Source organism: Effusibacillus lacus (assembly GCF_002335525.1).
Taxonomy (GTDB): Bacteria; Bacillota; Bacilli; order Tumebacillales; family Effusibacillaceae; genus Effusibacillus; species Effusibacillus lacus.
Map to the genome: position 1 here is coordinate 1 of NZ_BDUF01000060.1, position 57671 is coordinate 57671.

At 50.1% G+C, this 57671-nt stretch carries 54 protein-coding genes, 3 tRNA genes, 1 pseudogene and 1 other annotated feature (1 of these 59 running past the window's edge); of the genes and pseudogenes, 41 read left to right on the top strand and 17 right to left on the bottom strand.

The features are described from left to right. Window positions 1-80 precede the first annotated feature (80 nt). The 3 genes from EFBL_RS11860 (at window position 81) to EFBL_RS21740 (ending at window position 2898) form a co-directional block, all read left to right on the top strand. A complete protein-coding gene (locus EFBL_RS11860; RefSeq protein ID WP_096182340.1) occupies window positions 81-962 on the top strand; it encodes an NRAMP family divalent metal transporter in 882 nt (293 codons plus the stop codon). A 283-nt stretch (window positions 963-1245) separates the two neighbouring features. Further along, window positions 1246-2286: a hypothetical protein gene (locus EFBL_RS11865; protein WP_096182341.1), complete on the top strand. Its 1041-nt coding sequence runs from the start codon at window positions 1246-1248 to the stop codon at window positions 2284-2286. 69 nt (window positions 2287-2355) lie between these two features. After that, window positions 2356-2898 carry a UGSC family (seleno)protein gene (locus EFBL_RS21740; RefSeq protein WP_273701406.1) on the top strand — a complete coding sequence of 181 codons (543 nt, stop codon included), beginning with the start codon at window positions 2356-2358 and terminating at the stop codon, window positions 2896-2898. Between the two features lie 196 nt (window positions 2899-3094). Here EFBL_RS21740 and EFBL_RS11875 read toward each other — a convergent pair. Next, window positions 3095-4044 (bottom strand): annotated as a pseudogene (locus EFBL_RS11875) (glutamate-1-semialdehyde 2,1-aminomutase); the annotation flags it as partial. Between the two features lie 202 nt (window positions 4045-4246). Between EFBL_RS11875 and EFBL_RS11880 the strand changes: the two are divergent. Further along, window positions 4247-5956 carry a S8 family serine peptidase gene (locus EFBL_RS11880; protein WP_165912702.1) on the top strand — a complete coding sequence of 570 codons (1710 nt, stop codon included), beginning with the start codon at window positions 4247-4249 and terminating at the stop codon, window positions 5954-5956. Between the two features lie 243 nt (window positions 5957-6199). Here EFBL_RS11880 and EFBL_RS11885 read toward each other — a convergent pair whose 3' ends face one another. Then, entirely contained in the window at window positions 6200-7051 is an 852-nt protein-coding gene (locus tag EFBL_RS11885; protein WP_096182344.1) for a GDSL-type esterase/lipase family protein, read from the bottom strand. A gap of 53 nt (window positions 7052-7104) precedes the next feature. Here EFBL_RS11885 and EFBL_RS11890 point away from each other — a divergent pair, with 53 nt between their 5' ends. The 3 genes from EFBL_RS11890 (at window position 7105) to mrdA (ending at window position 11341) form a co-directional block, all read left to right on the top strand. Continuing rightward, window positions 7105-8031 carry an ABC transporter ATP-binding protein gene (locus EFBL_RS11890; protein ID WP_096182345.1) on the top strand — a complete coding sequence of 309 codons (927 nt, stop codon included), beginning with the start codon at window positions 7105-7107 and terminating at the stop codon, window positions 8029-8031. Further along, window positions 8024-9016, top strand: a complete 993-nt coding sequence (locus EFBL_RS11895; protein WP_096182346.1) for a DUF2705 family protein — start codon at window positions 8024-8026, stop codon at window positions 9014-9016. The genes EFBL_RS11890 and EFBL_RS11895 overlap by 8 nt, the downstream gene beginning before the upstream one ends. 393 nt (window positions 9017-9409) lie before the next feature. After that, on the top strand, window positions 9410-11341 hold the full coding sequence (gene mrdA / locus EFBL_RS11900) for a penicillin-binding protein 2 (RefSeq protein ID WP_096182347.1): 1932 nt from the start codon (window positions 9410-9412) through the stop codon (window positions 11339-11341). Between the two features lie 57 nt (window positions 11342-11398). Here the strand turns inward: mrdA and EFBL_RS11905 are convergent, their stop codons facing one another. Then, the gene (locus EFBL_RS11905) at window positions 11399-12763 is read right to left on the bottom strand and encodes an RsmF rRNA methyltransferase first C-terminal domain-containing protein (protein WP_096182348.1); all 1365 of its coding nucleotides are present in this window, start codon (window positions 12761-12763) and stop codon (window positions 11399-11401) included. 91 nt (window positions 12764-12854) lie between these two features. Between EFBL_RS11905 and acpS the strand changes: the two genes are divergently transcribed. After that, the gene (gene acpS, locus EFBL_RS11910; RefSeq protein WP_165912703.1) at window positions 12855-13238 is read left to right on the top strand and encodes a holo-ACP synthase; all 384 of its coding nucleotides are present in this window, start codon (window positions 12855-12857) and stop codon (window positions 13236-13238) included. Here acpS and sda read toward each other — a convergent pair. After that, window positions 13226-13369: a sporulation histidine kinase inhibitor Sda gene (gene sda, locus EFBL_RS11915; protein WP_096182350.1), complete on the bottom strand. Its 144-nt coding sequence runs from the start codon at window positions 13367-13369 to the stop codon at window positions 13226-13228. The two genes, acpS and sda, sit on opposite strands and share 13 nt — an antisense overlap. 411 nt (window positions 13370-13780) lie before the next feature. On the opposite strand from sda, the gene EFBL_RS11920 reads away from it, so the two are divergent. Beyond that, window positions 13781-14929 carry a citrate/2-methylcitrate synthase gene (locus EFBL_RS11920; protein ID WP_096182351.1) on the top strand — a complete coding sequence of 383 codons (1149 nt, stop codon included), beginning with the start codon at window positions 13781-13783 and terminating at the stop codon, window positions 14927-14929. 154 nt (window positions 14930-15083) lie between these two features. After that, entirely contained in the window at window positions 15084-15860 is a 777-nt protein-coding gene (locus EFBL_RS11925) for an N-acetylmuramoyl-L-alanine amidase (protein ID WP_165912704.1), read from the top strand. Here EFBL_RS11925 and EFBL_RS11930 read toward each other — a convergent pair. The 4 genes from EFBL_RS11930 to EFBL_RS11945 all read right to left on the bottom strand — a co-directional run bounded on the left by EFBL_RS11930 (window position 15827) and on the right by EFBL_RS11945 (window position 18247). Then, the gene (locus EFBL_RS11930) at window positions 15827-16306 is read right to left on the bottom strand and encodes a VanZ family protein (RefSeq protein WP_231705784.1); all 480 of its coding nucleotides are present in this window, start codon (window positions 16304-16306) and stop codon (window positions 15827-15829) included. The genes EFBL_RS11925 and EFBL_RS11930 overlap by 34 nt on opposite strands. Before the next feature lie 117 nt (window positions 16307-16423). Continuing rightward, a complete protein-coding gene (locus EFBL_RS11935; RefSeq protein WP_096182354.1) occupies window positions 16424-16852 on the bottom strand; it encodes a CBS domain-containing protein in 429 nt (142 codons plus the stop codon). 71 nt (window positions 16853-16923) lie between these two features. After that, window positions 16924-17253, bottom strand: coding sequence for a DUF4383 domain-containing protein (locus EFBL_RS11940; RefSeq protein WP_096182355.1), 330 nt, complete (start codon window positions 17251-17253; stop codon window positions 16924-16926). A 70-nt stretch (window positions 17254-17323) separates the two neighbouring features. Beyond that, a complete protein-coding gene (locus tag EFBL_RS11945; protein ID WP_165912705.1) occupies window positions 17324-18247 on the bottom strand; it encodes a PIG-L deacetylase family protein in 924 nt (307 codons plus the stop codon). Window positions 18248-18337: 90 nt separating this feature from the next. Between EFBL_RS11945 and EFBL_RS11950 the strand changes: the two genes are divergently transcribed. Then, complete coding sequence (locus EFBL_RS11950) at window positions 18338-18583, top strand: DUF3905 domain-containing protein (RefSeq protein ID WP_231705785.1); 246 nt, start codon at window positions 18338-18340, stop codon at window positions 18581-18583. Window positions 18584-18625: 42 nt separating this feature from the next. Here EFBL_RS11950 and EFBL_RS11955 read toward each other — a convergent pair whose 3' ends face one another. The 3 genes from EFBL_RS11955 to EFBL_RS11960 all read right to left on the bottom strand — a co-directional run bounded on the left by EFBL_RS11955 (window position 18626) and on the right by EFBL_RS11960 (window position 20588). Continuing rightward, window positions 18626-19606 carry a M23 family metallopeptidase gene (locus EFBL_RS11955; RefSeq protein ID WP_172899698.1) on the bottom strand — a complete coding sequence of 327 codons (981 nt, stop codon included), beginning with the start codon at window positions 19604-19606 and terminating at the stop codon, window positions 18626-18628. 10 nt (window positions 19607-19616) lie between these two features. Next, window positions 19617-19769, bottom strand: a complete 153-nt coding sequence (locus tag EFBL_RS20575) for a hypothetical protein (RefSeq protein ID WP_165912706.1) — start codon at window positions 19767-19769, stop codon at window positions 19617-19619. A 216-nt stretch (window positions 19770-19985) separates the two neighbouring features. Continuing rightward, window positions 19986-20588 carry a hypothetical protein gene (locus tag EFBL_RS11960; RefSeq protein ID WP_096182358.1) on the bottom strand — a complete coding sequence of 201 codons (603 nt, stop codon included), beginning with the start codon at window positions 20586-20588 and terminating at the stop codon, window positions 19986-19988. 113 nt (window positions 20589-20701) lie between these two features. Here EFBL_RS11960 and EFBL_RS11965 point away from each other — a divergent pair, with 113 nt between their 5' ends. Beyond that, the gene (locus tag EFBL_RS11965) at window positions 20702-21901 is read left to right on the top strand and encodes an iron-containing alcohol dehydrogenase (RefSeq protein ID WP_096182359.1); all 1200 of its coding nucleotides are present in this window, start codon (window positions 20702-20704) and stop codon (window positions 21899-21901) included. A gap of 10 nt (window positions 21902-21911) precedes the next feature. Here EFBL_RS11965 and EFBL_RS11970 read toward each other — a convergent pair whose 3' ends face one another. Both EFBL_RS11970 and EFBL_RS11975 read right to left on the bottom strand, forming a co-directional pair. Beyond that, window positions 21912-23075, bottom strand: a complete 1164-nt coding sequence (locus EFBL_RS11970; RefSeq protein ID WP_172899699.1) for an LL-diaminopimelate aminotransferase — start codon at window positions 23073-23075, stop codon at window positions 21912-21914. A gap of 38 nt (window positions 23076-23113) precedes the next feature. Next, complete coding sequence (locus tag EFBL_RS11975; RefSeq protein WP_165912707.1) at window positions 23114-23833, bottom strand: FAD-dependent thymidylate synthase; 720 nt, start codon at window positions 23831-23833, stop codon at window positions 23114-23116. Between the two features lie 194 nt (window positions 23834-24027). Here EFBL_RS11975 and EFBL_RS11980 point away from each other — a divergent pair, with 194 nt between their 5' ends. The 7 genes from EFBL_RS11980 to EFBL_RS12010 all read left to right on the top strand — a co-directional run bounded on the left by EFBL_RS11980 (window position 24028) and on the right by EFBL_RS12010 (window position 27858). Continuing rightward, entirely contained in the window at window positions 24028-24780 is a 753-nt protein-coding gene (locus EFBL_RS11980; RefSeq protein ID WP_096182361.1) for an S-layer homology domain-containing protein, read from the top strand. Between the two features lie 121 nt (window positions 24781-24901). After that, the gene (locus tag EFBL_RS11985; protein WP_096182362.1) at window positions 24902-25870 is read left to right on the top strand and encodes a hypothetical protein; all 969 of its coding nucleotides are present in this window, start codon (window positions 24902-24904) and stop codon (window positions 25868-25870) included. A 65-nt stretch (window positions 25871-25935) separates the two neighbouring features. Further along, window positions 25936-26706 carry an enoyl-CoA hydratase/isomerase family protein gene (locus EFBL_RS11990; RefSeq protein ID WP_096182363.1) on the top strand — a complete coding sequence of 257 codons (771 nt, stop codon included), beginning with the start codon at window positions 25936-25938 and terminating at the stop codon, window positions 26704-26706. 74 nt (window positions 26707-26780) lie between these two features. Beyond that, on the top strand, window positions 26781-27185 hold the full coding sequence (gene speD / locus EFBL_RS11995) for an adenosylmethionine decarboxylase (protein ID WP_096182364.1): 405 nt from the start codon (window positions 26781-26783) through the stop codon (window positions 27183-27185). Window positions 27186-27295: 110 nt separating this feature from the next. Beyond that, window positions 27296-27371 (top strand) — tRNA-Ala (locus EFBL_RS12000). Between the two features lie 77 nt (window positions 27372-27448). Beyond that, window positions 27449-27522, top strand: a tRNA-Cys gene (locus tag EFBL_RS12005). A gap of 249 nt (window positions 27523-27771) precedes the next feature. Continuing rightward, a tRNA-Leu gene (locus EFBL_RS12010) sits at window positions 27772-27858 on the top strand. Between the two features lie 378 nt (window positions 27859-28236). Here the strand turns inward: EFBL_RS12010 and EFBL_RS12015 are convergent. Further along, window positions 28237-29115, bottom strand: coding sequence for a LysR family transcriptional regulator (locus EFBL_RS12015; RefSeq protein ID WP_165912708.1), 879 nt, complete (start codon window positions 29113-29115; stop codon window positions 28237-28239). Between the two features lie 1190 nt (window positions 29116-30305). Between EFBL_RS12015 and trxB the strand changes: the two genes are divergently transcribed. The 3 genes from trxB (at window position 30306) to EFBL_RS12035 (ending at window position 32401) form a co-directional block, all read left to right on the top strand. After that, window positions 30306-31241 carry a thioredoxin-disulfide reductase gene (gene trxB / locus EFBL_RS12020; protein ID WP_231705786.1) on the top strand — a complete coding sequence of 312 codons (936 nt, stop codon included), beginning with the start codon at window positions 30306-30308 and terminating at the stop codon, window positions 31239-31241. After that, window positions 31238-31783 (top strand): UGSC family (seleno)protein, encoded by a 546-nt coding sequence (locus EFBL_RS22075; RefSeq protein ID WP_424955058.1) that lies wholly within the window; start codon window positions 31238-31240, stop codon window positions 31781-31783. The genes trxB and EFBL_RS22075 overlap by 4 nt, the downstream gene beginning before the upstream one ends. A 384-nt stretch (window positions 31784-32167) precedes the next feature. Continuing rightward, window positions 32168-32401 (top strand): hypothetical protein, encoded by a 234-nt coding sequence (locus tag EFBL_RS12035; protein WP_096182368.1) that lies wholly within the window; start codon window positions 32168-32170, stop codon window positions 32399-32401. Between the two features lie 446 nt (window positions 32402-32847). Here the strand turns inward: EFBL_RS12035 and EFBL_RS21890 are convergent, their stop codons facing one another. After that, a complete protein-coding gene (locus tag EFBL_RS21890) occupies window positions 32848-33069 on the bottom strand; it encodes a DUF3973 domain-containing protein (RefSeq protein WP_131927779.1) in 222 nt (73 codons plus the stop codon). A gap of 183 nt (window positions 33070-33252) precedes the next feature. Here EFBL_RS21890 and ytxC point away from each other — a divergent pair, with 183 nt between their 5' ends. The 18 genes from ytxC (at window position 33253) to EFBL_RS12130 (ending at window position 53925) form a co-directional block, all read left to right on the top strand. Next, entirely contained in the window at window positions 33253-34155 is a 903-nt protein-coding gene (gene ytxC, locus EFBL_RS12045; RefSeq protein WP_096182370.1) for a putative sporulation protein YtxC, read from the top strand. A gap of 328 nt (window positions 34156-34483) precedes the next feature. Beyond that, window positions 34484-36427, top strand: coding sequence for a threonine--tRNA ligase (thrS, locus tag EFBL_RS12050; protein WP_096182371.1), 1944 nt, complete (start codon window positions 34484-34486; stop codon window positions 36425-36427). Window positions 36428-36681: 254 nt separating this feature from the next. After that, window positions 36682-38775: an EAL domain-containing protein gene (locus EFBL_RS12055; protein ID WP_096182372.1), complete on the top strand. Its 2094-nt coding sequence runs from the start codon at window positions 36682-36684 to the stop codon at window positions 38773-38775. Between the two features lie 32 nt (window positions 38776-38807). Further along, window positions 38808-40205 (top strand): SpoIIE family protein phosphatase, encoded by a 1398-nt coding sequence (locus tag EFBL_RS12060; protein ID WP_149029962.1) that lies wholly within the window; start codon window positions 38808-38810, stop codon window positions 40203-40205. Between the two features lie 38 nt (window positions 40206-40243). Further along, on the top strand, window positions 40244-40732 hold the full coding sequence (locus EFBL_RS12065; RefSeq protein ID WP_165912710.1) for an ATP-binding protein: 489 nt from the start codon (window positions 40244-40246) through the stop codon (window positions 40730-40732). A 6-nt stretch (window positions 40733-40738) separates the two neighbouring features. Then, window positions 40739-41068, top strand: coding sequence for a methyl-accepting chemotaxis protein (locus tag EFBL_RS21895; protein ID WP_096182375.1), 330 nt, complete (start codon window positions 40739-40741; stop codon window positions 41066-41068). Next, the gene (locus tag EFBL_RS12075) at window positions 41065-41367 is read left to right on the top strand and encodes an STAS domain-containing protein (protein ID WP_096182376.1); all 303 of its coding nucleotides are present in this window, start codon (window positions 41065-41067) and stop codon (window positions 41365-41367) included. Before EFBL_RS21895 ends, EFBL_RS12075 begins: the two co-directional genes overlap by 4 nt. A 58-nt stretch (window positions 41368-41425) precedes the next feature. Continuing rightward, a complete protein-coding gene (locus EFBL_RS12080) occupies window positions 41426-43210 on the top strand; it encodes a putative bifunctional diguanylate cyclase/phosphodiesterase (protein WP_096182377.1) in 1785 nt (594 codons plus the stop codon). 262 nt (window positions 43211-43472) lie between these two features. After that, the gene (locus EFBL_RS12085; protein ID WP_096182378.1) at window positions 43473-44816 is read left to right on the top strand and encodes a TrkH family potassium uptake protein; all 1344 of its coding nucleotides are present in this window, start codon (window positions 43473-43475) and stop codon (window positions 44814-44816) included. A 13-nt stretch (window positions 44817-44829) separates the two neighbouring features. Further along, on the top strand, window positions 44830-45480 hold the full coding sequence (locus tag EFBL_RS12090) for a potassium channel family protein (RefSeq protein WP_096182379.1): 651 nt from the start codon (window positions 44830-44832) through the stop codon (window positions 45478-45480). A 32-nt stretch (window positions 45481-45512) separates the two neighbouring features. Next, window positions 45513-46325 carry a TrmH family RNA methyltransferase gene (locus tag EFBL_RS12095; RefSeq protein ID WP_096182380.1) on the top strand — a complete coding sequence of 271 codons (813 nt, stop codon included), beginning with the start codon at window positions 45513-45515 and terminating at the stop codon, window positions 46323-46325. A gap of 117 nt (window positions 46326-46442) precedes the next feature. Continuing rightward, on the top strand, window positions 46443-47303 hold the full coding sequence (locus tag EFBL_RS12100; RefSeq protein WP_096182381.1) for a TIGR03943 family putative permease subunit: 861 nt from the start codon (window positions 46443-46445) through the stop codon (window positions 47301-47303). Window positions 47304-47305: 2 nt separating this feature from the next. Further along, window positions 47306-48217, top strand: a complete 912-nt coding sequence (locus tag EFBL_RS12105; RefSeq protein WP_096182382.1) for a permease — start codon at window positions 47306-47308, stop codon at window positions 48215-48217. A gap of 36 nt (window positions 48218-48253) precedes the next feature. Then, window positions 48254-48625, top strand: a complete 372-nt coding sequence (locus EFBL_RS12110) for a DUF2512 family protein (RefSeq protein ID WP_165912711.1) — start codon at window positions 48254-48256, stop codon at window positions 48623-48625. Between the two features lie 121 nt (window positions 48626-48746). Further along, window positions 48747-49032 (top strand) — a binding site (T-box leader). Window positions 49033-49517: 485 nt separating this feature from the next. Beyond that, a complete protein-coding gene (gene pheS / locus EFBL_RS12115) occupies window positions 49518-50555 on the top strand; it encodes a phenylalanine--tRNA ligase subunit alpha (RefSeq protein ID WP_096182384.1) in 1038 nt (345 codons plus the stop codon). Window positions 50556-50566: 11 nt separating this feature from the next. After that, on the top strand, window positions 50567-52999 hold the full coding sequence (gene pheT / locus EFBL_RS12120) for a phenylalanine--tRNA ligase subunit beta (protein ID WP_096182385.1): 2433 nt from the start codon (window positions 50567-50569) through the stop codon (window positions 52997-52999). A gap of 111 nt (window positions 53000-53110) precedes the next feature. Continuing rightward, window positions 53111-53377 carry a cell division protein ZapA gene (gene zapA / locus EFBL_RS12125; RefSeq protein WP_096182386.1) on the top strand — a complete coding sequence of 89 codons (267 nt, stop codon included), beginning with the start codon at window positions 53111-53113 and terminating at the stop codon, window positions 53375-53377. A 14-nt stretch (window positions 53378-53391) separates the two neighbouring features. Then, a complete protein-coding gene (locus EFBL_RS12130; protein WP_096182387.1) occupies window positions 53392-53925 on the top strand; it encodes a CvpA family protein in 534 nt (177 codons plus the stop codon). Between the two features lie 140 nt (window positions 53926-54065). Here EFBL_RS12130 and EFBL_RS12135 read toward each other — a convergent pair whose 3' ends face one another. Continuing rightward, complete coding sequence (locus EFBL_RS12135) at window positions 54066-54434, bottom strand: phage holin family protein (protein WP_096182388.1); 369 nt, start codon at window positions 54432-54434, stop codon at window positions 54066-54068. A gap of 110 nt (window positions 54435-54544) precedes the next feature. Between EFBL_RS12135 and EFBL_RS12140 the strand changes: the two genes are divergently transcribed. Beyond that, window positions 54545-56893 carry an endonuclease MutS2 gene (locus tag EFBL_RS12140; protein ID WP_096182389.1) on the top strand — a complete coding sequence of 783 codons (2349 nt, stop codon included), beginning with the start codon at window positions 54545-54547 and terminating at the stop codon, window positions 56891-56893. Window positions 56894-56967: 74 nt separating this feature from the next. Here EFBL_RS12140 and EFBL_RS22080 read toward each other — a convergent pair whose 3' ends face one another. Beyond that, on the bottom strand, window positions 56968-57671 hold the 3' portion of the coding sequence (locus EFBL_RS22080; RefSeq protein WP_501161716.1) for a fibronectin type III domain-containing protein. Its footprint extends 283 nt past the window's final position; only the last 704 of its 987 coding nucleotides appear in the window; its start codon lies beyond the right edge, outside the window; it ends in the stop codon at window positions 56968-56970.

Below are 57671 nucleotides of genomic sequence, written 5' to 3' on the forward strand. Positions count from 1 at the left end.
ACATGGAACTCTGTCGACCCTACTATTTTTCCATTTGTGGGTGGTCAACTTTTTGTTTAGCAAAGTGGTCAACTTTTTGATTGACAAACACAATCGTTTCTCTCGCTTTAGTTGGTAGGGGAATTTATAACTACGTAGAGATAACCATTAAAGGCATTCTTATTTTAATGGTGGTCAGTTTAGTAGGAAGTGCCTTATGGGTAGGACCTGACGTACCCGCTATAGTAAAAGGTACGATAGCATTTAGCGTCCCGGAGAATGTTGGCGGGGTAGATACTTTGGTTTTTGTCGTTTCGTTAATCGGTGCTGTCGCCGGTTCCATGTCAAACTTGATATATCCCTATCTGTTTGAGCAAAAGGGCTGGCGTGGTCCAGCATATCTGAAACTTCAACGCTATGATCTCTTGTTTGGAATAGTAATGATTATTATCATCGATTTAGGCGTATGGGTACTCGGCGCTGAAATCCTCCATCCCAAAGGTTTAACGGTTGAGAGCGTGTCAGATATGGCACAAATGTTAACTTCAACATTAGGTATGCTTGGCGGTATTCTTTTCTATCTCGGAGTTTTGGGGGCTTGTTTTAAAACGGTTGTCGTTTATGCACTTGGATTTGGCAATCTCTTTGTAGACGCTATTCATACTACCTTCCCTGAAAGAGGAAAAAGATATAACCGTGAGTATACTAAAGACCCATTATACAAACTCACCCTTCTCATTACGGTCGTTTTTCCCGTCCTTTGGGCTCTTCCATCCATGCCAGGGTTTGTATACTTAACGATTTTAGTCAATGCGTTGCAAGTCGTACTTTTACCTGCAGTTTCCATAGGATTGATCGTGTTAACCAACCGTAAAGACCTTTTAGCTCAGTACGCCAATAAATGGTGGGAGAACCTGCTTCTACTCATACTGATTGGATTAACTCTATGGTCGACATGGCAGCTTCTCGTCAACTTGCTGTAGTTTTTATATGAAAATTTGACGCTGGAGAAAGCAATCTCATCGTCTTTTTTTGATATTCATGGCTCGACCATGAGTGTTCTTGGCTAAATCATAAATTTGTAAGCTCGTTTATATTATTTTGGCGCATCTGGGAGTTAACCCAACTGATTGGATTGACCCTAGGGGAAGTATCCTCAGCGCTTTTTTTGAGATCAGTCTGTTTATTCTAAAGGTAGTAGGGATGTACTAGACTCAATTGGAATATAAGTTATTAGAATAATCTAAAAAACGGGGGATGCGTAGATTGAGAAATTGGACTTCCAATTCAGTTGAGCTGACGAACTGGGAGGAGGCAATCGAATACTATTTCCAAATGGGGTGGACTGACGGACTTCCGATCATGCCTCCAACACCGGAGAAAGTTGAAGCTATGCTGAAACAAGTGGGTCTGGAAGGAAATGAAGTGATTGGTTCCATTCCTGAACGCAACCGGGTCATTACAGCGGAAAAGGTCGCAATCAATGCGGTTATGGCGGGGTGTTTGCCCGCTTATATGCCGGTGGTTACAGCAGCCATTCAAGCAGTATTGGATCCGGCTTTCGGAGTCCATGGGCCAACGTCGAGTACAGGCGGCGCTGCCATTCTTGTGATCGTCAACGGTCCAATTATTCAACAGATCGGATTGAATGCCGGAAAGAACCTGATGGGGACCGGCTCCAGGGCAAATGCCACAATCGGCAGGGCGGTAAGGTTGGTTTTGCTCAATGCCGGAGGCACGTCCGAATTCGATCAAACCACATTGGGACACCCGGGAAAGTTTAGTTTCTGCATTGCGGAAGCTGAACGGGAAGACTGGATTCCTTTACACGTGGAAAGAGGTTTTAAAAGGGATGAAAGTACTGTAACCGTATTTGCTGCCGAGGGACCCAACCAAATTAACAATCATGTGGCCGCAACTCCGGAAGGCATATTGTTGACAATAGCTGACCGTATGGCGGCACTAGGGACTTTTAACATGCAGCGGGCAACCCAATGTGTTGTTGTGATTTGTCCGGAACACCTGTCAACACTGTTGGAACACGGTTGGGATAAAGCCCGTGTGAAAAAGTTTCTTTATGAACACGCTCGAAGGCCGAAAACCGATTTGTACCGTTTTGGTCTTCAATTGGAGCCGTTGCCGGGCGATGAAGGAACATGGATCCATGCTGTTCCCTCCCCTGAGGACATCCTGCTTGTGGCAGGCGGAGGAGCGGCAGGCCGGTTTTCCGCCTGCATTCCCGGCTGGGGAAGTGTCCAACAAAGTGTAGCGGTAACGAAACCGATAGGATCTGCCGGTTTTACCTGAAGCAGCTGCCAGTAGATCCGTGCGATCTTTTTTTGATCCTTTGCAATTCACAACAGAGGGAGTGTTAATGTGAACAACAGCGGCAAGTTCATCGTGTTGGATCCAACGGAAAGTCCGGCAAGGGCTGATCAACACACGGCCACTCGTCTCGATACTTTGGAGGGAAAAGTTTTGGCTGTGGTAAATAACGGCAAACGAAATTCAGACGTTTTCCTCCGTGCCCTGCTTGACGAAATCCAGAGTCGTTTTAACCTGAAAGAAGTGATCTGGGTCGACAAAACCAATGTTTCTTTGCCTATGCCGCCGGAGACCTTGCAAAGATTGAGATCTTGCGAGGCGGTTATTTCCGGGGTAGGTGACTGAGGATCCTGCAGTTCAAGCAGTGTGCTTGATGGACTGACTATGGAAAAATCGGGAGTGCCGGCGGCGGTTATTTGCACCCGGCCATTTTTGGAGCAAAGCAAAGCAATGGCAGTGACCCATGGTTTTATTGAATATCCCTTCGTTGAAGTATTCCATCCCATTGCTACGGCTTCACCTGTATCATTACAGGCGGAGGCGGAAAGAGTAACCGACGAGGTATTGGGATTGCTGTTGAATGTCCGGGGATAACAGGGCAGGCAGCTTACGGGACTGGGGAGTGGTCGAATGGATGTTTACGTTTCTTGTGGTATTAGGTGCAACAGCCATCCAGGCCAGTACGGGATTCGGTTTTGCCGTTATCGCCATTCCCCTGTTCCTGTTGGCACATGACGTTCGTGATGCAGTATCTCTAAGTGTGTTTCTGTCCATGGTCTCCACGATGTGCTTGCAGCGCTTCCAGGCAAGCAATGCCCGCCGAAATGGACGCCGGATTCCCGGCCATCGTTCCCGCCTGATATGCTGGACCGAGCGGGGCAACTTATTCCATGATCTCCTGACGTCCGACGTATGCACCAATCGGCAAGCCTCCCCCGATAATCTTCCCGAGAACGGTCATATCCGGATACACTTTCAGAAGGTCCTGCGAGCCGCCATAATGGAAACGGGCGATAATCACCTCGTCATAAATGACGAGCGCCCCGTGCCGGCGTGCCAATTCGTTGATTCCCTCGAGAAATCCGGGTTCCGGATGCACCATTCCGAAATTGCCGACAATCGGTTCCACAAGTACGGCGGCCACTTCGGATCCCCAGTGGGCGAAAGCTTCTTCCAGTCCTTCCAGATCATTGAACGGCACTGTATTCACTTCGTTCGCAATCGACTGCGGAATTCCGGCCGAATCGGGGATTCCCAGAGTGAAAGGGCCGGACCCGGCCGCCACCAGGACCAAGTCGGAGTGACCGTGGTAACAACCCGCGAACTTTATAATTTTGTTCCGGTTGGTATAGGCCTGTGCAACCCGGATGGTGGTCATCACAGCCTCGGTTCCGGAATTGACAAAGCGAATCTGTCAAGTGACGGGATTGCTGTCTGCAGCATCTTTGCAAAGTCGATTTCCAAAGTGGTGGGCTTCCCATACAGAACGCCGTTTTCGGCAGCTTTTACAATCGCGTTTGCAATATGCGGGTGACCGTGGCCGTGAACCAGAGGCCCGTATGCGGCCAAGTAATCAATATAGCGATTGCCGTCGACATCCCAGAAGTAGGCCCCTTTTCCCCGTTCCATAAAAACAGGCGCTCCGTCTCCAACCGCCTTGAAAGCCCGGGATGGAGAGTTAACGCCCACTATATACTTTAACGCTTCCTGGTACAAGCGCTCCGAATTTGCCCGGTTCATCTTCAATTCCTCTAATTATGACCAACGATATCGTACCAATGATTTACCGGATCGTCCACTTCAAAAAATAAAAGGACCGGTTAAAAATGAGACAGAAAAAACTTCCACATTTCGAATTATTATTAGTAGAATTAACGCGGTAATTTTTATTTAAAGGATTTGAAAAGGCATCAAAATGCGAGGCAGAGAGGAGATCGGGGAATTGAAAACAAAAGTGTCCATTTTCTTATCACTCATTTTGGCAGTGGCTTTGTTGTTTGCTCCGTTCCCGAAAGCGCAGGCGTCAACAGTGGAAATTGACCCGCTGTTGAGTGTTGCTTTGGAAACTGCGACATCGGATACGGTGCACACAGTGATCTTGACCTATGCTTCGAAACCGACGGACGTTGATGTGCAGAAACTGAAATCGTTGGGGTTAAAGACGGTTACGTTCAAGCATTTGCCGATGGTTGCCGTGCAGGGGACCAAAGAGGCGATCCAAAAAGCTTTCTCGATCGAAGGATTGAGTTCCATTTATTTCAATAAAAAGCTGGATTACTTGTTAAAAGACAGCGCTCCTTACATAGGGGCGGACAGGGTATGGAACGAACTTGGCTACACAGGAAAAGGAGTTACCGTAGCGGTCATTGACAGCGGAATCGACGCTGCTCATCCAGATCTTGCATTAGGAACCAAGACGATTCAAAATGTGAAGTTTTTGACTGGGAACCTGATTTTTGATGGAGAACCGGTTTATTTGGAAAATGTGCCGAACACCGATACTTCGTCGGGACATGGCACCCATGTGGCAGGCACCATTGCAGGCACGGGAACGGCAAGCGTCGGGACCTATAAAGGGATGGCTCCGGATGCCAAGTTAGTTGGCTTGGGAACAGGGGACGCGCTTTTCATTCTGTGGGCGCTGGAAGCTTTCGATTATGCAATTGACCACAAGGATCAATATAGTATCCAGGTGATCAGCAACAGTTGGGGAACAACGGGAGAGTACTCGCCGAACGATCCGATCAATGTGGCGAGCAAGGCAGCCCATGACGCAGGGATGATTGTCGTGTTTGCTGCCGGCAATGAGGGCCCTGACGCCAATACTTTGAGTCCGTATTCGGTGGCTCCGTGGGTAATCGGTGTTGCGGCAGGAACGAATGATGGCAAACTGGCTGATTTTTCATCACGGGGAATTGAAGCGGACCCGCTTTACCATCCAACCCTTACGGCGCCGGGTGTCGATATCGTCTCGGCACGGGCTTCTACCGGTTCCACCATTAACGCATTGACCGCCAAGAAAGATGCGACCCATATTCCGCCGGAATATCTCGCTTATTATACAACGGCAAGCGGCACCAGCATGGCGACACCTCATATTTCCGGGGTGGTTGCCCTGATGCTGGAAGCCAAGCCAGGATTGCACCCCGATGTGGTGAAAGACGTTCTCGTTCGGACCGCCACTCCGATGCCCGGGTATAAGGAGTTCGAAGTAGGCGCCGGCTATGTCAACGCTTATAATGCGGTGGTTAAAGCGAAGAAAACAAGCATCAAAAGGGGGCAATACAAGGATCGCAAAACCGGAAAAGTCTATCCTACCTATTTTGAAACCGACACCTGGACAGGAACGGTTGGACCCAGCATCGCCGAAACATCCATTGAATCAAAGGATCTTCACACTTATGATATCCACGGGAATGCCGTAAGTACTGTTGTTAAAATCGAATGGACAACACCCGGGGTAGATCTTGACCTGTATGTGTATGATCCTAATAAGCAATTGGCGGGTAAATCCGCACAAAGTCTGACCGTAACAGAAGAAACGACGATCCCGGATCCGGCTTACGGAACATGGACGGTGGAAACCCGCGGGTGGTTGAGCGCGGTCGAGCCATATACAGGGACTGCTACAATCGAGTATGTACTGAGATAAACAATAACGACGGAAGACCTTGCTGAGGCGAAGGAGCTGATTTCCTTTCCCGCAAGGTCTTTTTTCTACGTTGTCCCAAACGTCATAAGACAGCCTGCTGAGGGCACCACTTAGATTTCCAAAATAACCTTGAAAATCACCGTTATTTTTCAATATGGTTGCCATCCTCGCGGCTTCTGACCTGACCCGGAAGTGCACAACCGTTTTTGGGACAGCCTCTGGCAAGAAGTACAGGACTCACGCTTATCTAAGGCTCTGTGCCATTCTTAGCGCAATCTCTTTGTAGCCCTCGGCGTTCGGGTGGAAACGGTCAACGGACAGACGTTTCTCCCCATTCCATGCGAACAGATCCTGGGTCGGAACCAGCAGAGCGGGTTGATGCTTTGCCAGGAGACGGGAAGTCTGGAAGTTCCACTCCTCCAGAATTTTGTAGGCGGTTTGCAGCGAATCCCCGTCCAAAGCAAAAGGATTATACAACCCGACGAACAGGACCGGTGCCGTTTGGTTCTGTTTGCGAATTTCAGTGAAGATTTGATCAAGAGTGGACAAGTAGGTATCCTGTGTCTGTTTAGACAGTTCCGGATTCGGGTCGGAAATGGCCCCCGCTCCTCGCACCAGATCGTTTCCCCCGATCGAAAGGGTTATCAGATGGGCCGTCTTAATTTCCTGCTGCACTTCAGGAGATTGAATGTATGGAAGCAATTCAGGTGCTTTCATCCCGTTGATCCCGAGATTTGTGGCAACCACCTGGTGTTTTGTCAGTTTTTGCAGTTCTGCCGTCAAGTTCCCCACAAATCCTTGACCGGTTTCATCTCCGGTGCCTCTTGTCAGTGAGTCTCCCAGAGCCACCAACCGATAATCTCCTTCCACCTGGGCAGGGGAAAAGGTAGGAATTGACGCAGATTTTACAGACTCTGAACCACCGGCAGCGGGAGAGTCCCCTGTCGGCTTTTGCTTTTCACCTGCGATTTTTTGCGGTTGGACGGATTCCGTCCGGGTGTCTTGGTATGCCAGAATGGCTCCCGAACCGAGAAGAAGGAGACTCAGGGCCGACGTTGCCGCGATCAGATACCAGACAATTTTTCCTTTTTGCATGGAAGAACCTCCTTCGTTAAGATTATATCAAAGAAAGCACGGGAGGCCTAACGATGGAAACATCTGACGTGATATTGTCGGTAAAAGATTTGCAGAAAAGAATCGGCGGCAGGACGCTGATTCAGGATATCTCCTTTGACGTGAAGAAGGGGGAAGTGTTCGGATTTCTCGGTCCCAACGGGGCGGGGAAGACAACAACCATCCGGATGCTGGTCGGTCTGATCAAACCTACCCGGGGGACGATTCATATATGCGGCTATGATCTGCAGAAAGATTTCGTGAAAGCGATGGGGTATGTAGGATGTATCGTAGAGAATCCGGAACTCTATAAATTTCTGACAGGACGCGAAAACCTTCAACAGTTTGCCAGAATGGCAGAGGGAATCTCCGACGACCGAATCGAGGAAGTGGTGAGGCTGGTCGGGCTGGAAAACCGGATCGACGACAAAGTGAAAACTTACTCCCTCGGGATGCGACAGCGTCTGGGAATTGCACAGGCACTTCTGGCAAGGCCAAAACTGCTAATCCTTGATGAACCCACCAACGGTCTTGACCCGGGAGGGATCCGCGAGCTTCGCGAGTTTGTCCGCATGCTGGCGGAACAAGAGGGACTGAGTGTATTCATTTCCAGCCATTTGCTGAGTGAAATCGAGATGATGTGCGATTCGGTGGCCATCATCCACCAGGGACGCTGCCTGTATTCAGGCTCTGTTCAAGGCCTGTTGAAACGGGAAAAAGGGGACACGCTGTGGCGAGTCAACCCGGTGCAGAAAGCGTTGAAAATGATTTTGGCACAACCCTTCGTTCAGACGGCAACCATCGAGGGAGATTCCATTCGCTGTACCGTCCCCCCGGATCTTATTCCCGAGCTGAATGCCCGGCTGGTGGAGGGACAGATAGAAATCTACTCCATCCGGCAAGCAGTTCCCACATTGGAAGATCTGTTCCTTGAGATGACAGGGGGTGACCGGATTGCTTAGATTCATCGGATTGGTGGAAAACGAAACTATCAAACTTCTCAAACGCAGGAGATTTGTATTGATTATGGTGATACTGGTCGCGCTTGTGACACTGTTTGCCTACGCCCAGCAATTGAGCCAGCAAAGGATGCTCCAGCGTGTGGGCACGCTCGACTGGAAGCCGGTACTGCAGCAACAGATTGCAGACTATGAGAGCCGGATGCGAAACGCTTTCGTTTCGGAAGACCGCAAGAAGTTTTATCAATTCCGGATTGAGCAGGCCCGCTATTACCTGAAGCAGGACATTAATCCCGCCGCTCCGGGCACGGCCACATTCGTTCGGACGTTTATGGATCTCAGCGTGTCTTTGCTGCTCCCGCTGCTCGTTGTTACGCTGTCGGCAGATCTTGTTTCGGCCGAATGGGGAGAAGGGACGATCAAGCTGCTCTTGACCCGACCGGTCAAGCGATGGAAGATTCTTGCGGCCAAATATGCCGCGCTTGTGATGTTTGTATCCTTGACGGTGATGGCTGCCTTTCTTGCCGCCGCTGTGGTGGGCGGACTGTTTTTCGGATGGGGCGGGTGGACGATGCCGGTCGCAACCGGGTTCACCGTGACCGGTGGGGAGTTGGATACCTCCACAGCTTACAATATTTCGCAATATCAATATATCCTGCGTTCCTATGGTTTGGGGTGGGTGGTCTGCATGGCAGTGGCAACCATTACTTTCACCATATCCGTCTTGGTACGGCATGCGGCCGCCACTATGGGTTTGATGCTGGCAGCGCTGATCGGCGGCAACATACTGGTCGATCTTGCCAGTTCCTGGACGGCAGCCAAGTACCTGTTCATGGTCAATTTGCGGGTAACCGGTTACCTGGCAGGGAGTGTCCCGCCGATTGAAGGGATGTCTCTTCCATTCTCGCTGGCTGTCTTGCTCGGTTGGGGGGCAGCGGCGCTGATTGCAGGTTTCTGGGTGTTTACCAAACGGGATGTCTTGGCATAGGGGGACCTGAGTATCGATAAGGTTGAACGGGAATACAACAGGTGGTTTGCTTAACGGGAGCCATCATAAGATTCCATGGTTTCCGCAGGTTTTGCCTATTATTGTTCTGGAAGTTCAATTTCTTTTCAGGCTTATCAAGAAAACTTGGCATTCGCCAAGCGCTTTTCTTGGTGAATGTCAAAGCTGCACCCACCAAAGTGACAAGCACTTTGGCGGGGCCCGAGTGCACTGATACTTGACACCTTGAAAACTAATAATTTCCAACAAGTACAAAAAATTCCCCGTTACCCATTATTTTGGAGAAAAATAGGAAAGAATACCCGTTCAAAATGCTTATTTCCCTTGGTACAATAATAAATATCAAGTACATATGCGGCCGAGGAGAGGTTGTCCATGGAAAAGGAAACCCAGTCGCATCTGAGTGGACGACTGCACATCCTTTTTTTCATCGTGTTCTTGGGTTTGGTCATGCTGCTGCTGCGTTTAAGTTATATTCAGCTGCAGAACGGGGACAAATATGAAGAACTGGCGGAAGGCAACCGTTACGCCCAACAGGTGCTGCCCGCACCACGCGGACAATTCATTGATCGAAACGGAGAAATTCTGGTAACCAACAAACCTTCGTTTACGATTCAATATACAAACCCGTTCACTGCCAAAGATGAGAAAGAGAAAAAGGAAATTGAGAAGCAGATCGAATTGATCGCGGAACGTTTGCTTCCTCTGCTGGAAGATCCGGAAGATAAGGAAAAGCTGACCAAAGAGAAGATGATCTCGATTATGCGGGATATCAAGCCGAATATGTCCCGTTCCACCCCGCGGAAAATCAAAACGAACGCCACCGACCGTCAAGTGGCAAGGATTCGCGAACACCTGCACGAGCTTCCGGGGATCGCTGTCATCCCGGAAGCAATCCGTGACTACCGTTTGAAGACCTTCGGTTCCCATATCTTTGGCTACATGAACTCGATTAACGACAAGATGTGGAATGAACTGGGCTATAAGAACAAGGGGTACCTGATGACCGATAAAGTCGGGTACACAGGGTTGGAAAAGCAGTACGAGGAGTATTTGAAGGGCACGCACGGCGCCACCCGGGTGGAGGTCAATATTCATGGAGATCCGATCCGGCGTGACAAAAACTCCTATTTTGTTGAGAAAAAGCCGATTCCCGGAAATGACCTGATCCTGACCATCGACAGGAAACTGCAGCAAGCTACGGAAGAAGCATTGGCCGAACGGGTGAATGCACTTAAGGGCTCCACTGTCAAAAATGCGGCAGCAGTGGCGATGGATCCCAATACGGGGGAAGTGCTGGCGCTGGCCAGTTACCCTGCCTTTGATCCCAATCACTGGCTTGACTATTTGTCGGATGAGGAAGAAAAATTGTTCCGCCCGGCCGAATGGAACCATGCGGTGGAATACCCCTATGAACCGGGATCAACGGTAAAGATGCTGACCACCATGATCGGCTTGAAAGAAGGTGTCGTCAAACCCGACGAGAAAATCTTCTGTCCGGGGGGACTTGACCTTTCCGGGTACTATGCAAAGTGCTGGGACGATAGAGGCCATGGATATAGCAACGGACGCGAAGCGATAGCCAAATCCTGCAACGTATATATGTACACGATCGGCAAACGGCTCGGCAAACACCAGTTCATCTTCCAAAACGGCGGAGTCAAGAACTGGATGGAGAAATACGATAAGCCCGCCTTTGAGAAGTTTAAGAAATACCAGAACGAGTTTGGGCTCGGCGTCAAGACAGGAATTGACCTTCCCTTTGAGTCTGCAGGCAAATACAACTATTTTGAACTGGCCACCACCAACATGCCATTCTTTGCCATTGGTCAAAACTCCAATTTCACTACGCTGCAGTTGGCTCAATATGTGAGCACCATTGCCAATGGAGGCAAGCGCTTGAAGCCGTATCTGGTGCAAAGGATAGTCTCTCCGGAGAAGAAAGTGATCAAGGAAATGAAGCCCGAGGTGCTGAACCAGGTATCCTTTTCCCCGGAATTGCTTCAGTATGCCCGGGAGGGAATGTGGCAGGTTACTCATGAGCCCTATGGAACCGCCTCCTACACATTCGGGAAAAAGCCTTACAATGTAGCCGGAAAAACCGGTACCGCCCAGACTGGCCGGAACACTGAGAACTACTGGTTTGTAGGATTCGCTCCCTACGAGAATCCGAAGATTGCCATTGCTGTTGTGGTTCCCGAAGGAAAAGTGGGCGCACACTCTTATGAAATGGCCGGTCCCATTGCCGAAAAGATGCTTGATACTTTCTTTGGCGTCCCTCCGAAAGAGGAGAAGAAGCCGCAATAAACGTGGCAGAAGAATCAGCGGTCTCACGAATCATGTGAGGCCGCTGTTTTTACAGCTTCAGGGAATCCGCAATCCTTTGGGGTAATGATTCTTCAAAGTTCCGTTCACCACTTTGCCCCATCCCAGAGGAAACTGATGCACGCAAACCAGGGTCCATCCGTCGGGAGTTGTTGCGGACAGTGTTTCACCTCGCAGATAACGGGCAACTTCGGGATCATCAGGCTGGAGGGAAATAAACCGCACAACTTCTTTCGAACTTAGGGTCATGGCGAGAGTGTGGCTTGGCTCGAATCTCTTCTTCTTGACTTCGCCCAGGTGCAGTCCCGGCCTGACCCACTTAAGTCTTTTGACATCAGGCAAATCGCCGGGAGTGGAATAAAGGTTCTCTCCCTGCAGCAGCAATTGGGTGCCTGGAATTGGTTCCATCAGACTCTCGCGCATGAAAGCGTTCAGTAGCGATACTGCCTCCGACTGTACTTTGGTCTGCAGGGGCACTACCCCAGGCTCAGCACCATCCGTTTTTTCCAGCAGTGCGGAGAAGTGGCCCTCTCCCCTTATCCGGTGAGGCCACAGGCGGACCGCATGCTGCAGTTCCGGGCGTCCTTTTCCCCATTCGGGACGGCCGGGAGAGAAGCATGACGCGTTGGGAAAGGGAAGCAGCCGAAATTCCGGATGTGTGTCAAGGAACCGGTCCAATACCGATTCGTTTTCTTCCGGTGAAAATGTGCAGGTCGAATAGACCAGTTTCCCACCGGGACGCAGCATCTTGGCCGCTTCTTCCAATATGTCCAGCTGGCGGATTGCACAGTGAACAACGTTCTCCAATGACCATTCTTCGCAGGCTGCGGGATCTTTGCGGAACATGCCTTCACCGGAACAGGGTGCATCAACCAGGATGCGGTCAAACCATCCCGGAAAGGCAGCGGCAAGTTTAGCGGGATGTTCGTTAAAGATAACGGCATTGCGTACACCGAGTCTTTCCACATTTTCTGCCAGGACCTTGGCACGGCCTGCTACAAATTCATTGGCAACAAGAATCCCGCGACCTTTCATGTAGGCGGCCAGATGAGTGGTCTTACCCCCCGGTGCCGCACACAAATCGAGAACGCGTTCTCCGGGTTCCGGAGCGAGGCCAGGTGCGATGGCCATCGCGCTGGGTTCCTGGATATAGTACAATCCGGCTGTGTGATATACATGCTTTCCGGGGGACTCCTCCGCTTCATAATAGAAACCTTCGGGAGCCCAAGGAACGGGCTCAAGCCGGAAGGGGGAGATGGCAAGGAATTCTTCAGCGGAAATTTTCAGGGTATTGACGCGAAGCCCCATCGTCTTGGGATTTTCATAACTTTGGGAAAACAATTCATATTCAGTGCCCAGCAAATCGGACATACGGCTAATAAAGGGCTGGGGTAAACCTTTCATAACGGCGCCTCCAACGGTATCATAAAACATAATATACCACATCGTTGCGGCACATATAGAAAAGGTCGTACGCAACAAGGAGATGCATGACATGCTGATTGGCGTAGACATGGTGGAAATCAGGAGAATCGAAGATCTTGCGAAAAATCCCGCATTCCTGAAAAGAATTTACACAGAAGAGGAAATCAGCCTCGTCCAGGATGTGTCAAACGGAAGAAGAGCCGAAATCCTGGCCGGACGGTTTGCTGTCAAAGAAGCGGTGGCAAAAGCGCTTGGAACGGGGATCTCAGGCGGACTTACCTTTCGGGACATTCAAACCTTGCAAGGGTCAATGGGTGAACCTGTCCTGTCACTTCAAGGCAAAGCAAAAGAGATGGCGGACTGTGCAGGAGTGAGCAATCTCAAGGTGAGCTTGTCCCATGCTGCCGGGTTGGTGATCGCATTCGTTTTGCTGGAGACGGGTCAAGCGGAGTAGGATTTCACCGGAATGTGCAAATCCCGGTCTTGGATTTCCTTCAGCAGCAACTCGATAAAATGTTCGTCCAGTTTCAGTTCAACCGCAAGTCTGTATGATTCCAACAGCACTTCATCACTTAGCAAACGCATTCTTATCACCTCGGATCGAATTTTTCGTCCTCCGGATTCTTGAAGTGTCCTTATAGTAACACCTTAGATTGATGAGAACAAGCGTTCCAACTATCCACAATCACCTGTTGATAATCTGTGCACAGGTTGTGGATGGTCTGTGGATAAGAATATCAAGTGGGAATGCGGCGGGTGTGAATAAAGTGAATAAAGTTATACACATAAGGAGGTAGCTGTCGACTTTTGCCAGAAAATTTCTTTTGCTTTGTCAGACAGGCCTTTTTAAGGGTATGCGAATAACTTGCGTCATAGAACCGCAACCTATTTTTACAGATTCGTCACAATATGGTATGATATAAGACAAATGAAAAGGGTTACATAGAAAAATTCCAGGCATAGTTATATGGCTGGATGTTGCGGGGTGGAAAAGAAATGAGCACTCAGGTAAAAGCAGGTCTGGAAGATGTGGTTGCAGGCACTTCCGACATTTGTTTTGTCGACGGTGAAAAGGGCAGACTGGTCTATCAAGGGTATGACATCAATGAGCTTGTCGGCAAAGCTTCCTTTGAAGAAGTCGTTTACTTGCTCTGGCATGGGAAACTCCCCAATCAAGCGGAACTGGATGCGCTGAAAGCGGAGTTGCAAAAGTACCGTGATATACCGACTGATGTATTGGACTTGGTAAGGTCCTTGGTCAACAATCCGGCCAAGCCAACCGGTATGGAAGTTTTGCGTACGGCAGCCAGTTATATCGGAGCTGTAGATCCGGACAAAGGAATGGACCGGGAGACACACTTGAAGCAGGCGACCAAATTGATCGCCCTGTCCGCCTCCATCACTGCGGCTGTTGGACGTTTCATGAAAGGGCTTGATTACGTAGCGCCGCGTCAAGATCTCGGTCATGCTGCCAACTTCCTGTACATGCTGAATGGGCAACAGCCTGACGAACTGTCTGTTGAAGCATTTGACGTTGCACTCATCCTTCATGCCGATCATGAACTGAACGCTTCAACTTTTGCCGGCAGGGTAACCGTTGCCACTCTGTCCGATCTTTATTCCGGTGTTACATCGGCGATTGGCGCTCTGAAGGGCCCTCTCCACGGCGGAGCCAACGAAGATGTTCTGCGAATGCTTATGGAAATTGACTCTGTTGAAAAGACAGCAGAGGAAGTTCAGAAGCGTCTGGAAAACGGTGTGAAAGTACCGGGGTTTGGTCATCGGGTATACCGCAACTACGACCCGCGCGGTCTTGTATTGAAGCGCTACGCCAAAGAGTTGACCGCCAAGGCCGGCAACACCAAATGGTTTGAAATGACCGAAATTACAGAGGATGTTGTGCTGAAGTATTTTGAGAAGAAGGGCAAGGATCTCAAGTACAACGTGGACCTATATTCCGGAAGCCTTTACAATGCGATGGGCATCCCGGTCGAATTGTTTACGCCGATTTTTGTCATGAGCCGGATGTCCGGCTGGACTGCTCATTTCCTTGAGCAATATGCCAATAACCGCATTATCCGGCCGCGGGCCGAGTACACCGGTCCGGTGGACCTGGAGTTTGTGCCTATTCAAGAGCGGGAATAACACAGCGAAGGGGCTGTCTCAAAAGTGAGACAGCCCGTAGTTTTTTGAAACAGCTTTTTTACGCGTCTCTCTTTTTCTCCAGTCAACATATTTTGTATAGTGGCTGACTCCTTCTGTCATGCCCGCTATCTAAATACTCAAGGAGGGAATGAGGATGCCATTGGTTGTGGTGGATCCCGGTCACGGGGGGCGGGATCCTGGCACTGTGGGAAACGGGCTTCAGGAGAAAGACGTGACACTGGATGCGGCCCTGAAATTGCGGGAAGCTTTGGAGCGCTGCGGAATCGACGTAATTATGACGAGGACGGAAGATACATTGATTTTGCCAAACGGGACGATTGGGGAGGATCTGTCTGCAAGGGCTGCCATTGCCAACCGGAACAATGCCGATTTGTTCATCTCCTGGCACGTGGATTCTTTCTCGGATCCGGGGGTTAACGGAGTGGCGGCCTGGATTTACCCGACCACACGGGGAACTGAAACGGAAGTGATAGCGGAAAAGATCGTAAACTCTGTTGCCCAGGCGACGGGGCAGCGGAACAGGGGGGTCTATGTAGCCGATTTTGCCGTATTGCGGGAAACCAACATGTCGGCAGTACTTATCGAGTCCGGATTTATAACCAATCCCCAGGAAGCGGCCAATCTGGCCAGTGCTGCGTTTCGGGAAGCACAGGCGGAAGCGGCTGCAAGGGCTATATGCAAATATTTCAATCTTCCGTTTGTTCCCCCGGCCGATCCGGTTGATCCGCCGACTGAGCCGGAACCAATTCCCGAATGGGCAAGAGAAGCAATTGCCCGCGTGCAAAATGCCGGGATCATGATCGGGTACGAAGATGGCACCTTCCGGCCGGAGCAGTATGTAACGCGAGCGGAGTTGGCTGTAGTGCTGGTTCGATTCTATGAACTCCTGCAATCCGGCCGGACACTGTAGTAAAGTGCAACAAGCGAAATTCCGATTGTATCCACCCAAACATCGACCAAATGACCTGTTCGTCCGGTCACAAAAGTTTGGTGCCATTCATCGGACGCTGCATACAGGAAGGTGGCAGTGAAGCTGAACGCAAGGAGTTTCCGATATCCCAAACGGGTGTGAAGCAGGGTCCGGATCCACAGCCATGCCAGTACGCCGAATTCGGCTACATGAGCTGCTTTGCGGATGAAAAACTCCAGCATATCATAAGGTTCTTTCCATGAAATCAGATCTTTGTCATAGTAGAATTCGACTTGTGGCAGGACTGTCTCCAGAACCCGCAGAGGAATCCAGGCGGACAAAGCGGGTCGCAGATCCTGTTCATGATAGGGTTCCCCTGACTTGAGGAAGATCAGGGCCATGAACAGAAGTGTAGCGAATAACCAGATGAATCCTTGTTTGGACAAATCAAAACACACCCCTTGCATCTATTCTCCATGATTCTACATGCAAAGAGGTGATTTGACCAGAGCGCCCAACGAAGTGTCCTCACTCCGGTGGGCGCTCTGTGTTGAGGCAGTAAATTAATGCTGGGGTTGGCTGGGTTCGGAGATTTCCGACAATGCGTAGCCCGCTTCATTTTCGTGAATGGCAACGGTAGCCAGATCCCCAATGGCCACAATTCCGACCAGCCGTCCGTTTTCCACAACCGGCAGCCTGCGAATTTGGTTTTCCGCCATAAGATCAGCCGCAACGTGTGCGTCCATTTCCGGTGTGCCGGTAACAACGGAAGAAGTCATGCAGTTTGCGACCCGGGATGTGGCCACATCCTGTCCTTCCGCCACCACATTCAAAACTATGTCACGGTCAGTCACAACTCCCACCAGCTTGTCTCCTTCAACGACCGGCACAATGCCCACATCGATGCTGCGCATGATTTTGGCAGCCTCGACTACGGAATCATTAGGACTGCAGGTTTTTACTTCACTCGTCATGAGATCACGCAGTTTCATTTGATCGCCTCCTGTCTTGATAACAAAGAAAAAAGACTGCGGATATACTCCGCAGTCTGTAGGATTTGTCATTATCCCTTCTTATATACTCCTGCGTACAGGCCCCAACCCCCGAGAACCAGATGCAGGATGTTTTCCACAGGCTCCAAATGAATGCCCAGCATCGAAGGAAGAAAAAATCCCGCAGCTCCCAGAATGACCAGTACTGCCCCGACAACCGCCGAATATAGCTGCGACTGATTGCCGGAGGCTGCTGCAAGCCCCAATACCCCCAGCAGCAGATGAACTGCATTGTGCGCAACATCAAACTGGATAAGTCCGAACAAATTATTGACAAAGAACCCCAGAATACCGAGGACGATGAAAATCCAACCCGCAACACGCGCAAACGTCGTTGCCAATGTGAATCCCTCCCCAGAATTAGGACAGCATTTTCACTGTCTAGTACATCATACGCTGGGGACTCCAAACCTAACATTCGATTTTCTTATACAACTCGTTGGTTCGGATAAAGGATCTCAGAAAATCAGGCATGATCTGCATCTGGCTTCTGTGCTCATCCAATGCCAGCGCTTTGACGCTGACTTCTGTTTCCGAAAGTCGCAAGGAATGCCAATTCGTTGACCACATGCGGTCTTTGCCCGGAACGGGCAGGACGGAGGCAGATCCGCAGGTCTGGGAATGAGGCCAGTCAGGGTAGTGCACCAGGTAAGACCACTCCTGTACCTTATGCTTATGTTTCCTTAACACATAGCGGGTAAAGGCGCCGGCGGCCCAATGGTCATTGTGACTGTCTTCGGTGTCCGGATAGAATACGTCTGTAGGACGGAATCGGGAGATTTCCGCTACCATCAGTTTCACCAGTTGCTGACCCGTGTAGGGCGCTTTTGCCGCTACCGAAATATCGTAAGGACATTCTGTATGGCCTGTTCGGCTGCACAATTTCGTATCTTCATTCCAATACTCCCGCCATAGCAGATGCAAGCCGGCATCCGGGAAACCAAGAAACCGAACCTGATTTTTGGAGAGGCCCAGCTTGGCGGTTGCCCGCAGCAGTTCGGTCTGTCTTTGTTCTCCAAGGAGTTTATAATGTTCGGGCCGAGGGGATGGGGTGCCGGACAAGTTGGCTGCAGCCAGCCGAAATCCGTCTCCGTTTGTCAACATCAACAAACGCACCTTTTTGCCGGACTGTAACGCCCGCTGAATCAAGCCGCCCGTGGCGAGCGTCTCGTCATCCGGGTGGGGAACGACTATCAAGATTCGCTTTCCCATGGATTCCAATTTCATTTCGTGAACAATGGACTGCTCATCTTTGACGACAGAAGCATAAGCGGACTGGAAAAAAAACAAAAGAGTCAGGATTGTCAGAGTACAAGTTTTTATCGGCTGAATCATACAGGCGCCTCCTTTGGTTCCAGTATGTACCGTTTTCCTGCACCCGATTAGTGCATTCCAACCTTCCATAGGGGAAAACTAAAGTCGGAGGTGAGGGTTTTGACTGACATCAATCCCCCCCTGAAGGAGAAGAAGGCACCTTGGCGTGGTACGCCGCTGGAACACTGGAGCCGTGACATTGATCCTGCCATTCTGTCAGGCGATCAGTGGGTGGACAATGAACACGATCCGGGCTCGGAAAGAAGGGAAAACCAACAGTTGCTGTCGGGCGATGTTCCGTCACCGCTTGCCCCATTCATGCATCCAACCCACGATGTGACATACGGAGATGAGTAAGAAGACAGCCCGCCTGATTGGCGGGCTGTCTTCTGCTGACCGTTACTTCTTGCGGGACTGCCGCTCCCACCGGCGCAGGTAAGGGGTGGGGTCAAAGGCAAATTCTGTCGTCCCCGTATCCCTGTACATTCCGTAATGGAGATGGGGGGCAAATTTTCCGGAGGTGCCGGGTTTTCCATAACCAGATGAGCCCACATACCCGATCACCTGACCCGGAGTGACAATGTTGCGAAGTTGGATGCCCTTCGCATAACTGGAAAGATGTGCGTAATAGTGGTAGATGTTGTTCAAATCCCGGATCCCGATTCTCCAACCTCCATAATCGTTCCAGCCTTTCAGTTCTACATACCCGTAAGTGGTGGCAACCACAGGGGTTCCATAACCGGCAAAAATGTCGGTTCCTTCATGAATCCTCCTGCCGCCCCAGCCCCTGCGGTCGCCCCAAGTGCTTCGATACGTGTAGTTATACCGCTTGGGGATGGGGAATGCGTTTCCCTGCAGGTTGGTGGTGCCGAAATGGTTGTAGATTCGGGCATAACTTGTGATTCGATCCACAATCATGGATTCATGATAATGATTCCAAAGCGTGATCCGGATATCATCTTCGGTGTTGCCGTTGGAGCGCAAGAATGTCGCCAAGGCGTACAGAACATCTTCTTCCTTCTTGGGATCGGCGATCCCGTCCCTGTTGCCGTCCCGGCCAATACCTCCGTAGACCCGAATGGTTCCTTCAAAACGATCCTGTTGGTTGGGATTCAGGGACCCGCACCATAAAGGCGCAGGCAACTCCACCACCGTTTCCCCGGCTGCAGCTTTCTTCCGCCACTGCAGATTGGATTCATACTGATAGATGGCAGCAAGGTAAAACCAGGGAATCTGTGTCTTTGCAGCCGCTTTTTTAAATTTTGCCGTCGGGTCCGTTTGCGGAGCCGGGCCCGCAAGATCGTTTGCCCGAACCGGGGTTGCTATCACCATCAGAACCATCATCCCAATCGTGAGGAGCAGGGCCGTCGCTCTGTTCACGGATATCACCTCAATATTCGTCAATCCGGGTAATCCTGGCCAAATTTTTCATCGGATCGATTCGTCTGGCTCTCTTTAACAGGCTTTGATGGCTGGGATCAGCCAGGTCAAAATAGAAATACGGGATTCCGTCAGGTGCGGACCGCTTCAATCTGGATCGCATGGATTTGCCTCCTCGCACTGAAAGTTTGTCTTATTTTGTGCCAAAATGGATCTTGGATTGTAAGGAAAAATCCGCCTGCATGCCAACTGGAAACTGTTTCTTAAGAATGATAGAATCGGGAATGATCCAATCTATCCAAAAAATCGACGCCAAAATCCGTGAGCTTGCTTCCCGGAAGGGGCTATCAAGAGTTGTTCAAATGAAAATCCGGTTTCTTTACCGGGTGTCTTTGGTCCACCACAGCCCGCCTTTGCCGATGGCGTTAATTTGCACGAATCGGGTGTCGGTGCCGGGACGGATTACAATAAATCCCCGGCTGTTGGTTACATCGATTCGTTCTTTGGAAGTATCGCGAAAAAATGTTTCAATGCTGGTGATGTAAGGGTTGTAAACCATGCCGAACAGAACTCCGTTATCCGGATCCCAAGGGTTTCCAGCTATAATGGTGTTGTAGGAAACCAGATTCATATTTGGGTCACCCGGGGGGACTGGAATGCGCTCCAGGATCTTTACTTCATTGCCCTGTTTGGTGACAACCGCGAGCCCGTCATTATTCGGCATGCTGTAAAGAACATAGGAAACCCGCTTGGTATGAACGGTTTGTCTAATGACCAGAGGACGTTCGGTATCCTCCCGGATTCCCGCTTGATCCAGCAATTGCCGTTCGACTGAGGGCAGATCCAATTCGCTGATGGGTCCCTGTCCAATGACCCCCTTGATCACGGGGCCGCCTGTTTTGGGCAATGCCTGGGGAGGGTTGTTGCAACCTCCCAGTACAATGAGACAAACCAGCAATCCAATACCAAACAGCTTCCTCACAAGGAGCCCTCCTCAACGTCATTCTCAGGAATAGAATTTCCCAAGAGGGCCATAACATACCGACCCGGTACGTTCAAGGAAACAGTGTATTCATGGAAAGGAGAGAGTTTATTGTGCTTAATTTTCAATTACATATGCCAACGAGAATCTTGTTTGGGGCGGGGGAAACGGACCGGATCGGCGCCGAAGCCTCCAAATGGGGCCGCAAGATTCTGCTGGTGACGGGCCGTTCTTCAACGAAAAAAACGGGCGTACTGGATCGTGTGGTCGGTTCCCTGGAAGGAGCAGGACTTGAAGTCATCCTGTTCGACCGGATTGAACCCAATCCGCGTGCAGCCACCATTGATGAGGGAGGCCGACTTGCCAGGGAAGAGCGTTGCGAACTGATCGTGGCACTGGGCGGAGGATCTGTCATGGATGCTGCGAAGGCGATTGCCACAGTAGCCATCTCTGAACGGCCGATCCATCATTACCTTGCTGGCACCCGTTTGGGCTATTGGAAGGAGTTGCTGCCGATTCACGAAGCGTTGCCGGTGATTACCATCCCAACATTGGCTGCCACAGGGTCGGAGGCCAATTCCATGGCGGTGATTACCAACTGGGAAACGAAGGAGAAAGCAAGCATATCCGGATCTGCGCTGTTCCCGGTACTGGCCATCCTTGATCCGGAACTGACCTATACGGTGCCCGCTTCCTATACCGCTGACGGCTGTGCGGACATTTTCACCCATCTATATGAAGGGTATCTGACAGGAACGGGAGACGCGCATGTACAGGATGAGATTACGGAGGGATTGATGCGGGTTGTCATCCGATTTGCGCGTAAAGTGCTGGATGAACCGGCTGATTATGAAGCGAGGGCTTCCATACTGTGGGCCAGTACCCTCGCCTTGATCGGAGTGGCAGGAGCAGGACGGGGAGGAACCTTCCCGGTGCATCAGCTGGAGCATCCGCTTTCCGGGCATCATGACATTTCCCATGGCAGGGGCTTGGCCATCCTGGCACCCGCCTATTTCAATCATGTATATAAAGATCGGCCGGAACGTTTCGCCCAGATGGGCAGACGCGTATTCGGGATCAAAACGGGGAATGATTTACAGGACGCAGAGGAAACCATACGGGCGGTTGAAAATTGGTTCCGGGAAATTGGAGTGAAGGATTCTTTAAAAAATCAAGGAATCCCGCGAGATGCCCTGAACCGTATCGCTTCCGATGCCGTTCGGATAGGAGGACGGGGCCAAGGGTTTATCCCGGGGATTCGTGAATTGCGTGAAGCTGACGCATTGGCGATTTACGAAGCTTGTTACGAATAATGCGCTGACCCTATAAAATTTTACTGGCTTCGATCCGCTCTGCCACTTCCTTCAATTTCTCTTCCGGCTGAACCAAAGCAATTCGCACGTACCCCTCGCCCATACGTCCGAAACCTATGCCTGGAACCACCGCAACAGCGGTTTTGCGCAGCAATTCACGGGCAAATTCCCTGGATGACAGGGGGACAGGTACCTTCGCCCAAACGAACATGGTAGCCTTTGGTTTCGGGATGTGCCAGCCAATACGTGCCAAGCTATCCAGCAAAGCATCCCGGCGGGATTGATAAATTTTCGACATCTTCGAAGTATGGGATTGATCGCCGAGGAGGGCTGCCGTACCCGCTTTTTGAATAGCTGTAAAGATCCCATAGTCGATATTCGACTTGACGATGGCAAGAGCACGAAGTGCAGCGCTATTGCCCACGGCAAATCCGATCCGGCAACCGGCCATGTTAAAGCTCTTGGACAGGGAATGGAACTCAACCGAAACCTCCTTGGCGCCTTCGATTTCCAGTATGCTCATGGGACGGTATCCGTCAAACGCCAGCTCCGAATAGGCGATATCGCTGACAATCAGAATGTTGTATCGCTTTGCGAAGGCAATGGCTTTTTCATAAAAAGCCCGATCGGCCACCGATGTAACCGGGTTGTTCGGATAGTTCAGGATCATCATTTTGGCCTTAAGCGCCACTTCTGTTGGAATGATGGAGAAGTCTGGCAAGAACCCGTTTTCTTCCCTCAACGGCATGGGATAAGGAATCCCGTTGGCCAGATGAATGCTGACTTCGTAGATGGGATACCCGGGATCCGGAACCAGCACGTACTCGCCAGGGTCGACCAGAGCGAGGGCCAGATGGGAAAGCCCGTCCTGGGAACCCATAAGGGCCAGGCACTCTGAAACAGGGTCCAGATTGACGCCAAACCGGTTGGCGTACCAGGTTGCCACGGCTTCCCGGAAAAACGGGCTTCCCTCAGAAATCGGGTATCCATACTCTTGTGGGTTGGCTGCCGCTTCCGTCAATGCTTTGATTACATGCGGGGGTGGCGGCAGATCGGGGGACCCGATGCCCAAATCGATAATTTCTTTTCCCTGCTCTCGAAGCTCCTGCTTAACACCGTTCAGTTCGAAAAAAACGGCTGAATCGAAACGACTCAGTCGGCTTGAATATTGCATAATCAATTGCTCCCCGTTTGTAATTTTAATTGGCCTTGTTAGCTCCACATGGACTTCAACTGGCCATACTTCTCCATAATCTCGGCAAACAGTTCAGGGTTTTCCTTTTTTAATCGGTTCCGGGCTTTCTTCCACGCAATCGCTTCCGGTCCATAAATATCTTTTGCCAGATCCCACAGCTCGGAGTCGTGCTCCCGAACCTGTTCCCACATCATGTTGACAACCTCAAAGGTATCGGGTTGCGCTCCCGGCTCCCAAATCCGTTGGGGAAAGACAGCTTCCATCAGCGTGAGGAAATTGAACTGCAGGATGTAATGCAGTTCCACGCTGATCGGTGCAACAGAACGGGCTGTTTGCAGCCGCATTCGTTCGGTAGGGTCGTTAGTTTCCGGGTCAATGCCGTGCACCAGCATTTTGTAAGTTTCCAGGTGCTTCTGACCAATCTCATACAGTTCCGGCGCATCAACGGGCGGGATAAAGTGGTGCGCCTCGTTGGCCCGCAGACCACCGCATGCTCGCATTTGAGCGGTCGTATATGTGACAAGATGATCGTATACAACTTTTGTTGTCCAGAACTCAAATTTGACATGTTCGCCGCGGAACACGGACGTATGACCCATTTTTAACATATTCAACGGACGCTTTGTGTTTTCCTCATCCATTTTGCCCAGAAAAATCGCCGCATTTTTGGCGAGGGACAGGCGGTCAGGATCTGAGTAACGAAGGATTTTGACTCGGGGCTTGATGCGGTTTTCCATGACACAACCTCCAACAGTAGACATCTATATTTATTACTGATTCGATAATTGTCGACAGATTCCTGTCGACAAACATTTCTATGATTTTTCCACAAGTTGTCCAAACTCTTCCTCATTTCTTCCACAGTCCTTCCGAAACCGGTTGTTAGGATAAAAGCGTAAGGCAAATCCAAATCAAACATGAGGTGAAGGCTATGAAAAGACAATTTGCAATTTTGGCGTTGACAACCGTTTTAGGAATGGGTGCCGCACCTGCAATGGCAGCTCCCGCCCAGAATTCGGGCAACATCACGATTGAGGGCAGCGGTGAAGCGAAGCAGAATATCAAGATCGACAATACCACCAACGTAACCAACAATGTATACCGGATCTCCTTTGACGATGTAAAAGGACATTGGGCGCAGGACGCCATCGAAAAGCTCGCGAAAAAAGGGATTCTGAACGGGGACGAGAAAGGCCGGTTCAATCCGGAACAGACGGTCACCCGTGAACAATTCGCAACCATGATCGCCAAAATGTTCCAACTGGAGGCGGAAACGGACACTCAGGATTTTGAGGATGTCCCTCCTACCCGCTGGTCGTTCAAATATGTGGAAGCCAGCAAAGACTATATGACCTCCTTCAGAGCTCCGGACGGGGACATGCTGTTCCATCCCATGATGCCTGCGGTTCGACAGGACGTGGTTGTATCTCTGGTCGAGATACTGGAAGCGCAAGATTTGATTGAATTAATGGATGCGGATGAGGCAGAAGAGCTGCTCAAAGAAACATTTAAGGATTGGGAGCGTATTGCCCCGGCCCTGCGTCCATATGTGGCAACCGCGTATCAGGCAGGGCTGGTAAAAGGAGCGGACGGGCGTTTCATGCCAAATGACGGCCTGACCCGGGCACAAGCAGCCAAACTGCTTGTGAATGTACAGGAGCAAATGGTAGTGCTTCCCGAATAGACCTTCTTTCAGATCTTCCCGAGCAGCGGGAAGGTCTTTCTATATGTCACCAAACGTTAAAAACTGGAGCCATTCCCAGATGGTATACTTTGAGTATCAACCATGTAAGGAATGATCTGTTATGCGGAGACTGGTCAGATGGATGCTTGTTTTTGTGCTGGTTATGTTCCCGTTATCGGGTGCGGGACTTGCTGCTCCCAACGACAGCCTGCTCTTGTCCGAATTGGAAGTGCAGGTGATGCCCGAAATGGACAAACCGGAGGACTGGCCGCCGGACACTCCCGTATTGCTGACAGGATTATACGGTTCGTTGGAAAATCGGACCTCTCAAGCCTTTTCCGATACCATCCGATTCCCCATTCCCAAAGATCCGTTGACCAAAATCTATTTGGTGGCGGAGTTCAAGGATCAAAACCAGCCGGAGACACCGGTCGACTACAAGTACGACCCCCAGGCGGGCTTGCTGGAATGGAAGCCGACCGCACCCATTGAACCGGGCAAACCCTACCACTTTGTCGTGGAGTATTACAGCAACCCATATCAGGGAAAAGGCAGCCAGCGGGAATTTCCCTTCAAGTTCCAGTCCTATTATGACATCAAGGATTTGTATTTTTACGTATTTGAACCGCTGGACGGCAAAAACTTCAAGCTGTCCCGGGAAACGCAAGAAACCGCCAAAAACAATATGGGCCAAACAATCCACAAACTGTCGAAAGGATTTTTTTCGGCCAAGGATGAATACTTAGTAACCGTCTCCTACCAGAAAGACAATTTCCAAACGGTGATGGAGAAACAGGAGCAAACAAAGGCAGCCAATCCCGCTCCCGCAGGAGAGACAAAGAGCCCTGCCGGGGCCGATGAGAGTGCGGGGATCCTGTTTGTCGCCCTTCTTCTAATTGCCCTTGTTGGCGCAGGTGCTTACTTTTGGCTTCGCGGCAATAACAAGAGAGTATCCCCGTTAGGCAGCAGAAACCGGAGAGACGGTGAGCTGGCCCAGGCAGTCAAAGCGCTTCGCAAGCAATTGCTCGAAGGAAGCTTGACGGAAGAACAATACAGGAAGCAATTGGCCAAATTGGCAAATCGGGTATAAAGGTTCACAACCTCCGTTCCCGTCTGATAGGATAGAGACAGACATGAGGAACGGAGGTTTTTCCATTGACTGTCCCTGTTATGTTTGAAGCATCCGAACATATTGCCGTTATTAAAATTCACCGCCCGGAAGCAAGCAACGCCATCAATTCCCGGGTCATGGAAAGCTTGTCCGCTTTGTTGGAGCAGGCACAAGAGGATCCGGACATACGGATTGTGATTCTGACCGGAAGCGGAGACCGGTCCTTTGTTTCGGGAGGGGACCTGAAGGAGTTCCACGATTCCCTTCATACTCCGGAAGATGTGTACAAAAAATGGTCCGAAATGAGAGAAATCCTCTACCGGATTGCCACCTTTCCAAAGCCTGTCATAGCCGCCATTAACGGCGCCGCCCGGGGAGGCGGCGGGGAAGTGGCTGCCGCCTGTCATTTCCGGATTGCCTCGAGCCATGCATCCATCGGATTCGTCCAGGTGAAACTGGGGATCTCACCGGGCTGGGGAGGAGCAGCCCTGCTTTCCAGAACCATCGGGTATCAGGCTGCACTCAGGCTGATTTTGTCAGGCAGAATTGTGGATCCGGAAGAAGCACTGCGCATCGGAATGGTTGACGAGGTGGCTCCCCATGCGGAATTCTGGTCACATGTTTGGAAGTTTGCAAAAGAGATGGCTGCTCATTCACCGGCTGCTGTCCAAGGCATCCTGCATATGCTGCGCCAATCCCGCAATCTTCGACTGGAAGAGGCAATGGATCTTGAAAGTAAGCTTTGCGCGGCGCTTTGGAACTCTGAGGAACACCAAACTGCCATTGACAGATTTCTGAACCGGGGAACTAAATAAATTTTCCAGTCTAATCCCCGAACTCCAGCCAGATACTAAGACAAACATCTGGGTTGATACGGGGGAAAATTGCGATGGACACAATGGGACGCCATGTAATTGCGGAGCTTTGGGGATGCGACCCGGAGAAACTGAACAACATGTCACTGGTTGAAAAAGTCATGGTCAATGCCGCACTGGAAGCTGGAGCGGAAGTCAGGGAAGTGACATTTCACAAGTTTACTCCCCACGGGGTCAGCGGTGTGGTTATCATCTCCGAATCACATCTGACCATACACAGCTTTCCTGAACACGGATATGCCAGTGTGGATGTCTATACGTGCGGGGATCGGATTGACCCGCGTGTCGCGTGCGATTATATTACCCGAATGCTGGACTGCAACAGAAGAGAGTGGATTCAGATTGAGCGGGGGGAAGGTTTTACCGGTGCGTTTGAGGAGCATGTGGAGATTTTGCCAGTATCCGTTGCTTCCATGTAAGCGGCAGCCACTGATGGTGGATTTCACCTCTTGCTTAACCTGTTTGGGCTATGTATAATAGAACTTGTCGCTGATGACCACGGCGGTTTGGTTGCAGCACACGGCATATCGGGGCATTAGCTCAGTTGGTAGAGTGTTGCACTGGCAGTGCAAAGGTCAGGGGTTCGAATCCCCTATGCTCCACCACAGGATATTATTTGGGTTCCCATTAAAGCATCGGCACCAGCTTCCAGGCTACACTCTGCTTTAATGGGTTTCCTCATGGCGCCATAGCCAAGTGGTAAGGCAGAGGTCTGCAAAACCTTTACCCCCGGTTCGAATCCGGGTGGCGCCTCCAGCTTTTTTGTTTTTTTAAATGAAAGTGTGGCTGTCGAAAAATATAAGGTCTTTTGAGGCACTTATTTGCCGATATGGATAAGGCTATTTTTGAAATAGGGATTTTTCAAACTCTTATTTGTAGTTCTTCACCCACGTCTTGGTTGATAAGGATAAGAATAAATACCTGTTAATCCCTAATTCTGATTGTTCGTCTGCAATAATACAGAGATAAGTACCTGAAAATATCTTATTTCGAAGTTCTTTACATGCCGGAGTGGTGGAATGGCAGACACAAGGGACTTAAAATCCCTCGGGTGCATAACCCGTGCCGGTTCGAGTCCGGCTTCCGGCACCAACACTAAAAACCCTCTAAACACAGGGTTTTCCGATAAGTCACCAAAAAGTGACTAAACCTAACTAAAACGTTAATCCCTAGAGGCTGGCGAGACACCAGGGAGTTATCCTCTCCGTAGTAGTTTTGATTAACTACAGGAGGGGTTTTTTTATGCGAAAAAAAGTAAAAGTGGATCAATCGAGAATGACGTGGAAGAGGCATTACGAAATTTTCTTTTCTGGAAACAGGTTCAAGGTGTGAGCAAGACAACGCTTGAGGATTACCGGATTCATGTGAATCGTTTTTTCAGACGATTCCCAAACAGTTGGCAAGCTCCAGACTTAAAAAACTGAGTTTTAAATACATGGCCGACAACATCAAACCGGCTTCATTGAACAGTTACGTTTGCTTTCCATAATCCTCTTGGATAATTTCCAGAAAGCTTTTAAGAGTACTGTTCAATTGAACATCTTGTCTCCGGATCAAAACAGTAGGAAGAGATGAATATTTTTCGGGTACAGGATGGCACTTGACCGCTTGATCCATCTCACTCTCTTGAACAACGGTTCTGGAAGTCAAAGTATATCCCAGACCTGCCCGGACACTTTTCAAAATGGTTTCGACTCCGCCAAATTCCATGAATTTAGCCGGAATCCCCTCATCCCTTAACCATTGTTCAAGCAAGAAACGGTGGGCGCATCCTTTCCGATTAACCAGAAACAAAGGTCGCTTCAAGTTCCTTAATCGTCTGACCGGGGGAGTTTCCAAATCTGAGACCAAAACAATTTCTTCTTGAGCAATTACTTCCTGAACAAGGTCGGGATGGTGAACCGGGCCTGCCACAATTCCGCAGTCCAGTTGATACTCCAGTAGAGACGATACAATTTCTTCCGTCGTACCAGTCATTAGAGACAAGTCCACTTCGGGAAACCGCTTTCGATAACGAGCTAGGATGGATGGTAGCCTAACGGCAGCCGTAGAGTCTTTTGCTCCAATACTCAGGGAACCTCGGGGAGAATCGGGGGCAGTCAATGCGGCTTCCGCTTCTTTCAGGAGATACAGAATCCGATTGGAGTAGGTTAGCAAAATTTTACCAGTCGCAGTTAAGGTAACCCCTTTTTTATGACGATAAAACAAAGAGGTTCCAAGTGAAGATTCCAGATGTTTAATTCTTGCGGAAACATTGGATTGTACATACTGCAGTTTTTGTGCAGCTTTTGAAACACTACCTTCACGAGCTACCATTTGGAAAATTCTCAGATCGCTGCTTTCAAGCATGAAGGTTCCATCCTCTTTTATTATCATAATTTATGATATTTGTTATCTTTATATTTCGTTTTACATGATATTTTACTCCGAGTAAACTAAAAAAACAAACAATATTTGCTGATTTTATTTACTGGGAGCTAGGCTTTATGGAAAAATTATCATCCAGTCAAATTACGTTTGGAGCTTCGGATGATGCGATCGAGTACTTTTTTGAAAATGGATGGACGGACGGGCTGCCGATTATACCGCCAACTCCGGAGAAAGTAACTGAAATGCTGAGAGGAGGGGGATTGCGAGGGGACGAAGTACTTGGGGTCATTCCTGAGAGAAATCTTGAAATTACAGCCGAGAAGGCGGCCATCAATGCAGTGATGGCAGGCTGTCTCCCTTCGTATATGCCGGTGGTAGCGGCCGCCATAAAAGCGGTTCTGGATCCGGCTTTTGGTGTTCACGGGCCAACGGCGAGCACGGGAGGGGCCGCTATTCTGCTAATTATTAACGGACCGGTTATTAGACAATTGGGTTTCAACACAGGCAAAAATCTAATGAGCGGGGGAGTTAGGCCCAATGCAACCATTGGACGGGCCGTCAGATTGGCGCTGTTAAATGCGGGACGTTCATCCGATTTTGACCAGACCACATTGGGACATCCGGGAAAAATCAGCTTTTGTGTGGCGGAAGCCGAACCGGAGGGATGGACGCCGCTACATGTGGAAAGAGGATTCAAGCGAGAAGAGAGTACCGTAACCGTCTTTGCTGCTGAAGGACCCAACCAGATTTACAATCATGTAGCCAGCACACCTGAAGGAATCCTGATGTCGATTGCCGACCGTATGTCCGCCATCGCTACTTTTAACATGCAGCGGGACACACAGTGTGTGGTGATACTGTGCCCCGAACATCTTGCTACTCTTATGGAACATGGTTGGGAGAAACAGCGGATCAAACAATTTCTGTTCGAACATGCATACAGGAAACAAATCGACAATTACAGGTTCGGACTTCAAATGGAACTGCCTGCAGGGGAAGCGGATAAAAAAATGAGGGCGGTACCGAGTCCTGATGATATTCTTCTAATTACAGGCGGGGGAGAGGCAGGACGGTTCTCCGCCTTTATACCGGGGTGGGGGAGTATTCGGCAGACAGCGGCGGTTACTAAGAAAATTGTATTTCCAGAAACGGCGATCTCCAAACCGGTAGTGTCGAATGAGAAAAAAGATTATGACGTGATCGTGGTAGGGGCGGGACCTGCCGGTTTGACAGCCGCTTTGTATGCAGCAAGAGCAAATCTTCGTACCCTGATTATAGAAAAGAACACTCCGGGCGGGCAGATGATGAACACGGAAGAGATCGAGAATTACCCAGGGTATGAACGTATCTCCGGTCCCGAATTGTCAGGCCGGATTTTCCAGCAAGCGAAGAAATTTGGAGCAGAATATGCGTATGGTGAGGTTCTACAGATCAAACAGGAAGAAACTTATATAAGGGTTAAAACTTCAGAACGAGAGTACCTGACAAAAACAGTCATTTTGGCTACCGGTACGGAACATAGAAAACTGGGAGTTTCGGGAGAGCGAGAATTAACGGGAAAAGGAGTAGCCTATTGTGCCATTTGTGACGGGGCTTATTTTGAAGATAAAGAGATTGTGGTTGTGGGCGGTGGAGATTCCGCAGTGGAAGAGGGGATCTATCTAACCCGATATGCTCGTAAAGTTACAATCATTCACCGACGGGACAAACTGCGTGCACAGAAGATTTTACAGCAGAGAGCGATCCACAACCCCAAAATCAGTTTCATGCTGAACTATGTTGTGAAAGAAATACGGGGGCAAGATACAGTTTCATCGGTATTGGTTGAACATGTAGAAACAGGAGAACAGTTGGATTTTCCTTGTGACGGGATATTTGTTTATGTGGGACTTGATCCGTTGTCAAAGTGTGTTGAAGGGCTTGGAATCACTGATCAGAACGGGTATGTCATAACAGATGAAAAAATGCGAACCGCAGTGCCGGGAATTTTTGCAGTCGGAGACGTAAGGGTTAAACAATTGCGCCAGGTGGTAACTGCAACTAACGACGGGGGAGTTGCCGCACATGAGGCGCAAAAACATATCGAGGAGAGAAGTGGAATATGAATGGACAATTTGTGGTGTTACATCCTGCACACGAATCGAACGAAAAGAACAATTCAGAATCTGGGAGCAGTATGGCAGAGCGTCTGGAGAGTCTTGAGAATAAAGTGATTGCAGTCATTAACAACGGAAAAAGAAATTCAGATGTGTTTTTGAAATGGTTGTGTGAACAAATTCAAAGTCGTTATCCGGTAAAACAGATTGTGTGGATCGATAAAAGCAATCCGTCTTTACCGCTGCAAAATGAAGTTTTGTGGCAGCTTCGCTCTTGTCATGCAGTGATTGCGGGAGTAGGTGACTGAGGATCCTGCAGTTCAAGCAGTGTGCTTGATGGAATTTACTTTGAAAAATTAGGGATTCCCACAGCGGTTTTTTGTACCCAAGTTTTTATGACGCAGGGAAGAATCATGGCGCAAGCGCATGGTTACGAGGACTATCCTTTGATTGAAGTCTTTCATCCCATTTCTAACCGTACATCTGAAAGCCTGAAACTGGAAGCTGAACGAGTTCTGGAAGATACTGTCCGGTTACTTGTCAAGAAATAACCTGACAGAGACTGATGAAAAAAATTTCAAAGAGGGACAATAGCCGTCCGCAGCAAGAGATCAAGTCCAATTTTGTGTAAAACCTCTAGTGGAACTTATACGGAGTCGATAAACGTTGATATATAGGGTTTTGAGTGGGAATGGCACATCCCCCTATGATTTAGTTTGAGGATCGAATAAAAAGGATTGTCAATGAAATGGTAGAACATATTACAAAAGATGCCACTTTATAGGGGGAATAAAGCTTGCGGAAAAAGCTTCAAGTGTTCATTTCTTCAACATATACTGACCTGATTGAGGAACGGCAAGTGTTAGGTTTGACACCAGTTGCATATACTATTACTATTATGTGGTGGTGCGAGTGAGATAAAAGGAGGGAGAAAAATGTTAAGAACTCCGAAGCGCTCTGCTCCTAATTCTAAAAGCACTTTAGTAAGGAGAAGACAAGGTGCAACTCAACGTGCAGGTCGCATGAATCAACAATTTGCCTCCGGAATCAACATTGATCGGTTATTAGCGAATGACAATGTTCTACAAGTAGATAATAATGGTGCAGTTAACATCGATTACAACAATCCAGCGCACAGACAAGTTGCGAAAGCATGGTTGCGTGATTAAATGAAACCAGGACAAATATATGACATCTACTTTCCATATCCACCAGGACAGGTAAATCATTTAGGGCGGACCGGAAAAATACGGCCTGCTCTTATTATGACTACTGATAGTGGACGAGCTATTGCCATTTCAATTAAAATAACAAAACCGAATCCTCGATTTCCAGATCGTATTCCTATTTTTCATTGGAGAACAGCTAATTTGGATGTTCCTTCTTGGGCTGAAATTAGCACAATACTTCCTCTCAATATAAACGATTCGCTTCCATAACGGGGAACATTACATCGGAAAGACTTCTCAAATGTGCTTAGAGCTTTCAAAAGGCTGCATGGAGTTTAATCTATCCATGCAAAATCAAAGGCTGCCTTACTTGTAGCTCGACGTGACTTTCCCGTCCATTAAAAAACCCCTTCATGGCTTGAATTGCCGTGAAGGGATTTGTTTTGCTAAGCGATGCAGTCTTCTGCTTTTTGGGATTGCTGTGAGACAGTTTCACTTTTCTTGCAAATCCCGAGCGGATACGTTTCTCCGGTTGGGAACGAGCGAAATCCGGTTTTGAAAATATCATCGGAATCTGTTTTGGGGTGGGTTTGAGCGCAATGGATGCAGTAAAATTCTGCCCTTTTGCCAATTTGATTAAAAGGCCTTATAACATAGGGATTGTTCATTTGGTAAGCCAGCCCCTTTCATGTGTTTATAACCTTTATCATTAAACAATACGTATAAATGCCTGTTTTTATGGGTGACAAGACAACCTTTCATTCAAACCGCCCCTGTATAACCGTTCCGGTCAAAACATATACTGTATAACACCTTTGGAGCCGGTTTCGACCAATGAAAGGGTGAATGTTTTGTATCGGTACGCAATCGGGGCTGCGAAGCAGTTAGATCAGCTTGCTTCTTATATTGACAAGGGCCTGCAGGAATTGAGAATCGAAGGCATCAAAATCACAACGGGCAGATGCAGACTGGGAAGTGTCTGTTATTATACGGTAGAGTGGATGAGCAAAGAGGACAGTGACAAGGTTCAAATCTCATTGGCAAGGGCACTTACGGATTTTTTGACGGAATTTTGGGAACGGAATTGGATCCGAAGACAGATTGCAAAAGAATATCCATATTATGACTCGGATGAAGTGGAGTACCTCAGCGGCAATGCAGTCAAATACTTGTCCTTGTTCAGACGGTACGGCGCCCGACTCTTGCGCAAATTGGAAATGGAACAGGAGATTCTGCAGGACCTTAAGGTACATTCCATTCTGAATTGGGAAGGGCTGGTCAGGTTCCGGCTGCGCTTGTACGAGAAGGATCTGCTGAAAGCAATCGAGCAGGTGATTGATGAATATCTGATGGATCGTGAATACCAGGAGTTTGTGAAGTTGCTGAGGCACTTTCTAAGCGTACAGCCGCCCCGTTCTCCCCTGATCCATCTGATTATGGACCAGGATTGGCCCCGGTTGGTTGACCATGACGGGTTTCAAATTACGGACGAAGACTTAAATCACTTCGCCGAAGATTTGATTGACGGTGATTTGCAACAGGAAGACATGTTGATTTCCACTCTGATCACCATGGCGCCATCGAATGTCCTGATTCATGTGCCTGTACAGAAAACGGAAGACCAGGTTCTGGTGGAGACTGTCAAAAGAGTCTTTGAGGATCGGGTCAATTTCTGCAAAGGATGCAGCCTCTGCCAGGCACCCATGAAAATTTGGGAGCAGCACGGCCATTTTCCCCTTGACTATTCCAAGTGATCCATTTATCATGATTGCATTACAAACTAACCTATATCGGCGATGACCGAGGACAGCGGTATTTGTACGACGCCCAGAGAGAGGGAGCCGCAGGCTGAAAGCTCCCTTGCGATAACGGCAAATATACGACCCCCTTGCAGCTTCCTGGAGGAACGATCAGTATTCCGGGACGTATGCCTGCGTTACAGGCCGAATGAGGATCCGGAAGTACCCGGATCGAAACAAGGTGGAACCACGTAAGCTAGCGCTTTCGTCCTTGCAGATTGGCAGGGGGGAGGCGTTTTTTTATTTTTCCAAGCAACAGATTTGACCAAAGGGGGGTTCGCACATGCCAGTCGATGTGCAAAAAGAAGTAAAAGTCGAGCTGAAAGACGGTTCTGTCAAGATCTACGCTGCCGGAACCACTTTGCTCGAGATTGCGGCATCTCTGTCGCAACACCTGAAGAAAAATGCGGTTGTGGGGAAAATCAACGGCAAACTGGTGGACCTCACCACTCCAGTAACGGAAGATTGCAAGATTGAGCTGTTTACCTATGAGGATCCGGAGGGGTTGGAGACGCTTCGTCACTCCAGTGCTCATTTGATGGCGCAGGCAGTTGCCCGTCTGTGGCCGGACGTGAAGTTTGCCATCGGCCCTGTGATCGAAGACGGTTTTTATTATGATTTCTCCGGCCGTTCCTTTTCTCCTGACGATCTGCCGCTGATTGAAAAAGAAATGCAAAAAATCGTCAGCGAAGATCTCCCGATTCGCAGGGAAGAAATCTCGCGGGAAGACGCGCTCAAGATGTTCAATGAGCGTGGCGACCGGTTCAAAGTGGAGATTATCAACGATCTGCCTGAAGATACGGTTCTCTCCATTTACCATCAGGGTGAATTCACCGACTTGTGCACCGGACCGCACCTCCCTTCCACGGGCAAAATCAAGGCCTTCAAGCTGCTGTCGATTGCCGGCGCCTACTGGCGGGGCAAAGCGGAAAACGAAATGCTGCAGCGTATCTATGCCACAGCTTGGCCTAAACAGGCTCAATTGGACGAGCATCTGCACCGGCTGGAGGAAGCGAAACGCCGTGACCACCGGCGGATCGGCAAAGAATTAAAACTGTTCACCCTAACCAAGGAAGTCGGGCAGGGATTGCCCCTATGGCTGCCCCATGGTGCCCGTATACGCCGGACTATCGAACGGTATATTGTCGATCTGGAAGAAAGCCTCGGATACGAACATGTATATACACCCCATATGGCAAGCGTGGAACTGTACAAGATCTCCGGGCACTGGGACCACTATCATGAGGACATGTATCCGCCCATGAAGATGGATAATGAAGAGTTGGTCCTGCGTCCGATGAACTGCCCGCACCACATGATGCTGTTCAAGAACGAACTGCGCAGCTATCGGGATCTTCCTTTGCGGATTGCGGAGCTTGGAACCATGCACCGCTACGAAATGTCCGGCACACTTTCCGGATTGCAGCGCGTCAGGGCCATGACCCTGAACGATGCCCACATTTTCTGCCGCCCCGACCAGATCCAGTCGGAATTCAAGAAAGTGGTCGAACTGATCCTGCAGGTGTACAAAGACTTCAAGATTGAAGATTACTGGTTCCGTCTGTCCTACCGGGATCCCAACAACACGGAAAAATATTACCAGGACGACGAGATGTGGGAAAAGGCGCAGTCCATGCTGAAAGCGGCCATGGACGAGATGGGGCTTTCCTATCGGGAAGCGGAAGGGGAAGCTGCTTTCTACGGACCCAAGTTGGATGTGCAGGTGAAAACGGCCATCGGCAAAGAAGAGACCCTGTCCACCGTTCAACTTGACTTCTTGCTCCCACAACGGTTCGAGCTTGAATATGTAGGCGAAGACGGAAAGATGCACAGACCGGTTGTGATTCACCGGGGAATCCTGAGTACCATGGAACGAATGACCGCTTACCTGATTGAAGTGTATGAAGGAGCATTCCCTACCTGGTTGGCTCCCGTGCAGGCCAAGGTACTCACCATTTCACCACAGTTTGAAGAATATGGACAGAAGGTCTATGAATACCTGAAGCGCAAGCGAATTCGTGTGGAGCTTGATACCCGGAACGAAAAGATCGGGTACAAGATCCGTGACGCCCAATTGCATAAGATTCCTTACATGTTGGTGGTGGGGGCGCAGGAAATGGAGAACGAAACTGTATCCGTACGCAAACGGGGCGCCGGTGACCAAGGAAGCTTTAAGTATGAAGAGTTTGCGGAAACGATTCTGAATGAGATTCATGAGCGCAGATAGTTGTCTTGCCGGTGGTGTCAGACATCACCGGTTTTTTTTATAAAAAAACAATTTGTTCACATTTGGCGGTTTGGTGGCAAACCTGAGGAAGTGCGGCAAATCAGGGATTCGACAAATATCGGGGAATTTCCCGATATTTATCGGGGAATTCCCTTATTTTCGCAATTTTTTTCCATTATGTACTCTGAACTTACAATAAGAACAAATTGCAGAAACAGTTTGCGTTCATTCAGTGCCAATGAGGAGAGTTTGTTATGGAAGTTTTGCGAAGAACCCCACAGTCCAAGCTGAGTGAGGAAGAGTTGCGGCTCGCCATCCAGGTGTACAAAACCACGTCGGAAGGGGTAGTCATTCTCGATGCGACCGGCAAAATTCAACTTGTGAATCCCGCGTTTACTGCCATTACTGGCTATAGCGCGGAAGAAGTGATCGGTCAAAAACCGCCCATCCTGAAATACGGACGACAGGGTGCCGGATTTTACGCCAACATATGGGCGACTGTTCACGATGCCGGAAAGTGGCAGGGCGAAATTTGGCACCGCCGCAAGAATGGAGAGATCTACCCGACGTGGGTTACCGTCAGCGCGATTCGGAATGAAGCGGGATCCATTACTCATTGCGCTGCAGTTATCTTAGACATCACCCGGCTGAAAAGAGTTGAAGAGCAACTGCACCTGGTGTCCAAGGTGATTGAAAACACAGTCGAAGGTATTGTGGTTACAGATATACACGGCAGCATTCAACTGGTAAATCCCGCGTTTACCGCAATTACCGGCTACAGCCCGGAAGAGGTGATCGGAAAAAATCCGCGCATCCTGAACTCCGGACGTCATGACGCCGAATTTTACATCAGCATGTGGGCGTCGATCCATGAGACCGGAAAGTGGGAAGGAGAAATTTGGAACCGCCGCAAGAACGGCGAGATTTATCCGGAATGGCTGACGATCAGCGCCGTGTCGGATGAAATGGGCAAAATTACGCACTATGCCGCCACCTTCACGGATATTACCGAGCGAAAATCGTATGAAGAACGGATAGTGTACCAGGCCCATCATGACACTCTGACCGGACTGCCCAACCGTACGTTTTTTCAGAATCTGACTTCCCAACTGGACCATGCCAAACAGCAAAACCAGATGCTGGCTGTCCTGATTATAGATTTGGATCGTTTCAAGGGCATAAACGAGAGTTTGGGTCACTCTGCCGGCGACCGGCTGCTGCAAGGGGTTGCCGAACGGCTTAAAAGCTGTGTACGTGACGGGGACATTGTCGCCCGTCTGGGCGGAGACGAATTTGCCCTGCTATTGACGCAGATTACGAGTGAAAAAGATGTGGTGAGGAGGGTGCGGCACATTGCCGAGGTATTTAAAGAACCTCTAATCTGTGGAAGTGAGGAAATTTTCACTTCCATGAGCATGGGGATCAGTTTGTATCCGGCTGACGGAAAGGATATGGAGGAACTGTTAAAAAATGCGGATACGGCCTTGTACCGCGCCAGGGAACTGGGCGGCGGCCATTATCAGTTTTACACACCGGAGATGAACTCGAAAGCGTTCGAACGGCTGGCGCTGGAAACCGATTTGCGCAAAGCGTTGGATCGTCAGGAATTTGTCCTTTATTACCAGCCGAAGGTGGATATGCAAACAGGTCAAATTGTCGGCATGGAAACCCTCATCCGATGGGAGCACCCTGATTTGGGGACGGTTTCACCGGCAGAATTTATTTCTCTGGCAGAGGAGACGGGATTGATTATCCCGATTGGGGAGTGGGTTCTGCACACCGCATGCAAACAAAACAAAGCCTGGCAGCAAGCCGGTTTTTCACCTCTTCGGGTGGCGGTCAATCTGTCAGCCCGTCAGTTCCGGCAAACGGATTTGGTGGCAACGGTGGCGCGGGTGCTGCACGAAACGGGACTGGATCCCGAATATCTGGAACTGGAAATTACCGAGAGCATCGCCTTGGAAAATGCGGACCGGACAATTGCCACGCTCAATGAATTGAGAACACTGGGAGTCCGAATTTCGATTGACGATTTTGGAACGGGCTACTCTTCCCTCAGCTATCTGAAGAAGTTTCCGATCGACACGTTAAAAATTGACCGTTCTTTTGTCCGAGAAATCGACACCAATCTATCCGACGCAGCCATTGTCACGGCCATCATCACACTGGCGCACAGTCTGAATCTGAAAGTCGTTGCCGAAGGCGTGGAAACCCCTGTTCAACAAGCATTCCTGCTGAAACAGAAGTGTGATGAAATGCAAGGGTATCTGTTCAGCCGACCGGTGCCGGTCTCATCGTTCGAAAGACTGATGGCAGCGTCAACAAAGGGGGGGAGTGCAAATGACTGAACGAGGCGGGGGGTGAATGCGCGTTGACTGAGATGGAACGGCTGCGTATTATGGTTAATGCTCTGCCGGATATGGTGATTTTAAAAGACGGAAGAGGACGGTGGTTGGAGGTCAATGAGGCCGCTTTGCGCTTCTTTCAGCTTGAAAAAGTCGGTTACAGGGGGAAAAGGGCTTCGGAGATCTGCGACCCGCAGAATATTTTTCACGAGATGCTGCTTGCCTGTCAGGATACCGACGAACAAACATGGAGAGCAGCCGAAACCAGGAATTTCGAGCGTGTTGTCTTGAAACCGGACGGGACATTCCAGTTTTTCTCCGTGGTCAAAACGCCCGTGTTTCATCCTGACGGCGGACGCAAGGGGATTGTTGCAATCTGGCGCGACATTACGGAGAGCAAGCTGGCGGGAGACAAACTGCAACTTGCCGAAGAGATGTTTGAAAATCTGACCGAAGGAGTAATGATTACCGACGAACGCGGAATCATTCAGTCAATCAACCCGGCCTTTACCATAATAACCGGCTACAGTCCGGAAGAAGTGGTCGGCAAAACTCCGAGGCTTTTGAAATCCGGCCGGCATGAGGGTTCCTTCTATCAAACCATGTGGGCCTCCATCCGCGAGACCGGCCAGTGGAAGGGGGAGATCTGGAACCGGCGCAAAAACGGTGAGATTTATGCGGAGAACCTTACCATAAACGCCATTAAGGACTCATCGGACAACGTGACATTCTACATAGGAGTATTCAGTGACATAACGGAGCGGAAACGGCTTGAAAAAGACGTGATTCTGACAGGGACCATTCAAAGGAAGTTTTTGCCACAGGACATTGCGGACGAGCGAATCACGCTCAAGACCATTTACCGGCCCGCCTATTACCTGAGCGGCGATTCGTACGAGTTCAGGTGGAACAAAAACAGAAACGTACTGATCGGCTGCGTGATCGATGTGATGGGCCACGGTTTGGCGCCGGCCCTGCAAAATTCCGCCTTGAAAGTGCTGTTTAACGAAGCTGCGGAGAGAAACATGCCGCTGGACAAAAAACTGGCCTGGATGAACAGGAAATCGATGTCTTATTTTGTGGAAGATTCTTTTGCGGCGGTCATCTGTTTTGAAATTGATTTTTCGCAAAAAACGCTTACATGCGTTGCCGGAGGGATTAATCACTTTCTGGTTTTGTCTTCGCAAAACCAAAGAGTGATGAAGCTGCCTGGCACATTTGTCGGCCTGTTTGAGGATGTGGAGTACGAGAGACATGTATTCCCATACCGGTCGGGGGATTCTTTCTTTTTCATGAGCGACGGTTTGCTCGATCTGCTGCCGGTGCAAAACGATCAAAGGTTTACGGATTTCTCAGCGAGCGTCAGTATGCTTGAGCAGTTATCCAAAAGAGCAAGTGACGATGCAACAGCCGTCTGCATCAAACTGGCATGACATGTGGAAGTCATACACCTGACGGGAGTGGTGACTCAATGAAAAAGTCAATCGTTGCATTCACATTCAACGATTATGAGGGCTTTCAACAGGTCAGATCCTTCGTTGGAGAGTATATCAAACAAACTTTATCTGATGGCAATTCTTTGATAGTGGTTGCCGTAAACGAAGCTGTGAACAATGCTTTCAAGCATGGTGTCGCTGGAAACGGGGGATCCGTAACCCTCAAGCTGGAGGTTTTTCACGGGAAACGACTGATTGTCAGAGTCAAAGATCCAGGTCCGGGGTTTCCAGTAAAAGAAGCGCTGCTGAAATTGAACAATTTCCGACGAGCCGCTCTCGAAGACTATTTGTCAGACAGCGATCTGCTGAAAGAATCGGACCGCGGATTGTTCATTATGAAATGTGCCGCTGATGCAATCAGGTTCAATGCGAAGGGCAACCAGGTCCTGCTTGTCAAAAAAATTACGACAACTGCCGGGGACACATGCGGTTTCGCACAGAACGCCGCCTCTGAAAAGTCCTAAAGTGAGGTGGCGGACGAAGTTCGCCAATTGGCCGAACAGTCCAACCAGGACGCGTCCGAGGTAACCGGGCTTGTTCAAAAAATACTGGGAAGTTCCGCGAATGCGGTTCAGGCCATGCAGCAAAGCCGCATCGAGGTGGAAGAGGGGGGGACGCCAGCAATATTGAAGCTACGGCGGCCAGTTCGGAAGAAGTGGCGGCATCCACCCAAGAAACGTCTGCCGCTGTGGAAACAATTGCGGCGGCCTCCCTGGAATCGAGTGCGATGGCAACTGAACACAAAACCGCCGTTGAAACTTTTAAGCTTTAACAGGGTGAGAAAGGGGAGCGGATTATGATCAAGGATATCAAAGTCACCAATGATCAGGTTATTGTCATCCTTACGGGAAGTATTTATGTGGGGGAAGCCACGGTGCTCCGGGAAAGGCTTTTGGAACACGTGGAAAGAGGGCTAAGGCGTTTCGTCATCGATATGTCGGATGTCGACTATATCGACAGTTCCGGTTTGGGGGTACTGGTGGCTCTGCAGAAGAGAGCTCTGCAAAACAAGGGTGGCGTGGTGATCAAAGGTCTTGCAGGCACCGTCAAAGAACTGTTTGAATTGACGAGACTGACGAAAGTCTTTGAAATCCAGTAATTCGAGATGCGTCGGATCGAAACGGATTTTCCGAATCCCGCCGGGGGGAGGGTTCCGAATGGAAGATCAAATGAAAAGCAAGGAACAACTGATTGCGGAATTAAAACAATTGCAGAAGCAGATTGAGGCCCAACGGGAAGCTGCAGAAAAAAACCGCAGCAAGCAGTCGGATGAACATCTGCGACTGGTGGCGGACGTGTTTGAAAGCACGCTGGAAGGGGTCATGGTTACGGATGCAAAAGGCACCATCCTGTTGGTGAATCCGGCTTTTTCCATGGTAACGGGATACAGCCCTGAAGAAGTCATTGGAAAAAACCCGCGGATTTTGAACTCAGGGAAACATGACGCCGAATTTTATGTCAACATGTGGGCCTGCATCCATGAATGCGGACACTGGCGCGGAGAAATCTGGAACCGTCGTAAAAATGGGGAAATTTACCTTCAACTGGTAACCATTTCCGCCATTAAGGACGAATCCGGCAAAACTCTTTATTACGCCGCCGTGTTCAGTGACATTACGGAACGCAAGCGTTATGAGGAGCAAATCAAGTATCACGCATATCACGACAGTCTGACCGGTCTGCCGAATCGCCTGCTGTTTCATGACCGTCTCAGCCAGGCGTTGGTCCATGCAAACCGGAACCGGCAAATGGTGGCTGTCTTATTTTTGGATCTGGATCGTTTCAAAGTCATTAACGACTCGTTGGGTCATGCAGTTGGCGATCTTTTGCTGAAGGCCGTAGCCGAACGGCTCACCGGATGCCTGCGCGAGGGCGACACGCTGTCCCGGTTGGGGGGCGACGAATTTACAGTTATCATACCCGATATTGCGGAAGAAAAGGATGCCGCCAAAGTGGCGAGAAAGATCATCAACGCCCTATTCCCGCCGTTTGTGTTGGATGGCCATGAATTTTTCGTGAATACAAGCATTGGCATCAGCCTGTACCCAGTTGACGGCACAGATATCGAAACTCTTATCAAAAACGCTGATGCGGCCATGTACCGCGCCAAGGAAAGAGGGGGCAACCACTACCAGTTTTACACACCGGACATGAACGCGAAAGCGGTGGAAAAACTGGCGATGGAAACCGACTTGCACAGGGCGGTGGATCGGGAGGAACTGACAGTCTGCTACCAGCCGCTGGTCGGCTCGTTTGACGGTCGGATTGTCGGTGCCGAAGCCCTGATACGCTGGCAGCATCCCGAATTGGGACCGGTCTCCCCGGCAGAATTTATCCCATTGGCGGAAGAGACGGGATTGATCACCCAAATCGGGGAATGGGTGCTTCGTACAGCCTGTAAGCAGATGAAGGAGTGGCAGGAAGCAAATTTGTCCCTTGACCGAGTCTGCGTAAATCTCTCGGTGCGGCAATTACGCCAGGACGAATTGGTGGCGACAGTGGTGTCTGCATTGCAGGAAACGGGACTTGCTCCCAATTGTCTGGAGCTGGAGATTTCCGAAAGCATCACCCTGCATAATCTCGAACAGATTATCGATACTCTTCATAACTTGCAGATGTTGGGGGTTCGCATTTCAATCGACGACTTCGGAGCCGGATATTCTTCTCTCATGTATCTGAAAAAATTCCCGATTGATACGATTAAAATCGATCAGTCACTGGTTCAGGACGTAGTCACGAATTCGGATGACGCGGCGATTGTTGCAGCGGTAATCGCTCTCGCCCACACGTTAAAATTGGAAGTGGTCGCGGAAGGTGTAGAGAATGAGGCTCAGTTCGAATTTTTAAGCTCGTGTCAGTGTGACATCATACAAGGGTATTTTTTCAGCAAACCTTTGTCTGCAAAGAAATTTGAAGAGTTGCTGCGGGACAATAATGCATAGGATTGCCGGCCCAAACCACTAACAGCTTCCGGTGGTATCCAGACACCACCGGATATTATTATGTGTAATTGCGGAAAATTTTGCTTAAATAAGAAAGAGAAGGGTAAACCCTCAAAAACGGAGTTTTTGTCAATTTTCATTTGCAAAAAACAGCCAATCCAGGGGTCGCTTCTTCAATGGGTTAAGAGTATGCTAGTTTCATTATTTCCCATATTGGGCATTCTACAAGGTGTGCTTCCCGATTGAACCAAGGAGGAACCTCATGGCGAAAACGACTTTGGAAAAATGGTTTACTCCCGCACGTATCCTGACAGGCGGTTTTGCGACGTTAATCCTGATCGGGGGAGTTCTGCTGAGCCTTCCTTTTGCCTCTAACAGCGGCGAGGGATTGAATTTTCTGGATGCGCTGTTTACGGCCACCTCGGCTACCTGTGTAACGGGTTTAGTTGTGGTCGATACTTTGACCCAATTTAATCTGTTCGGCCAATTGGTCATCCTGTCCCTGATCCAGATCGGGGGGCTTGGGTTCATGACGGTCACCACATTTATCATTATTTTTACCGGCAGACGGATCGGGCTGCGGGAGAGGCTGGTCATACAGGAAGCTTTGAATGTCAACTCCCTGGAGGGTGTCATTCGCCTCGCCAGAAATATCGTGTTGATCACGGTTGCCATTGAGCTGTTTTTTGCAGCCATTCTGGCGTTTCGGTTTTCCATGGACATGCCCGTGGATCGTGCGATCTATTACGGAATCTTCCATGCCATCTCCTCCTTCTGCAATGCGGGCTTCGATTTGTTCGGCAATTTTAGAAGCTTGACCGGTTATGTTACAGACCCGACAGTCAATATTGTGGTCATGATTCTCATTATTTTAGGAGGTCTGGGTTTTACCGTAATGGTGGATGTTTGGAAAGCGCCCCGGCCGGAGAAATTGTCGCTACATACCAAGCTGGTGCTTACCATGACCGCGACCTTGCTAATTGCGGGAGCCATCGGCTATTATCTGCTCGAAATGAACAACCCGAAAACACTGGGGCCTTTGGCATGGAATGAAAAGCTTCTGGCCGCCATGTTTGCGTCAACAACCGCAAGGACTGCGGGGTATGCAACAATCGATTACGGTTCTCTGACCGATGCTTCCTTGCTTTGGACCATCCTGTTGATGTTTATTGGCGCATCACCAGGTTCAACCGGTGGGGGCATCAAAACTGTCACTACCATCGTGATCCTGCTTTATGTCATTTCAATCCTTACCGGTAAAGAATCTACAGTTGCGTTTCGAAAGCGTCTGGACCCGAGAACCGTCCATAAGTCGTTTGCGGTGGCTGTCATCTCGGCAATTTTGCTTGTAACAGTCACTTTTGCCTTGACGCTGACGGAAGACAAGGAGTTTATCAGGTTGTTGTTTGAAGCCACATCGGCATTTGGAACAGTGGGGTTGTCGACGAATCTGACACCGGAATTGACGCCCTTTGGTCGAATTATTGTAATGCTGATGATGTTTGCAGGACGGGTGGGACCCGTCACGCTGGCTCTGGCCCTGACCCTGCGCGCACAGCAAAAAGCGATGATCAAGTACCCGGAAGAGAAATTGTTTGTAGGTTGAGGAGGTTGCTTTGATGAAACAATACGCCATTATCGGCATGGGCCGGTTTGGAACCAGTGTTGCCAAAACACTTTATGAAATGGGATATGAGGTGTTGGGAATCGATTCGGATGAAGACCGGGTCCAGGATGCGGTGGATTTTGTAACACACGCAGTGACTGCTGATTCAACGGATGAGAATGTGCTGAAGGCTCTGGGAATCCGTAATTTTGACGTCGTAGTGGTGGCAATCGGCGCGGATATTCAGGCATCGATCCTCACCACCCTGATCTTGAAAGAGCAGGGCGTGAAACAGATTGTAGTCAAAGCTCAAAACGAACTGCACGGCAAGGTTCTGCATAAAATCGGCGCTGACAAAGTGGTATATCCGGAGCGAGACATGGGAGTCCGGGTGGCCCATAACCTGATCTCCCCCAACATTCTGGACTATATCGAACTGTCACCGGAGTACAGCATGGTTGAAATTGTAGCCAACGAAAAAATGGTCGGGAAGACTCTGGCCGAATCGGATATCCGCCGGAAGTTCGGCTGCACGGTGATGGCAATCAAAACCGGTGATGAGATCAATATCTCCCCAATGGCCCATGACAGGATTAAGCAAGGGGATATACTGGTGGTGGTCGGCAAGAACGACAACCTGCAGGAGTTGGAAGAACAAGCATAAAAAATGGACTGCCATTACATAGGGAAAGGTTGATGGAGTTGGATCGTATCACCTCCACCCGCAACGATCGGGTTAAGGAATGGGCTTCGCTGAATCAGAAGAAGTTCCGGGACAGGACGGGTCGATTTTTGATTGAAGGGATCCGGCTTGTGGAAGATGCACTGGAATCGGATGCCCCGCTGGAAACCGTTTTGGTTCTGGAGGAGCTTCTGCCCACAGGACGGTTGGACCGGATTGTGAATTTGGCGAACTCCTTGAATATTGAACTGATACATGTGACACAGGCGGTCATTGACCATCTGTCAGACACCAAATCTCCCCAGGGGGTGATTGCGGTGGGACATCAGTTCCACCATGACCCGGAAGGGCTGATTTCCAGACGGGAGACACCTCTGTATCTGGTGCTGGACAATATCCAAGACCCTGGAAACCTTGGCACAATGATCCGCTCCGCTGATGCTGTGGGGGCAGATGGTGTGTTCGTCGGCGAAGGCAGCGTGGATCTGTATAACCCGAAAGTGGTTCGCGCCACCATGGGGTCTCTGTTCCATCTGCCTGTTATGGAAGTTCGGTTGACAGACATTTTGCCCATATTGAAACAACACAGGGTGACTGTCACAGGCACTTCGACCGACGCAGTATCCCCTCATTTCGCCAGCGACCTGTCAGGTTCGGCCGCAATCGTGATCGGTTCTGAAGCGCACGGTATTTCCGAGGAAATTCGACATATGATTGACATGTGGATTTCCCTGCCGATGCCGGGGAAAGCCGAGTCCCTCAATGCGGCCGTGGCATCCAGTGTGATTTTGTACGAAGCTCTGAGGCAAAGGTTGACCAAACAATAACTGCTTCGCCTGTGGATACGATTTCCTCAGGCGTTTTTTCTTTTCTTTAGCAGAAAGGATTGTTAGGCTGGTTGTTGAAGTTTAAAGGGAAGACGTTTGCAAGGAGATTTGTGTCTAATGGATCGATTGAACCTGAATATTGGGCGATTCCTGCAAGCCATGATCTTGACCGTTTTTGTTGTCCTGTTGTTGAAATTGTTATGGACGGGGGAGATCCGCAAACTGGTGGCTCCTCACATTACTTTGCTGCTTCAAATTTCAACAGGTGTTCTGATCATTATGGCGATATACGTTTGGATGAACGTCAAAACGAAAGATCATGACTGTTCGTGTGAGCATGATCCTAATCACAGTCACGGCCATGATCATCAGGACAAACCCGGGATTCTGTGGGGAGTGCTGCTGCTGCCTGTGATCCTTGGACTTGCCGTTCCCACCCAATCCCTTGGAACGGCTATGCTAAACAGCGGTATGAATCCCAAACCGGCCAATGTGAAAACAGTGGATCTGGCCTCTGTGCCAAGAGTCAAAGTGGAGGGGATGCCGCTTCCGCCAAAGCCGGAACCAGGTTCGGAAGTCACCATGTATGAAGTGATGAACAACATCTTGATTGCCCCGGAGCATTACTTTAATCAAAGATACCGATACATAGGGTTTGTTTACCATCCTGTCGGCTGGCCGGAAAACCGGATGATTCTGGTGCGCTATGTGATGGTTCATTGCGCCGCGGATGTCCTGGCTGTCGGATTGACTGTGGAAGCACAGGACGCTGGCAAATATCCGAACGACACATGGGTAGAGGTTGATGCGACCCTGTCCACCCGCAAAGCGCCAGAGATTGATGAAGAAGTGCCGGTCAGCTGGTACTACGGGTATGAAGAGAAGCCCGTACTGGTGGCGCATGAAATCAAAATCATAGAAGAACCCAAGGATCCGTACATTTACCCATTTGGGTTTAACCCGGCGGGAGGCAACTGATTATGTGGCAGTCAGCACAAACGATTTTTCTGTCCATAGTCCTTGAATCGTTGCCGTTCATTCTGCTGGGTGTGATTCTCTCTTCCCTGATTCATGAGTTTGTGACCGAAGAAAAAATGCTGCGGTTTCTCCCGAAAAACAAGCCGTTGGCAGTGGTTGCATCGACGTTTCTGGGAATGTTTGTACCTGTGTGCGATTGTGGGGCTGTTCCGGTAGTCCGGAGCTTGATGCGAAAAGGGGTTCCCGCCTCAGTTGCCATGTCGTTTACATTGGCGGCCCCCGTGCTGAATCCGATTACGATGCTGTCCACGTACGTTGCCTTTGGCATGACTGCCTCGATGATGTGGGCCCGTTCCGGGGCGACGTTTGGGATCGCAGTAGTCATTGGCTGGATGCTGCTGATGATGGAACGTCGAAGGAAGGAATCGGAAGACGTTTCCAAGGAATCCCCTGTCACTTTGCCCTTGACAGAAACGGCCGCAGCCATAGAGATCCGAACCCATCGTTCGTTCCGGAAAGTGTTTGGTTTGGTTACGAATCATACGGTGACGGAGTTTTTTGAGATAATGGGTTTTGTTGTCATCAGCGCTTTCGTTGCGGCGATCCTGCAGACCTATGTTCCTGCTGCAGTACTTTCACCTATAGGAGAACATCCGGTAGGGTCGGTATTAGCTATGATGGGTCTTGCCACCCTGTTGTCATTGTGTTCTACAGCCGATGGGTTTGTCGCCCGCTCCCTGGCGGGCCTCACAACAAATGGGGGGCTCCTGGGGTTCCTGGTAATCGGACAGATCATCGACATCCGAAACATACTTCTGCTGCCGCGAGTGTTCCCGAAATCTTTCGTAGTCATCACATTTGTCGTGGCTTTCTTGCTGACTTTTGCTTTTGGAATCTGGGTTAATACCAGGTAATTCGGGCAAGCTACCGCATAGGAGGTGCATGATTCCGTGCGGTACGGCCATATCGGCTCATTTCTCGTAAAATGGCTCGGAACGGTTGCAGCTGTATTGTTTGTGGGTCTGTTTTTTCCCTTGTTTGGAGTCATGAACTTGCTGCAAGCCGTGTTGTTGGGGACAGTCATAACCATTGTCGGATACGTGGCCGATCTGTTTCTCCCCCGGATGACCAATCAGATCGTGGCCATCTCATCCGATTTTGCAATGGCGACGTTGGTTGTGTATCTGGCCAATTTTCTGTTTCCGGGTTTGCGTGTCACCTGGACTTTTGCAATTATCACAGGATTCATCGTGGCTGGTGTGGAAATTTTTTTTCACGCAAAATTTGTGGAGTCAACGGGAAAGCGGGAGACAAGCCCTTGAACAGGCCACTTGTCAAACATGCCCAATCAAACACGCCACTTATCAACACGTTACCAAACAAGTTACCGAGGCTTGCGTTCCATGCCGGACTGTACTATACTAAGTAGCAAACTTATGACTGTGAACAGCGATGCAGGAGAGAGTACGAACAGCAGGGCCTTTCAGGGAGAAGATGCCGTAGACTGAAAGCATCTTTAAGGAACACTGTCCGGAAGTTCACTCCGTAGCTGCCGCCTGAACGTTGCCACTTAAACCTAGCCATCCAAATGTTGCGGTGAAAGTCGTCACCTGTAGGGCGGGCCGGGAATTCCCGTTATCCGAAGGAAGCGAAGCAGAGGCATTTTGTGCTGGCAGTCTGCTTAATCAGGGTGGTACCGCGGATTGGAATCGAACCTTTCGTCCCTTTCGGACGAGGGGTTTTTTTGTTTTTTATGGTAATGAAAGGAATATCTTTTTTCCTTGTGTGGGTCTAAACAACGGCAGCATTCAGGTGAGTTAATTCGTTAATCTGCTTGGGATGAGGAAATAACGGCACGGAGTACCGTTATTGTGAACCACCTGCTGACTTAACGGCCCCCAGTGCCGCTATTGTGAACCACCTGCTGACTTAACGGCCCCCAGTGCCGCTATTGTGAACTACCTGCTGACTCAACGGCACAGAGTACCGCTATTCGGAGTCAGATCACCTGGAATGGAGGAATAACGGCACAGAGCGCCGCTATTCGGAGCCAGACCACCTGGAATGGAGGAATAACGGCACCTAGTGCCTCAATGCGGGTCCAGATCCCCCGGAGTGATGAAATAACGACACCGATGGCGGTTGCAGTTCCGGGCGGTGGGAGCCCTTGGTTGAATGTAACACTTGTTAAGTGCAATACCGAGGAGGATCGACATGAGAGAACAACTGCAAGAGCTTAAAGACAAGGCACTGGCCGAGTTGGCCAAGTGTTCCGACCAGAATGAATTGAACGAATGGAAAGTGCAGTACTTGGGCAAGAAGAGTGAATTCACTTCCATTATGCGGGGAATGGGCCAATTGACCCCAGAAGAGCGCCCGGTTATCGGTCAACTGGTGAATGAAGTGAGAGGGGCGCTGGAGCGGGCTTATGAAGCCAAGGAGCGGCAATTCAAGAGGGAAGCATTGGAGCAGAAATTGCAATCGGAGTCGATCGACGTGACCTTGCCTGGGAGAACGGTGCCAGTGGGTACACTTCATCCCTTGACCCGGGTCATCCAACAAATTGAGGACATTTTCCTCGGCCTGGGATTTGAAATCGCGGAAGGTCCTGAAGTGGAAACGGACTATTACAATTTCGAAGCGTTAAATATGCCAAAAAATCACTCTGCCCGTGATATGCAGGACACATTTTACATTACCGACGAACTGTTGATGAGAACCCATACCTCGGGCATCCAAGTTCGCACCCTTGAGGCGAAGAAAGGGGCCGTTCCGGTTCGAATTATTGCCCCTGGCCGGGTATACAGGAGGGATGACGATGATGCGACCCATTCCCATGCATTCACCCAGATTGAAGGACTGGTGGTGGACCGCAATATCCGGATGAGCGATCTGAAAGGGATCCTGCTGACATTTGCCCGCCGCATGTTTGGACCGGAACAGCAGATTCGTCTGCGCCCCAGTTACTTCCCGTTCACCGAACCAAGCACTGAAGTGGACGTAAGTTGCTATGTGTGCCACGGGGACGGATGCCGACTCTGCAAACATACCGGATGGATCGAGATTCTGGGAGCCGGCATGGTGCATCCCAGGGTGCTTGAAATGGCGGGTTACGACTCGGAGGAATACACCGGATTCGCATTCGGTATGGGAATTGAGCGGATTGCCATGCTGAAGTACGGCGTGGACGACATCCGTCACTTCTATGTGAATGACACTCGCTTCCTGAAGCAATTCGCGAATCGCGGGTAGGAGGGACGATCATGAAAATATCTTATAATTGGCTGAAAGAATATATAGACCTGGGTCCTGACATGACCCCTGAACAATTGGGGGAACTCCTGACCAACCACGGAATCCCCGTTGAGGTGATTGAGCCTTTAAACAAGGGAATCAAGGATGTAGTAGTCGGTCATGTGCTGCACACGGAACCGCATCCAAACGCGGACCGTTTGCGGGTCTGCACTGTGGATGCGGGCGGGCCGGATAAGCTGCAGATTGTATGCGGGGCACCCAACGTAAAACCCGGCCAGAAAGTTCCCTGTGCGGTCGTAGGAGCCGAACTGCCGGGCGGGGTCAAAATCAAACGGGCCAAATTGCGTGATGTGGAGTCCCAAGGGATGCTATGTTCCGCAAGCGAATTGGGGATGGATACCCGATTGCTGCCGAAAGAGCAGACGGAAGGCCTCTATATCCTTCCTGAAGATGCTCCTGTCGGGGAGTCCATCCTGAATGTACTGGGTCTTGATGATGTGGTAATGGAACTGGAACTGACTCCGAACCGGGCAGATTGTTTGAGCTATCGGGGCGTGGCCTACGAAGTGGCTGCGCTGCTCGGCAAGAAACCCAGGTTTGAGGAAGCCGTTCGCACACCTAATGCGGGTAATGGCGAATCACCTGTCAAGGTTCGCATCGAATCGGCCAACTGTATTCAATACTCGGCCCAAGTCGTCAAAGGAATTCAGGTGAAACAATCCCCTTTGTGGATGCGGATGCGCTTGCTGGCTGTGGGAGTCCGTCCAATCAACAATATTGTGGATGTGACCAATTATGTGATGTTTGAGTACGGCCAGCCGCTGCATGCATTTGACCTGTCCGAAATCACCGAGTCAACGATTGTGGTGAGGCAGGCGGAAGACAATGAATTGCTGGTAACCCTGGACGGTCAGGAACGGAAACTGGATTCGTCGATGCTCGTGATCGCAGATCCGAAACGGGCTGTGGGACTTGCCGGAGTCATGGGCGGAGAAAACTCGGAGGTGCGTGACTCGACGACAGACATTGTGCTTGAATCGGCCTATTTTGATCCTGGCACCATCCGTCAAACGGGTAAAAAACTGGGGCTCCGTTCAGAAGCGCAATTGCGTTTTGAGAAGGGAATAGATCCTGCCATCATGCAGGACGCGCTGCTTAGAGCTGCGAGTTTGATTGCCGAACTGGGAGGCGGTCAGATTGTGGGAGCACCTTCAGCAGTGGTTTCCCATCCGGTTCACGAGCAGACAATTGGACTTCGCGTGAGTCGAACCAACCAGGTGATTGGATCAGATCTTGAGATCGCAACAATCGAGGATCTCCTTGCAAGGTTGGGGTTTGCATCATCGAGGAAGGATGAGGACAATTTGGAAGTGGTTGTCCCCTCCCGGAGACCTGACATTACACGGGAAATCGACTTGATTGAAGAAGTGGCAAGGCTGCACGGGTATGACAAGATTGGCACCACCATGCCGCAGGGGGTGTTGTCCCAAGGGGGCCTGACCGACAAACAAAGATTGCGCCGGACCGTTCGGGAACTCTTGACTGGAATGGGATTGTCCGAAGTGATGACCTACAGCTTTACCAATCCGACGTGGCTTGAGCCGTTGGGGGTGGACGAGAATTCGGCGCTCAGGAAGCAGTTGCCGTTGGCCCTCCCGATGTCGGATGATCGGAAAGTGCTTCGTACGACACTGCTGCCAAGTTTGGTGGAAGTGGTCCAGTACAATCTGAATCGTAAAAATATGGATCTGGCCCTGTTCGAACTGGGAACCGTCTTTTTCCCAAAACAACTGCCTGCGGTGGAGCAGCCGGAAGAAGTTCTGAAAGTTGCAGGGATTGTCACAGGGTCATTCGGTCCGCTGGCGGTTGGAGAGAAGGGCAGAAAGGTCGATTTCTACACAGTCAAGGGGATAGTGGAAACACTGCTTGTTTGTTTGGGCATTCCAAACCCCAAATACGCACCGGCATCCGAAACGGGTATGCATCCGGGCCGGACTGCCCTGGTGGAAAGCAAAGGAGTGGCCATTGGGTTTCTTGGAGCTCTCCATCCTGCCGTTCAGGAAGCATGGGATTTGAAGGAAACATTTTATTTTGAGCTGGATTTCCAAGCACTTTATGAAACGGCCCAACGGAAAATCGAGTTCCGGCCGCTCCCGAAATTCCCCGCCATTGAACGGGATATTGCCGTAGTGGTGCCTTTGGATGTGCCGGCGGGCTCGCTGGAGCTGACCATTCGTGAGTCTGCGGGGGATCTTCTGGAGGAAGTCCGCCTGTTTGATGTCTACCAAGGGGAACAGGTGGAGGCTGGCAAGAAGTCGGTTGCTTTCTCGATTGTATACCGGGCTGAAGACAGAACGTTGACGGATGAAGAGGTTCAGGCGCGTCACAATCGCGTGGTGGAGGCGCTCAAGCAAGGTTTCCAAGCCGAACTCCGGGCCTAATTCGATGGATTTCCGGGATCCCTGCGCCTCACCGTGATGGATCCTTCTGTTGCAGGAGTTTACTCTTTCTGAAGCGAACATAATAGAGACGGAGTCAAAGGGGGCGAGCCCTTGCAGAAAGAGGACAATAATCGAATTCGTGTTGACATATACGGTCACGAGTACCAATTAAGGGGCAGGGCATCCGTTCAACACATGAGGCTGGTAGCCGGCCTTGTGGATGACAAGATGCGTGAAATTGCACAGTCGAATCCCCGGTTGGATCTGAATCGGCTTGCAGTATTGGCTGCGGTCAATATTGCCGATGAATATTTGCGTCTGCGCCAGGAATACGAAGAGTTGTTGAAGCTGATGGAGCGTTCCCAGGAACGGTCTTAAGGGAGATACGATTTGTGACAGTTGCTGACCTGATTCTGATAGCCATTCTGATGTTTTTTGCATGGAACGGGTATTCAACCGGTCTGGTGATGCAGATTGTCCGGTTTGTCGGGGTATTCGCCGCTTATTGGGCTGCAAAAGCATTCAGTTCCGATGTCTCGCTTTGGCTTGAAAGTGTGCTGGGGGAATCCGCTTCAACCGCAGCAGGGGGGAATACGGATTGGCCGTTAGGGAATGTGATGACTCAGACCCTATGGCAAACCGGGTATGGTATGCTTTCATTTGCTTTGGTCTTTCTCGTGGTTTTGATTCTGACCAGGTTAGCGGGACATGTGGTTGACCTTTTTGTATCACTCCCCGGCCTTTCGTTTCTCAATCGGATATCCGGCTTGCTTCTTGGCCTGTTGATCGGAGTGTTGGTGTTGGTCATTCTGGTCAATTTGGGGGCGTATGTTCCCGTCGACACCATTCATACGGCTTTGCAGGAATCTCAAATTGCATCCGCATTTTTAAACACAGGACTCAGCAAGCTTTTGTTTGCAAGATAGCACCAACTTTGTGACTGTTTCAGACAAGGACTGAAGCAGTCTTTTTGCCGAAAAGACCTTGAATCCAACCGCCCCTGAATGAAATAGCGGTGCTCAAACCAAAGGGCTCGGGAAAACTCCCGAGCCCTCCATGATCCAGATCACCGGTTCCCCTCTCGGTTCCGGTTGTTCCCGAAGGTTCCCCGCCGCACCACATTGCCCGGCACAAACAAATCAATTATGCCGATGACAAGTGAAGCAAGCAGCGCTCCGAGAATCGTGACCCGCATGCCTGGAACAAACCATTGAGTTATATAAATGACTACTGCTGACGACAAAAATCCGACGATTCCCCTGGCGAAGGGAGAAACCTCTCTGCCGAACAATCGCTCAACCGCCCATCCCAATACTGCAATGACAGCGGCAGCCAGGAGAGCGCTCAGAAATGTAAGCCCCCTGAAGCCCGGCACCAGAAAGCTGACGAACATCAAGACGATGGCAGATACTAGAAACCTGATCAGGATTCCCATACACCTTCAGCCTCCTTTCGGTTACAATAGATGAAGATCCGACTCGCAAATAGTGTCTCCGTTTCAGTCGGGTCCTATCGCAGAGAAATGTTGCTACAGGAGGAAAAATCATGAATCAACGAGTGCTCCGGGTGCTCGAATATCATAAGATCGTTGAGAAAGCGGTTCAACAGGCCAGCACTTACATGGGGAAAGAAAGAACCGCACAATTGCAGCCTCTCGCTACGGTTGATGAAGTAAGAAAGGCTTTGGCTGCCACCGAAGAAGGCCGACTGGTATTCCGGCTCAAGGGTTTAATTCCTTTGGGAGGGATTCGTGATATACGCCAGCCGGTCAAAAGGTCGGCTGTCGGCGGTACTCTGAATTCTCAGGAACTGCTGGATGTGGCTGACACAATCATGGCAAGCCGCCGCCTTCGCAAATTCCTGCTTGATATTGCTGATGAACATCCGATACCCACATTACGAGAGTTGGCGGAGGAACTTTTTGAGCTTCGTCCGCTGGAAGAAGAGATCCGATCGGCGATCGACAGCAATGCGGAGATCGTGGACCATGCATCCCCCGACTTAAAGAATATCCGCCAGGAAATGCGGCAAACCCAGGCCAGGATTAAGGACAAGCTGGACTCGCTTCTGCGGAATTCCGGCATGCAAAAGATGATGCAGGAAGCAATTGTCACGATCCGCAATGACCGCTACTGCATCCCGATCAAAGCCGAATACAAAGGCTCTTTTAATGGAATCGTACACGACCAGTCTTCGTCGGGAGCCACTCTGTTTATTGAGCCGGCTGCTGTTGTGCAGTTAAACAATTTCCTGCGTGAACTGGAAGTCAGGGAACAGCGGGAAGTGGACAAAATCCTGGCCAGGCTGTCCGTATTGGTTGGCAACGAATCGGAACAGCTGCAGGCGGGGTTGTCCGCTCTGGCCGAGATTGACTTTATCTTTGCGAAAGCTCATCTGGCCCATGAAATGAAAGCCAGCAACCCCAAAGTCAATGATGAGGGAAGGATCTATCTGAAAAAGGCGGTTCATCCGCTGCTTGACAGAAATGTTGCGGTTCCTGTCGATATTCGTCTTGGGGATGAATACAGTTTGCTCGTTATTACCGGCCCAAATACGGGCGGGAAAACCGTCACGCTGAAAACCGTGGGGTTGTTTGCCTTGATGGCTATGTCCGGGCTTCATGTACCGGCGGAGGACGGCAGCGAAGTGTCGACATTCGATGAAGTGTTTGCTGATATTGGAGATGAACAAAGCATCGAACAAAGTCTGTCCACTTTTTCCAGCCATATGACCAATATTGTGCAAATTCTGGAACGGGCGGACGTCCGTTCATTGGTGCTGCTTGACGAATTGGGTGCAGGAACGGATCCGGCGGAAGGAGCCGCTCTGGCACAGGCGATCCTTGATTTCCTGCGGAAGCGGGGAGCCAAAACCGTCGCTACCACTCACTACAGTGAATTAAAAGCGTATGCATTTTCGCAGAAAGAGGCGATCAATGCATCGGTAGAGTTTGATGTGGATAGCCTGCGTCCCACCTATCGTCTGCTGATCGGGGTTCCGGGCCGTTCCAACGCATTTGCCATTTCGGAGCGTTTGGGTCTTCGCAGGGAAATTATCGAGGATGCCAAGTCACGGATGAACACGGAAGACATTCAGGTGGATGAGTTGATCCGTCGCCTGGAAACCAACCAGCTGCAGGCGGAAAGGGAGAGGCGGGAAGCGGAAGCGCTTCGGAAAGAGATGGAGGCCTTGCGCCTTGAGTTTGAGAAGGAACGGGAGCAATTCCTGATGGGTCTTGACCGTTTGGTCGAGCGGGCGGAGGAAGAGGCTCGTGAGATCGTGAAAAAAGCGGAGCGTGAAGCACAGGAAATTATTCAGGAATTGCGCAAAATTCGCCAACAGGAGCAGGGAACGTTCAAGGAGCACCAACTGATCGAACTGCGCAAGCAGCTGGAGAATGCCGCCCCGACTCGCCGGGAAAGACGGGTTCAGCGGAAAGCGGCTGCCGCCAAAGAAATACTGCCTGGAGACACTGTTCAGGTTCTTACGCTCAATCAGAAGGGAACCGTTCTTGAGGTCGGGAAGGGGGAGGCGTTTGTGCAAATCGGCTCCATGAAGATGAAAATCAAACTTGCCGATCTGGAAAAGGTGGAAGTAAAGAAGAACCTGCAGGATACCCGCGGTCTTGTCAAACGCCAATCGGAGGGACCCACCCGTTTGGAACTGGACTTACGGGGATTCACAATTGAAGAAGCCGCTTATGAAATTGACCGTTATCTGGATAATGCCATCATGGCGGGGCTGGCTCAGGTATCCATCATTCACGGAAAAGGCACGGGAGCCCTGCGGGCAGGAGTGCACGAATTCCTGAGAAATCATCCACAGGTACGTTCTTTCCGTATCGGGGAACACGGAGAAGGTCATACCGGTGTCACAATTGTAAGTCTCAAATAGTTTTGGGAATCAAAACAAACGGCTTGGCGGATTGGCGCCAAGCCGTTTGTTTTTCCCTGTGCGATCCGGATTTATTACGGTTGTACCTTTACCACATTTGAAACCGGTGATTTCTGGCCTGTCGCATTCACTGCATAGACCCTGTAGGAGTAGGCCGTGTTCTGGTTTAATTCCGTATCCGTGTATTGAGTACCGGTTACTTCGGTAATTTCCTGCCAAGAAGATCCGGAATGGCGTTCAATCTGGTAACGTACCGCACCCGGTACGGAATTCCAAGAGAGTTGGACGTTTCCAGACTCCGTCTTCTCCGCCGTGAGCAAGGGTGCGGACAGGCTGTCCCCTTGTGTGCCTGACCCTGCTTTGACAGGCGCAGACATTGCAGATTGCTCTGCCTCATTTTTGGCAGACACTTTGTACCACACATTGGATCCTTGTGCTGTCACATCCTGATAACCGGTTCCGGATACGACAGTGATGAGCTCGAAGGAAGAACCGTCGTAACTTCTGTACACCAAATACTGTGTGGCTCCTGCTGCCGGCTGCCAAGAAACGGTTATACCGACCGGAGTGCTCACGACCGTTACACCAGTCGGAGGCTGCAACTTCCCTCCACCAAGCATTCCCGGCACCGCTTCAAGGGCATCCTTGGCTGGCTGAATCGATCCGTTTGCAATGACCGATATCTGGTAATAGTATGTGGTTCCCGCTTGAACAGCAGTATCTTTATAGGAGTTCGTTGTAACCAGCTCTGACAATACGGCAAAAGGTCCAGCCGGAG

Bases quoted from the DNA above. Each gene is read 5' to 3' on its own strand.
- pheS (WP_096182384.1), top strand. From the start codon at position 49,518: ATGAGAGAACAACTGCAAGAGCTTAAAGACAAGGCACTGGCCGAGTTG.
- EFBL_RS12090 (WP_096182379.1), top strand. From the start codon at position 44,830: ATGAAACAATACGCCATTATCGGCATGGGCCGGTTTGGAACCAGTGTT.
- EFBL_RS11905 (WP_096182348.1), bottom strand. From the start codon at position 12,763: ATGAAAGGTTTACCCCAGCCCTTTATTAGCCGTATGTCCGATTTGCTG.
- sda (WP_096182350.1), bottom strand. From the start codon at position 13,369: ATGCGTTTGCTAAGTGATGAAGTGCTGTTGGAATCATACAGACTTGCG.
- EFBL_RS12035 (WP_096182368.1), top strand. From the start codon at position 32,168: ATGTTAAGAACTCCGAAGCGCTCTGCTCCTAATTCTAAAAGCACTTTA.
- EFBL_RS12075 (WP_096182376.1), top strand. From the start codon at position 41,065: ATGATCAAGGATATCAAAGTCACCAATGATCAGGTTATTGTCATCCTT.
- EFBL_RS12015 (WP_165912708.1), bottom strand. From the start codon at position 29,115: ATGCTTGAAAGCAGCGATCTGAGAATTTTCCAAATGGTAGCTCGTGAA.
- EFBL_RS11970 (WP_172899699.1), bottom strand. From the start codon at position 23,075: ATGCAATATTCAAGCCGACTGAGTCGTTTCGATTCAGCCGTTTTTTTC.
- EFBL_RS21890 (WP_131927779.1), bottom strand. From the start codon at position 33,069: ATGAACAATCCCTATGTTATAAGGCCTTTTAATCAAATTGGCAAAAGG.
- EFBL_RS11980 (WP_096182361.1), top strand. From the start codon at position 24,028: ATGAAAAGACAATTTGCAATTTTGGCGTTGACAACCGTTTTAGGAATG.
- speD (WP_096182364.1), top strand. From the start codon at position 26,781: ATGGACACAATGGGACGCCATGTAATTGCGGAGCTTTGGGGATGCGAC.
- mrdA (WP_096182347.1), top strand. From the start codon at position 9,410: ATGGAAAAGGAAACCCAGTCGCATCTGAGTGGACGACTGCACATCCTT.
- EFBL_RS12095 (WP_096182380.1), top strand. From the start codon at position 45,513: ATGGAGTTGGATCGTATCACCTCCACCCGCAACGATCGGGTTAAGGAA.
- pheT (WP_096182385.1), top strand. From the start codon at position 50,567: ATGAAAATATCTTATAATTGGCTGAAAGAATATATAGACCTGGGTCCT.
- EFBL_RS11885 (WP_096182344.1), bottom strand. From the start codon at position 7,051: ATGCAAAAAGGAAAAATTGTCTGGTATCTGATCGCGGCAACGTCGGCC.
- EFBL_RS12060 (WP_149029962.1), top strand. From the start codon at position 38,808: ATGGAACGGCTGCGTATTATGGTTAATGCTCTGCCGGATATGGTGATT.
- thrS (WP_096182371.1), top strand. From the start codon at position 34,484: ATGCCAGTCGATGTGCAAAAAGAAGTAAAAGTCGAGCTGAAAGACGGT.
- EFBL_RS12065 (WP_165912710.1), top strand. From the start codon at position 40,244: ATGAAAAAGTCAATCGTTGCATTCACATTCAACGATTATGAGGGCTTT.
- EFBL_RS11985 (WP_096182362.1), top strand. From the start codon at position 24,902: ATGCGGAGACTGGTCAGATGGATGCTTGTTTTTGTGCTGGTTATGTTC.
- EFBL_RS20575 (WP_165912706.1), bottom strand. From the start codon at position 19,769: ATGCGATCCAGATTGAAGCGGTCCGCACCTGACGGAATCCCGTATTTC.
- EFBL_RS12105 (WP_096182382.1), top strand. From the start codon at position 47,306: ATGTGGCAGTCAGCACAAACGATTTTTCTGTCCATAGTCCTTGAATCG.
- EFBL_RS11975 (WP_165912707.1), bottom strand. From the start codon at position 23,833: ATGGAAAACCGCATCAAGCCCCGAGTCAAAATCCTTCGTTACTCAGAT.
- EFBL_RS12085 (WP_096182378.1), top strand. From the start codon at position 43,473: ATGGCGAAAACGACTTTGGAAAAATGGTTTACTCCCGCACGTATCCTG.
- EFBL_RS11935 (WP_096182354.1), bottom strand. From the start codon at position 16,852: ATGAAACTGCGTGATCTCATGACGAGTGAAGTAAAAACCTGCAGTCCT.
- EFBL_RS12135 (WP_096182388.1), bottom strand. From the start codon at position 54,434: ATGGGAATCCTGATCAGGTTTCTAGTATCTGCCATCGTCTTGATGTTC.
- EFBL_RS12055 (WP_096182372.1), top strand. From the start codon at position 36,682: ATGGAAGTTTTGCGAAGAACCCCACAGTCCAAGCTGAGTGAGGAAGAG.
- EFBL_RS12100 (WP_096182381.1), top strand. From the start codon at position 46,443: ATGGATCGATTGAACCTGAATATTGGGCGATTCCTGCAAGCCATGATC.
- EFBL_RS12080 (WP_096182377.1), top strand. From the start codon at position 41,426: ATGGAAGATCAAATGAAAAGCAAGGAACAACTGATTGCGGAATTAAAA.
- EFBL_RS11890 (WP_096182345.1), top strand. From the start codon at position 7,105: ATGGAAACATCTGACGTGATATTGTCGGTAAAAGATTTGCAGAAAAGA.
- EFBL_RS11925 (WP_165912704.1), top strand. From the start codon at position 15,084: ATGCCATTGGTTGTGGTGGATCCCGGTCACGGGGGGCGGGATCCTGGC.
- EFBL_RS11920 (WP_096182351.1), top strand. From the start codon at position 13,781: ATGAGCACTCAGGTAAAAGCAGGTCTGGAAGATGTGGTTGCAGGCACT.
- EFBL_RS11945 (WP_165912705.1), bottom strand. From the start codon at position 18,247: ATGATTCAGCCGATAAAAACTTGTACTCTGACAATCCTGACTCTTTTG.
- EFBL_RS12140 (WP_096182389.1), top strand. From the start codon at position 54,545: ATGAATCAACGAGTGCTCCGGGTGCTCGAATATCATAAGATCGTTGAG.
- acpS (WP_165912703.1), top strand. From the start codon at position 12,855: ATGCTGATTGGCGTAGACATGGTGGAAATCAGGAGAATCGAAGATCTT.